The organism is Kitasatospora sp. SolWspMP-SS2h (genome assembly GCF_003259315.1).
In the GTDB taxonomy this organism is placed as follows: Bacteria; Actinomycetota; Actinomycetes; order Streptomycetales; family Streptomycetaceae; genus Kitasatospora; species Kitasatospora fiedleri.
In genome coordinates this window covers 1-57,671 of sequence record NZ_QLLT01000037.1, presented here as the reverse complement: position 1 = coordinate 57,671, position 57,671 = coordinate 1, and the positions used below count along the sequence as shown (strand labels likewise).

45 protein-coding genes and 3 pseudogenes are annotated in these 57,671 nt (G+C 74.1%); 23 read left to right on the top strand and 25 right to left on the bottom strand.

The features are described 5' to 3' along the window. Positions 1-333: 333 nt before the first annotated feature. From K353_RS36230 to K353_RS30760, 10 genes and pseudogenes are all read right to left on the bottom strand, one after another. Positions 334-981 (bottom strand): IS630 family transposase, encoded by a 648-nt coding sequence (locus tag K353_RS36230; RefSeq protein WP_233533937.1) that lies wholly within the window; start codon positions 979-981, stop codon positions 334-336. Between the two features lie 263 nt (positions 982-1,244). Then, positions 1,245-1,436, bottom strand: a pseudogene (locus K353_RS36225) (helix-turn-helix domain-containing protein); the annotation flags it as partial. A gap of 317 nt (positions 1,437-1,753) precedes the next feature. Continuing rightward, a pseudogene (locus K353_RS30795) lies at positions 1,754-2,397 on the bottom strand (pyridine nucleotide-disulfide oxidoreductase); the annotation flags it as partial. A gap of 178 nt (positions 2,398-2,575) precedes the next feature. Then, entirely contained in the window at positions 2,576-5,428 is a 2,853-nt protein-coding gene (locus tag K353_RS30790; protein ID WP_111556795.1) for a condensation domain-containing protein, read from the bottom strand. Further along, positions 5,425-7,233: a non-ribosomal peptide synthetase gene (locus tag K353_RS30785; protein WP_111556794.1), complete on the bottom strand. Its 1,809-nt coding sequence runs from the start codon at positions 7,231-7,233 to the stop codon at positions 5,425-5,427. Before K353_RS30785 ends, K353_RS30790 begins: the two co-directional genes overlap by 4 nt. A 57-nt stretch (positions 7,234-7,290) precedes the next feature. Next, positions 7,291-9,162, bottom strand: coding sequence for a non-ribosomal peptide synthetase (locus tag K353_RS30780; protein ID WP_111556793.1), 1,872 nt, complete (start codon positions 9,160-9,162; stop codon positions 7,291-7,293). Between the two features lie 27 nt (positions 9,163-9,189). Next, positions 9,190-10,359 (bottom strand): acyl-CoA dehydrogenase family protein, encoded by a 1,170-nt coding sequence (locus K353_RS37015; RefSeq protein ID WP_111556792.1) that lies wholly within the window; start codon positions 10,357-10,359, stop codon positions 9,190-9,192. Then, positions 10,359-13,478 carry a non-ribosomal peptide synthetase gene (locus K353_RS30770; RefSeq protein ID WP_111556791.1) on the bottom strand — a complete coding sequence of 1,040 codons (3,120 nt, stop codon included), beginning with the start codon at positions 13,476-13,478 and terminating at the stop codon, positions 10,359-10,361. Before K353_RS30770 ends, K353_RS37015 begins: the two co-directional genes overlap by 1 nt. Before the next feature lie 64 nt (positions 13,479-13,542). Beyond that, on the bottom strand, positions 13,543-14,832 hold the full coding sequence (locus K353_RS30765) for a non-ribosomal peptide synthetase (protein ID WP_111556790.1): 1,290 nt from the start codon (positions 14,830-14,832) through the stop codon (positions 13,543-13,545). Between the two features lie 51 nt (positions 14,833-14,883). Next, positions 14,884-16,212 carry an MFS transporter gene (locus tag K353_RS30760; RefSeq protein ID WP_111556789.1) on the bottom strand — a complete coding sequence of 443 codons (1,329 nt, stop codon included), beginning with the start codon at positions 16,210-16,212 and terminating at the stop codon, positions 14,884-14,886. A gap of 511 nt (positions 16,213-16,723) precedes the next feature. Between K353_RS30760 and K353_RS30755 the strand changes: the two genes are divergently transcribed. After that, positions 16,724-17,068 carry a hypothetical protein gene (locus K353_RS30755; protein ID WP_111556788.1) on the top strand — a complete coding sequence of 115 codons (345 nt, stop codon included), beginning with the start codon at positions 16,724-16,726 and terminating at the stop codon, positions 17,066-17,068. Between the two features lie 718 nt (positions 17,069-17,786). On the opposite strand, the pseudogene K353_RS30750 reads toward K353_RS30755, so the two are convergent. The 6 genes and pseudogenes from K353_RS30750 to K353_RS30720 form a co-directional block, all read right to left on the bottom strand. Continuing rightward, positions 17,787-18,379: pseudogene (locus K353_RS30750) on the bottom strand (IS5 family transposase); the annotation flags it as partial. A gap of 1,378 nt (positions 18,380-19,757) precedes the next feature. Further along, complete coding sequence (locus K353_RS30740) at positions 19,758-21,002, bottom strand: thiamine pyrophosphate-binding protein (RefSeq protein WP_111556786.1); 1,245 nt, start codon at positions 21,000-21,002, stop codon at positions 19,758-19,760. 99 nt (positions 21,003-21,101) lie between these two features. Beyond that, positions 21,102-22,208 (bottom strand): SDR family oxidoreductase, encoded by a 1,107-nt coding sequence (locus K353_RS30735; protein WP_111556785.1) that lies wholly within the window; start codon positions 22,206-22,208, stop codon positions 21,102-21,104. 19 nt (positions 22,209-22,227) lie between these two features. Continuing rightward, on the bottom strand, positions 22,228-23,457 hold the full coding sequence (locus K353_RS30730; RefSeq protein WP_111556784.1) for a beta-ketoacyl synthase: 1,230 nt from the start codon (positions 23,455-23,457) through the stop codon (positions 22,228-22,230). Further along, a complete protein-coding gene (locus K353_RS34595) occupies positions 23,454-23,687 on the bottom strand; it encodes an acyl carrier protein (protein ID WP_158585528.1) in 234 nt (77 codons plus the stop codon). Before K353_RS34595 ends, K353_RS30730 begins: the two co-directional genes overlap by 4 nt. 80 nt (positions 23,688-23,767) lie before the next feature. Continuing rightward, the gene (locus K353_RS30720) at positions 23,768-24,745 is read right to left on the bottom strand and encodes an LnmK family bifunctional acyltransferase/decarboxylase (RefSeq protein ID WP_111556782.1); all 978 of its coding nucleotides are present in this window, start codon (positions 24,743-24,745) and stop codon (positions 23,768-23,770) included. Positions 24,746-25,700: 955 nt separating this feature from the next. Here K353_RS30720 and K353_RS30715 point away from each other — a divergent pair. Both K353_RS30715 and K353_RS30710 read left to right on the top strand, forming a co-directional pair. After that, positions 25,701-26,978 (top strand): hypothetical protein, encoded by a 1,278-nt coding sequence (locus K353_RS30715; RefSeq protein ID WP_111556781.1) that lies wholly within the window; start codon positions 25,701-25,703, stop codon positions 26,976-26,978. Between the two features lie 292 nt (positions 26,979-27,270). After that, the gene (locus tag K353_RS30710; RefSeq protein WP_146616616.1) at positions 27,271-28,329 is read left to right on the top strand and encodes a hypothetical protein; all 1,059 of its coding nucleotides are present in this window, start codon (positions 27,271-27,273) and stop codon (positions 28,327-28,329) included. 124 nt (positions 28,330-28,453) lie between these two features. Here K353_RS30710 and K353_RS30705 read toward each other — a convergent pair whose 3' ends face one another. Continuing rightward, positions 28,454-29,359: a DegT/DnrJ/EryC1/StrS aminotransferase family protein gene (locus tag K353_RS30705; protein WP_158585527.1), complete on the bottom strand. Its 906-nt coding sequence runs from the start codon at positions 29,357-29,359 to the stop codon at positions 28,454-28,456. Positions 29,360-29,705: 346 nt separating this feature from the next. Between K353_RS30705 and K353_RS30700 the strand changes: the two genes are divergently transcribed. The 3 genes from K353_RS30700 to K353_RS30690 all read left to right on the top strand — a co-directional run bounded on the left by K353_RS30700 (position 29,706) and on the right by K353_RS30690 (position 31,429). Next, positions 29,706-30,089: an STAS domain-containing protein gene (locus K353_RS30700; protein WP_111556778.1), complete on the top strand. Its 384-nt coding sequence runs from the start codon at positions 29,706-29,708 to the stop codon at positions 30,087-30,089. 166 nt (positions 30,090-30,255) lie between these two features. Then, complete coding sequence (locus tag K353_RS30695) at positions 30,256-30,429, top strand: CsbD family protein (RefSeq protein ID WP_111556798.1); 174 nt, start codon at positions 30,256-30,258, stop codon at positions 30,427-30,429. 409 nt (positions 30,430-30,838) lie between these two features. Beyond that, positions 30,839-31,429: a lytic polysaccharide monooxygenase gene (locus K353_RS30690; protein ID WP_111556777.1), complete on the top strand. Its 591-nt coding sequence runs from the start codon at positions 30,839-30,841 to the stop codon at positions 31,427-31,429. Positions 31,430-32,247: 818 nt separating this feature from the next. Here the strand turns inward: K353_RS30690 and K353_RS30685 are convergent. After that, positions 32,248-32,796 (bottom strand): DUF6328 family protein, encoded by a 549-nt coding sequence (locus K353_RS30685; protein ID WP_111556776.1) that lies wholly within the window; start codon positions 32,794-32,796, stop codon positions 32,248-32,250. Between the two features lie 1,289 nt (positions 32,797-34,085). Next, entirely contained in the window at positions 34,086-35,186 is a 1,101-nt protein-coding gene (locus tag K353_RS30680) for a Gfo/Idh/MocA family protein (protein WP_111556775.1), read from the bottom strand. Positions 35,187-35,278: 92 nt separating this feature from the next. Between K353_RS30680 and K353_RS30675 the strand changes: the two genes are divergently transcribed. The 3 genes from K353_RS30675 to K353_RS34590 all read left to right on the top strand — a co-directional run bounded on the left by K353_RS30675 (position 35,279) and on the right by K353_RS34590 (position 36,713). Further along, a complete protein-coding gene (locus K353_RS30675; RefSeq protein WP_111556774.1) occupies positions 35,279-35,710 on the top strand; it encodes a helix-turn-helix domain-containing protein in 432 nt (143 codons plus the stop codon). Between the two features lie 121 nt (positions 35,711-35,831). Further along, positions 35,832-36,122, top strand: a complete 291-nt coding sequence (locus K353_RS30670; protein WP_146616615.1) for a hypothetical protein — start codon at positions 35,832-35,834, stop codon at positions 36,120-36,122. A gap of 432 nt (positions 36,123-36,554) precedes the next feature. Further along, complete coding sequence (locus tag K353_RS34590) at positions 36,555-36,713, top strand: hypothetical protein (RefSeq protein WP_158585525.1); 159 nt, start codon at positions 36,555-36,557, stop codon at positions 36,711-36,713. A 114-nt stretch (positions 36,714-36,827) separates the two neighbouring features. On the opposite strand, the gene K353_RS30665 is transcribed toward K353_RS34590, so the two are convergent. Beyond that, on the bottom strand, positions 36,828-37,616 hold the full coding sequence (locus K353_RS30665; protein ID WP_111556772.1) for an amidohydrolase family protein: 789 nt from the start codon (positions 37,614-37,616) through the stop codon (positions 36,828-36,830). Between the two features lie 99 nt (positions 37,617-37,715). Here K353_RS30665 and K353_RS30660 point away from each other — a divergent pair, with 99 nt between their 5' ends. Beyond that, the gene (locus K353_RS30660; protein ID WP_111556771.1) at positions 37,716-38,105 is read left to right on the top strand and encodes a MerR family transcriptional regulator; all 390 of its coding nucleotides are present in this window, start codon (positions 37,716-37,718) and stop codon (positions 38,103-38,105) included. A 402-nt stretch (positions 38,106-38,507) separates the two neighbouring features. Here K353_RS30660 and K353_RS30655 read toward each other — a convergent pair whose 3' ends face one another. Further along, positions 38,508-39,815 carry a TIM44-like domain-containing protein gene (locus tag K353_RS30655; protein WP_111556770.1) on the bottom strand — a complete coding sequence of 436 codons (1,308 nt, stop codon included), beginning with the start codon at positions 39,813-39,815 and terminating at the stop codon, positions 38,508-38,510. A 340-nt stretch (positions 39,816-40,155) separates the two neighbouring features. Between K353_RS30655 and K353_RS30650 the strand changes: the two genes are divergently transcribed. Together K353_RS30650 and K353_RS30645 are read left to right on the top strand one after the other, a co-directional pair. Beyond that, a complete protein-coding gene (locus K353_RS30650; RefSeq protein ID WP_111556769.1) occupies positions 40,156-40,368 on the top strand; it encodes a DUF6199 family natural product biosynthesis protein in 213 nt (70 codons plus the stop codon). Between the two features lie 1,157 nt (positions 40,369-41,525). Next, on the top strand, positions 41,526-41,798 hold the full coding sequence (locus K353_RS30645) for a GlsB/YeaQ/YmgE family stress response membrane protein (protein ID WP_111556768.1): 273 nt from the start codon (positions 41,526-41,528) through the stop codon (positions 41,796-41,798). 89 nt (positions 41,799-41,887) lie between these two features. Here K353_RS30645 and K353_RS30640 read toward each other — a convergent pair whose 3' ends face one another. Together K353_RS30640 and K353_RS30635 are read right to left on the bottom strand one after the other, a co-directional pair. Then, positions 41,888-42,319 carry a response regulator gene (locus K353_RS30640; RefSeq protein WP_370447684.1) on the bottom strand — a complete coding sequence of 144 codons (432 nt, stop codon included), beginning with the start codon at positions 42,317-42,319 and terminating at the stop codon, positions 41,888-41,890. Positions 42,320-42,762: 443 nt separating this feature from the next. Continuing rightward, positions 42,763-43,671, bottom strand: coding sequence for a LuxR C-terminal-related transcriptional regulator (locus tag K353_RS30635; RefSeq protein ID WP_233533936.1), 909 nt, complete (start codon positions 43,669-43,671; stop codon positions 42,763-42,765). Positions 43,672-44,085: 414 nt separating this feature from the next. Here K353_RS30635 and K353_RS34585 point away from each other — a divergent pair, with 414 nt between their 5' ends. From K353_RS34585 to K353_RS30620, 3 genes are all read left to right on the top strand, one after another. Beyond that, positions 44,086-44,250 carry a hypothetical protein gene (locus tag K353_RS34585; protein WP_158585524.1) on the top strand — a complete coding sequence of 55 codons (165 nt, stop codon included), beginning with the start codon at positions 44,086-44,088 and terminating at the stop codon, positions 44,248-44,250. A gap of 6 nt (positions 44,251-44,256) precedes the next feature. Beyond that, entirely contained in the window at positions 44,257-44,601 is a 345-nt protein-coding gene (locus tag K353_RS30630; RefSeq protein WP_111556766.1) for a hypothetical protein, read from the top strand. Between the two features lie 856 nt (positions 44,602-45,457). After that, positions 45,458-46,732: a hypothetical protein gene (locus K353_RS30620; RefSeq protein ID WP_111556764.1), complete on the top strand. Its 1,275-nt coding sequence runs from the start codon at positions 45,458-45,460 to the stop codon at positions 46,730-46,732. Between the two features lie 505 nt (positions 46,733-47,237). On the opposite strand, the gene K353_RS34065 is transcribed toward K353_RS30620, so the two are convergent. Beyond that, positions 47,238-47,540, bottom strand: a complete 303-nt coding sequence (locus K353_RS34065) for a hypothetical protein (RefSeq protein WP_146616614.1) — start codon at positions 47,538-47,540, stop codon at positions 47,238-47,240. Positions 47,541-47,830: 290 nt separating this feature from the next. Between K353_RS34065 and K353_RS30610 the strand changes: the two genes are divergently transcribed. Beyond that, complete coding sequence (locus tag K353_RS30610) at positions 47,831-48,520, top strand: hypothetical protein (protein ID WP_111556762.1); 690 nt, start codon at positions 47,831-47,833, stop codon at positions 48,518-48,520. Positions 48,521-48,761: 241 nt separating this feature from the next. On the opposite strand, the gene K353_RS30605 is transcribed toward K353_RS30610, so the two are convergent. Then, positions 48,762-49,937, bottom strand: a complete 1,176-nt coding sequence (locus tag K353_RS30605; protein ID WP_233533935.1) for a methyltransferase domain-containing protein — start codon at positions 49,935-49,937, stop codon at positions 48,762-48,764. Positions 49,938-50,323: 386 nt separating this feature from the next. On the opposite strand from K353_RS30605, the gene K353_RS30600 reads away from it, so the two are divergent. The 7 genes from K353_RS30600 to K353_RS34060 all read left to right on the top strand — a co-directional run bounded on the left by K353_RS30600 (position 50,324) and on the right by K353_RS34060 (position 56,644). Continuing rightward, complete coding sequence (locus K353_RS30600) at positions 50,324-50,692, top strand: hypothetical protein (RefSeq protein WP_111556760.1); 369 nt, start codon at positions 50,324-50,326, stop codon at positions 50,690-50,692. Positions 50,693-50,781: 89 nt separating this feature from the next. After that, positions 50,782-51,108, top strand: coding sequence for a hypothetical protein (locus K353_RS30595; protein ID WP_146616613.1), 327 nt, complete (start codon positions 50,782-50,784; stop codon positions 51,106-51,108). An 889-nt stretch (positions 51,109-51,997) separates the two neighbouring features. After that, positions 51,998-52,324, top strand: a complete 327-nt coding sequence (locus K353_RS30590) for a co-chaperone YbbN (RefSeq protein WP_111556758.1) — start codon at positions 51,998-52,000, stop codon at positions 52,322-52,324. Positions 52,325-52,668: 344 nt separating this feature from the next. Then, complete coding sequence (locus K353_RS34580; RefSeq protein WP_158585523.1) at positions 52,669-52,866, top strand: serine protease inhibitor; 198 nt, start codon at positions 52,669-52,671, stop codon at positions 52,864-52,866. A gap of 1,635 nt (positions 52,867-54,501) precedes the next feature. Then, positions 54,502-54,900, top strand: coding sequence for a glycine cleavage system protein GcvH (gene gcvH / locus K353_RS30580; protein ID WP_111556756.1), 399 nt, complete (start codon positions 54,502-54,504; stop codon positions 54,898-54,900). Between the two features lie 166 nt (positions 54,901-55,066). Beyond that, the gene (locus tag K353_RS30575; protein ID WP_111556755.1) at positions 55,067-55,372 is read left to right on the top strand and encodes a YfhL family 4Fe-4S dicluster ferredoxin; all 306 of its coding nucleotides are present in this window, start codon (positions 55,067-55,069) and stop codon (positions 55,370-55,372) included. A 1,053-nt stretch (positions 55,373-56,425) separates the two neighbouring features. Then, complete coding sequence (locus K353_RS34060; protein WP_146616595.1) at positions 56,426-56,644, top strand: hypothetical protein; 219 nt, start codon at positions 56,426-56,428, stop codon at positions 56,642-56,644. The last annotated feature ends 1,027 nt before the right edge of the window (positions 56,645-57,671 follow it).

Genomic DNA, 57,671 nt, shown 5'->3' with positions numbered 1-57,671 from the left:
GCCCTCTTCAACCCCTGGCGGTACAGCGCTGGTTCCAGGCCGCCGGGCCCGGATCCGGCACAGCTTCCCTCTGGCGGGGGTCGGCGCCAGCCGATGATGAACGCCCGGTCGCCCAGGGAGGCCAACTCGCTGCTGGGGGCGGCGGGGTGGGGGTGGAGCCGGGAGCGGTGGCGCTGAGGTAGGTGGTGAGGGTGTGGCCCTGGAGGGAGACGAAGGCGACCCCGTGCCCGTCGGGGGAGACGGCCCCGGGGTGTTGTCGCGCTCGTTGTCGGGCATGACCGGGGGCCCGGATGTCGCCTGGGGGAGGGGGAGATGCCGGCGGTGGAGAACGAGTCATCGGTGTCCTGGTCGCGCAGGACGGTCTCGTCGTCGTATCCACAACAGGCCGCCCGGGCCGCCGCCCCGTGGAGGCGGTCTGCGTCGATCACGGTGTCGGCGGGCAGCTGACGACGGCCATCGTGGACTGCTCGGTCCCGGACGCAGGAACTGGTGACCTTGGTCGGAGATCCGGTGGTGGTGGGCGGCGACCTCGTCGAGGATTTCATCGGCGGTCTCGGTCCGGGTGAACGGTCTGGGGTGGTCGTTCCAGTCGGCGAGCCAGGTGTGGATGTCGCGCTCCAGGGCTTGGACGGAGCGGTGGACGCCGCGGCGGAGCTCCTTCTGCGTGAGTTCGGCGAACCACCGCTCGACCAGGTTCAGCCAGGACGATCCGATCGGAGTGAAGTGCAGGTGGAAGCGGGGGTGGGCGACCAGCCAGGTCTTGATCGCCGGGACCTCGTGGGTGATGTGGTTGTCCAGGATCAGGCGCACCTCGAGGTCGGCGGGGACCTGGCGGCCGAGCTCGGCCGGGAACTTCTTGAACTCGGCGGTGCGGTGGCGGCGGTGGAGCGAGCCGATGACCTTGCCGGTCGCGGTGTCCAGCGCCGCGAAGAGCGTGGTGGTGCCCGAGCGAACGCAGTCGTGGCTGCGGCGCTCGGGCACCCGGGCACCTCGGGCATCATCGGCAGCACCGGCTGGGAGCGGTCCAGGGCCTGGACCTGGGACTTCTCGTCGACGCGGAGCACGAGTGCACGTTCGGGCAGGTCGAGGTAGAGGCCGACCACGTCGCGGACCTTGTCGATGAACAAGGGGTCGGTGCTGAGCGGAGACGTCTCGGCGCGGTGCGGTGCCAGGGCGAACGCGCGCCAGATCCGGGAGATCGCGGACTGCGACATGCCGGTGGCCGCGGCCATCGACCTCGTCGACCGGCGGGTGGCGTTCTTCGGCTTCTCCTCCAGGGTTTTGACGACGACCCGCTCGACGTCCGCGTCGGTGATCTTCCGCGGGACACCGGGGCGGGGCTCGTCGCCCAGGCCGTCCAAGCCCCGTTCGATGAAGCGCCGACGCCAAGTGCGGACCGTGTCCGGCGCGACGGCGAGCCGGCGCGAGACGTCCATGACGGAGCGGCCCTCGGCGCACTCCACCTCAGGTCACTGGGCGCTGTGCCACACCCAGTGGGCAGCTGCGCGCTGGACGGACCGGACGGCCTGCCGAGGGACCGCAGAACCGGGTGCGTGGACCTGGTGGTCGGCTTCCGCGCACGGCGCCGACGAGCTTCACCCGTACACGGAGCTGGACGTGGCAGGCCTGCCCACGTTCACCCTGCCACCCGCCCCGGACACGGAGCCGACCGCGGAGTTCGCGGGCCGAGAGCTGGCCTTCTGCTACCGCCGCAGGTCCCGATCGCCCGGGCCGACCTCGGCCGCCCCGAGGCCGGCGAGTGGTCGAGTCCGCGCAGCTCCATCGGGCTGGACTTGGCCCGGGCGGGGCCGCGGCGGCCGAACACGTGCACCTCGACAGCGCGGTTGGCGGCCGGCCCCCGGTGCACGTCGGGCGGTATCCCGGTGCTCAGCAGCTCGTCGCCGGTCTTGGCGAGGATCCGCGCGACGTCCAGGGCGACGCCCGGCACCGCGACCCGCTCCGCCTCCAGCGGCCAGTCGCGCGGGACGTCCGGTGGCCGTCGTACCAGGAGGCGAAGTCCGCCGCGCCGTACGAGCTGTCCAGCCCGATGCCCGGGACGTCCAGGTCGCGATCGGCGTTGGCGCCGGTGGAGAAGATCACCGCGTCGTAGAACCGGTGCAGGTCGTCCAGCCCGATGCCACCGGGGTGGTCGACGTCCCCGAACAGCCGGACCTGCGGCTTGTCGAGCACCTGCTGCAGCGCGGTGACGATGTCCTTGGTCCGCGGGTGGTCGGGGGCCGCGCCGTAGCGGATCAGGCCGAACGGCGCGGGCATCCGCTCGAACAGGTCGACCGAGACGCCCGGGTCGCCCGCCAGATCGGACTTGACCGGGGCGTCGGCCGCGCAGATCCCGGCGGGGCCGGCCCCGACGATCGCGACCCGGACGGGACGAGGCATGGCGGGCAGTCCCTCGCTCGGCGCTCGGCCGGGAGACCATCGGCCCGGCCGTCCCCCTCTTCGGTGCCCGGGTGCCGCAGTAGGGCACCCGGACTTATGCGGCCACAGGGCGGTCCTACGGCCGGACGGGGGAGCGAATCCGGCGAACGCGCCGCGCCGCCGGGGCCGGTGGCGTCCGCTACCGCACCATCGCGGCCAGCACCGCACGCCAGTCCTCGCCTGGCTCCGCGCGCACCGCCCCGGCCAGCGCGTCGGCCCGGTAGCGCCAGGGGCGGGCCAGTTCCGGGTCGGCGCCGGCGGCCAGCCGCACCGCGGACGGAGAGCCGAGCAACCGGGCCAGCTCGGCCGCGAACTCGGACCAGGCCAGGTGGCCGGAGACGGCGTTCACCACCCGGCCGGCGTCCGGGCCGCGCTCGTCGAGGGCGGCGACCGCGGCCCGGGCGAGCGCGCCCGAGTGCACCCAGGACGCGCCGTACCAGCTCCGGCCGTCGGCCGCCGGGTCCGGCAGCACCAGCTCCCGCCCTGCCCGCGCGGCCTGGAAGAGGTCGCCGGTCGCGCCCCAGCGCAGCTGCTCGCGCAGCCGCCGGTGCGGACCCCAGACGATCGGCGAGCGGACCACGGCGGCCGGGCCCCGGCCGCCGTCGCCGGCCGCCGCCAGCAGGATCCGCTCGCAGTCGAGCTTGGCCTGCCCGTAGGCGGTCACCGGCAGTTGCTCCGGCACACCCTCCGGCACCTCCTCGTCCACCGGGCGGCCGTAGGCGTCGATGCTGCTGATGAACACGAAGCCGCCGCGCTGCCAGGACTCCACCAGCACCCGCATGGCCGCCACGTCCACCTCGTGCCGGGTGAACGTGCAGGCCGCGTGGATCACGGCGTCCGCGCCACGGGCGGCCGCGCGCAGGCTGTCGAGGTCGGCCAGGTCGCCCTCGGCCACCTCCACGCCGTCCAGCGCCACCAGGTGCGCGGACTCCGGGCGGGCCAGCGCCCGCACCGGGCGGCCCTGCGCCATCAGTTCCTGCAGCACGGCCGCGCCGACGCCGCCGGTGGCACCGGTGACCAGCACCGTGCCCGGGCGGACCGGCCGGCCCCCGCCCGCCGCGCCCGCGGGGCACCGCGCCCGCGCCGCCCGCTGCTCGTCCGCCCGGCCCGCCAGCAGGGCGGCCAGCGCGCGCGGGGTGCGCTGCTCCAGGACGTCCAGCCCGGCCAGCGGCAGCCCGGTGCGCAGCCGGAGCCGCTCGGCGAGCTGGACGGCGACGAGCGAGTGCCCGCCCAGCACGAAGAAGTCGCCGTCCGGCCCCGGCCGGCTGCCGAGCAGCTCGCCGAAGGCCGTCCGGACGGTGTCCTCGTGCGCGCGGTGGGCGGTCGGCGTCTCCTGCGCGGCCGGCCGGGCGCCCGGCAGCCGGTCGGTGTCGACGGCGCCGTCGGCGGTCCGGGGCAGCGCGTCCAGCAGGGTGACCGCGGCCGGCACCCGGTCGGCCGGCAGCAGCGCGCGCAGCGCCGCCCGCAGCTCGGCGGCCGGGACGCCGAACGGGCCCCGGGCGACCGCGTACGCCAGCGGCGGCAGCCCGTCGCGCTCCAGCACGAAGGCCTCGCCGAGCCGGGGATCGGCCAGCAGCGCCGCCACGGCGGGGTGCTCGGACTCCCAGGCGCGGACCGGCAGCCGGTCGAGCCGCAGCCCGTCGTCCCCGGCCACGGCGGTGAGCAGCGCCACGAAGTCGGCCAGCAGGTGCGCGCCGTCCGGCCCGCTCAGCGCGCCCTCGGCGTGCTGCACCAGGCAGCGCGGCTGCGGACCGTCCTCCAGGAACAGGCCCAGGTCGAACTTGGCCAGGCCGAGATCGAGTTCGACGGCCTGCGCCGCCGTCCCCGGCAGCCCGAGCGCGTCCGTGGGCGCGACCAGGTCGCAGGTGACCGAGAGCAGCGGGGAGCCGTCCTGCCCGCGGGCCGCGGCGCCGAGCCGCTCCACCACCAGGTCGAACGGCACCTCGTGCCGGCCCTGCGCCGCCAGCTGGGCCGACCGCACCCGGCCGAGCAGCTCGCCGAAGGTCGGATCGCCGGTCAGGTCGGCGCGGATCGGCAGGGTGTTGACGCACAGGCCGACCAGCCGGCGCAGCTCCGGCCGCGAGCGCTGGCCGCCGGCGCAGCCGAGCGTGAGGTCGCCGGCGCCGGTGGCGCGGGCCAGGGTGGCGAAGGCGGCGGCCAGCACCACGGTGAACAGCGTGGCGCCGTGCCGTCGGCCGAGCGCGCGCAGCCCGTCCACGGTCGCGGCGGGCAGCTCCGCCGTGTGCAGCCGGGCCGTCCGGTCGCGGCCGGCGCCGGCCGCAGGCCGGGGCAGCGGCACCGGGCGGGCGCCGTCGAGGAGCTCGGCCCACTCGGCGACCCGGGCGTCCAGCTCGGCCTCCCGGCCGCGCTCCCAGCGGGCGAAGTCCGCGTACTGGAGCGGGACTTCGGGCAGCTCGGCGGGGCGGCCGGCGAGCGCGGCGGCGTACAGCGCGGCGAGCTCCTCGGTGACCACCGGCAGCGAGCCGCCGTCCACCGCGATGTGGTGCAGGGTGAGCAGGAGGGTGTGGTCCTCGGGTCCGTGCCGCAGCACCAGCGCGCGCAGCGCGGCGCCGGCGGCCAGGTCGAACGGGCGGGCCGCCTCGGTGCGCAGCAGCCCGTCGGCGGCGTCGGCGGCCACCTCCACCACGGGGACGGGCACCGGGGCCGCGGCGACCGGCTCCTGGAACGGCTGCTCGCCGTGCTGCCCGTAGCGGGTGCGCAGGATCGCGTGGCGGGCCGTCAGGGCGGTCAGTGCCTCGGCGAGCGCGCCGGTGTCCAGCGGTCCGCGCAGCCGGGTGGCGAGCGGCACGTGGTACAGCGCGCCGGCCCGGCCGAGCCGCTCCGTCAGCCACATCCGGTGCTGGGCGTGCGAGAGCGGCGCCGGGCTGGGACGCCCGCCGGGGCGCGGTCCGGCGGGGCGGGCGGCGGCGGAGCGCCGCTTGGCCAGCAGGAGCAGTTCGGCCTGCCGGGCCGGGTCGGTGGCGGCGGTCATCGCTGCTCCTCGGTGGGCTCGCCGTGGGCGGCGAGCAGGGCCCGTTCGACCAGTTCGGCCTGGGCGGCGACGGTGGGGTGGGTGAAGAACTGCGCCAGCGAGAGGTCGACGCCCAGGTCCTCGCGCAGGTCGTCGACCACCCACATGGCCATCAGCGAGTGGCCGCCCTCGGCCAGGAAGTCGGCGTCCGCCCGCTCGACCGGGTGGCCGAGCGCTCGGGCCCAGGCCGCCGCCACCTCCTGCTGGAGCGGGGTCAGCGTGTCACCGTCCGCGGGCCGGGCCGGGGTGGTGTCGCCGTCCGCCGGGTCGGTGTCGGCGAGGGCCCGGCGGTCGACCTTGCCGGTGCCGGTCAGCGGGAGGGCGGCCAGCACGGCCCAGCCGGTGGGCACCAGGTGGGCGGGCAGCCGCTCGGCCAGGTGGCCGCGCAAGGCCTCGCCGGTGGGCCGGTGGCCCTCGGCGGGCACCACGAAGGCCGTCAGCGCGGCGTCCTCGGCGCCGGCCCGGCGGACCACCACGGCAACCTCGGAGACCTCCGGGTGCTGCCGCAGGGCGTGCTCGACCTCGCCCGGCTCGATCCGGAAACCGCGGACCTTGACCTGGTCGTCGGCGCGCCCGTGGAAGTCCAGCGCGCCGTCGGGCCGGGCCGAGACCAGGTCGCCGCTGCGGTACATCCGCCCGGCGCCGGGGATCTCCCGGAACCGCTCGGCGGTCAGGCCGGGCTGCCCCAGGTAGCCCGGGGTCAGCCGGGCGCCGCCGATCCACAGTTCGCCGCGGCCGCCCTGCGGCACCGGCTCGAACTGCTCGTCCAGCACCCGCACCCGGGCCCCGCCGAACGGGCGGCCGATCGGCACCGGCCCCGCGCAGTCGGCCTCGCGCACCCGGTGCAGGGTGGTGAAGGTGGTGGCCTCGGTGGGCCCGTAGACGTTCACCAGGTCGAGCCAGGGGAAGGCCCGCAGCACCGTCCCGGCGTGCTCGGGGGAGAGCGCCTCGCCGCCGACCAGCAGGGTGCGCAGCACCCCGAAGATCCGCGAGCGGCGGGCGGCCAGCTGGTGGAACAGCGCCGTGGTCAGGAAGGCGGCGGTGACGCCGAACCGCTCCACGTCGCGGGTCAGGTCCTCGGCGGTCGGGCGCTCGGCGGGCGAGACCACCACGGCCGCGCCGACGGCCAGCGGCGACCAGATCTCGAAGGTGGCCGCGTCGAAGGTGGACGGCGAGTGGAACAGCACCCGGTCGCCCGGCCCGAGCACCACCGCGTCCGGCGCGGTGACCAGGTCGGTGATGGCCCGGTGGGTGACCTGCACGCCCTTGGGGCGGCCGGTGGAGCCGGAGGTGTACATCACCAGGGCGAGCGCATGCTCGCCGTCGGGTGGGAGGTGCGGCGCGGTGGTGGCGGCCTGCGGCAGCCCGTTCGGGTCCAGCGCGAGCGCCTGCGCGGCCGGGATGCCCGCCTCGGCGAGCAGCGCCTTGTCGCCCACGGTCAGCAGGGCCCCGGCGTCGGCGAGCATGTCGGCGGTGCGCGGCCGCGGGTACGCGGGGTCGAGCGGGACGGCGTGGCCGCCGGTCCACCAGACGGCGAGCTGGGCGACCACCAGCCGGGTGGAGCGGGCCGCCAGCAGGCCGACGGCGCTGCCGGGGCCGATGCCCCGGGCGGTCAGCTCGGCGGCCAGGGCGGAGGCGGCGGCGACCAGTTCACGGTAGGTCAGGGTGGTGTCGCCGTCCGAGACGGCGAGCGCCTGCGGCCGCAGCCCGGCCTGGTGGGCGACCAGCGCGGGCACACCGCCCGGCGGGAGAACGGGGGAGGTCATGGATGGTCCCTTCCGGGTGCCCCGACCGGGGCCGGGGCACCCTGTACGGCGGGCGGGTCAGGAGACGGCGACGGCCGGCCGGCCGGCCTCGACCAGCGCGGCCACGGCGCGCAGGTCGGGCTGGCGCAGCAGCTGCGGCGCGCGCAGCCGGACGCCGAAGGCCTGCTCCAGCTCGACCAGCAGGCGGGCCGCGGCGAGCGAGTTGCCGCCCGCGTCGAGGAAGTTGTCCAGCGGGCCGAGGTCGGCGCGGTCCAGCAGCTTGCGGCACAGCCGCAGCACCGTGCGCTCGGTGTCCGAGCCGCCGTCCCCGGCGTCGGGCACGGCCGGCCCGGGGTCGGCCGCGGCCTGCGCGGCCCGGTCGGCCTCCTCCGCAGCCAGCAGGGCGGCTCGGTCGACCTTGCCGTTGGCGTCCAGCGGGTAGTCGTCGACCAGCCGGACGACGGTGGGCACCGCCTGCTGCGGCAGCCAGGCGCGGACCTGCGGCAGCAGGTCGGCGGCGGTCACCGGGCCGGCGGCGGTCACCGGGCCGGTGGGCGCGGCGGCCTGGACGAACGCGAGCAGCCGCGCCCCACCGTCCTCGTCCCGGCGCACCGCGACGACCGCCCGGCGCACCCGCGGGTCGCGCTCGAAGGCGGCCTCGACCTCGGCCGGCTCGATCCGCACCCCGCTGACCTTCACCTGGTCGTCGAGACGGCCCTCGAACTCCAGGACGCCGTCCGCCCGCATCCGCACCCGGTCACCGGTGCGGTAGACCAGCCCGACCCCGGGCACGCCGTCCGGCGCCGGTACGAACCGCCGCCCGGTCAGTACCCGGTCCAGGTAGCCGAGCGCCAACGGGCGTCCGCCGACCCGGAGTTCGCCCGACTCGCCGCGCGGCACCGGCCGCCCGTCCGGGTCGGTGACGACCAGCACGGCGCCGGGCACCGGCAGCCCGATCGGCGGCGCCCCCTCGCCGCCCGCGCCGGGGGCCATCGAGTGCACGGTGGTCACCACGGTCGCCTCGGCCGGCCCGTACGCGTTGTGCAGGTGGGCCGTCACCTCCGGCGCCGGGTGGCGGCGCAGCCGGTCGCCGCCGGCCGTCAGGTGGCGCAGCACCAGGCCCTGCGGCCACGGCCGCTCCAGCACCGGCTCGGCCAGCGGGGTGGGCAGCACCGAGACGGTGACCCCGGCCTCCCGCCACCAGTCGGTGAGCGCGCCCGGGTCCCAGCGCACCGCGTCCGGGGCGACGCACAGCGCGGACCCGGCGGTGAGCGAGGCCCACAGCTCCATCATGTGCGGGTCGAAGGCCACCCCGATCAGCAGGCTGTGCCGGTCGCCGGGGCCGAGCCCGGTCAGCTCCCGGTACCAGTGCAGCAGCGCGCCGAGCGAGGGCTCGCCGACCGCGACCGCCTTCGGCAGGCCGGTGGAGCCCGAGGTCAGCACCGCGTAGTAGCTGCCCTCGGGCGCGCCCACCGCGCCCTCGGCCGGCGGCGCGAACGCCGCCACCACGGTGGCCGCGGCGGTCGCCCCGGCCGTCGGCAGCTCCAGCCGGCGGTGCTCCGCTACCCGGTGGGCCGGCGGCAGCAGGTCGGGGTCGCCGATCAGGCAGGTCAGCCGCAGGTTCTCGGCGACGGCCTGCAGCCGCCGCTCGCCCGGGCGCGGACCGAGCGGCAGGTGGACGGCGCCCAGCCGGGCCACCGCCAGGGTGGCGGCCACCAGCGCCGCCGAATGGTCGAGGCAGACGCCGACCAGGTCGCCGGGGCGCACCCGGTCGGCCAGTCGTCCGGCCAGCGTGTCGGCCAGCAGGTCGAGTTCGGCGTAGCTCCAGCTGTGCTCGCCGTCGATCAGCGCGGGCGCGTCCGGGGCGCGGCGCACCCACGCGCGGAACAGCTCCAGCACGGGGGAGTCCCGGTGGTCCCGGCCGCGCTCGATGGATTCGAGGATCGTCATGTCGTGGTCTCCGAACAGTGGTTGCGGTCAGCCCAGGCCCATGGCCCGTGCGACGATCACCTTCTGGACCTCGGAGGTCCCCTCGATGATCGTCATCATCCGGACGTAGCGGTACAGGAACTCCAGCGGATGCCCGCGCACCCAGCCGGTCGCCCCGTGCACCTGCAGCGAGCGGTCCACCACCCGCACCGCGGTCTCCGAGGAGGTCAGCTTCGCCAGCGCCGCGTTCTCCGGCGCCTCGGTGCCCTCGTCCACCAGCCGGGCGCAGGCCAGGGTGAGCAGCTTGGCCGCCTCCACCTCGGCCCGGCTGCGCACCAGGTGCTCCTGGACGTGCTGGTAGTTGCCGATCCGCTCGCCGAACGCCCGCCGCTCGCGGGCGTGCTCCACGCCCAGGCGCAGCGCGTACTCGGCCACGCCGTTGCACATCGCGGCCACCACCAGCCGGCCCCGCGAGAGGCTGTCCATGGCCAGCGCCGTCGCCGCCCCGACCCCCTCCGCGCCACCGATCACGGCGTCCATCGGCACCCGGACCCGCTCCAGCAGCAGCTCGAACATCGGCTCGCCCGACATGCCCTCGTAACGCTGGCCGATCCGCAGTCCCGGGGTGTCCATCGGGAGGACGAACGCGGTCGCCCCGGCGCTCGGACCCTCGCCCAGGTCGGTGGCGGTGACCACCAGCGCGAGGTCGGCCCGGTCGGCGTTGGAGACGAAGGTCTTGCGGCCGCTGATCAACCAGCCGTCACCGTCCCGGACCGCCGTGGTGGTCAGCCGGAAGGCGTCCGAGCCGGCCTGCGGCTCGGTCAGCGCCAGGCAGCGCGCCGAGGTGCCCCGGACCAGCGGCACCAGGTACTTCTCGATCTGCTCCGGCGTGCCGTGCCGCAGCAGCGGGCTCGGACCGTCGGAGCCGGCCAGCGCGTACGGCGCCAGCGAGCAGCCGCTGCGCCCGGCCGCGTGGTGCAGCAGCACCACCGCGGTGAACGGCATCCCGGAGCCGCCCAGCTCCTCCGGGTAGTCCCCGGCGTAGAAGCCCAGCGCGGCCGAGCGCTTGCGCACGTAGGACCGCAGGTCGGCGGGCGGCAGGTCGGCGGTCTCCGGCAGCTCGGCGGCCAGCGGGACCAGCTCGCGCCGCACGAAGCTCTCGAACGCCTCGACCAGCTCGCGGTGGCCGTCCTCCAGGACGGCGGAAGGGGTGGACATCACGACCGGCCTCCCGTCAGGGCGCGGGCCTGGTCGGCCAGCACCGGGTGCTGGAACAGCACCCGCAGGGACGGCCGGTGGCCGAGGTGCGGCTCCAGCCAGGCCGCCAGCTGGGCGGCCAGCAGGGAGTGCCCGCCGACCTCGAAGAAGTGCGAGTCGGCGGTGAACCGGTCGTGGCCGAGCGCATCCCGCCACGCCTCGGCGACCAGCGCCTCGCCCGGCCCGGTGAAGCCGGCGTCGGCGCCCGCGCCGGCCGGCTCCTCGCCCGGCGCCGACAGCTCGCCGACGGCCCGGGCCAGCGCGGACCGGTCGGGCTTGCCGCCCGGCAGGGTGGGCATCGACTCCAGCGCCACCCACAGGCCGGGCACCAGCCCGCCGGGCAGCCGCTGCGCCAGCGCCGTGTGCAGCGCGGCCTGGTCGGGCTGCTCGGTGCCCTCCAGGAAGCCGACCAGGCGGGGGCCGCCGGGCCCCTCGCGGTCCAGCACCACCGCGCAGGAGCGGCCGGCCAGTTCGGCCGAGGCCGCGGTTTCGATCTCCTCCAGCTCGATCCGGTACCCGCGCAGCTTGACCTGGTTGTCCCGACGGCCCAGGAACCACAGCCTGCCCTGGAGGTCGCGGTAGCCGCGGTCACCCGTCCGGTACACCCGCTCCCCGCCGAGCGCCTGCGGCGTGACGAACCGCTCCGCCGTGACCCGTTCCAGCCCGAGGTATCCCTCGGCCAGCGAGCCGCCGCCGACGGCGAGTTCGCCGATCGCGCCGGCCGGCAGCGGGCGCAGACCCTCGTCCAGCACGTGCACCCGGGTGCCGGGCAGCTCCGCGCCGAGCGGGATCTCGGCCCCGTCGGCCAGGTCGGACGCGGTGATCCCGTGCACCGTCGAGGTGACCGTCGCCTCGGTCACGCCGTACGCGTTCAGCATGGTCGCGGTGGTGTCCTCGGCCAGGCCGCGCAGCGCCGCGGCGGGCAGCCGCTCGCCGCCCAGCACCAGTAGCCGGGGCGCCCAGCGCCCGTCCCGCAGCGCCTCGCGCAGCTCCTCGCGGACGGCCAGGAAGTAGCTGGTCGGTAGGTTGGCGACGCTCACCTGACGGGCGGCCAGCACCGCCACCAGCTCAGGGCCGGTCGGCACCTCGCGCTGCGGCAGCACCAGGCAGGCACCGGCGGCCAGCGAGGGGAGCACCTCCTCCAGCGCCACGTCGAAGGACGGCCGGGCGAACAGCAGCACCCGGTCCTGGACCCCGAGGCCGTACCGCTGCGCCAGCGCGCCCACGTAGCCGGCCAGCGCGGCCCGGCCGACCAGGACGGGCTTGGGCACGCCGGTCGAGCCGGAGGTGTGGATCACGTACGCGGCGCCGGGCAGCTCCGCGGCGGGCTCGGCCTTCGGGAACGCGGGGCCGTTCAGCAGCGCGGGGGCGCGGCCCTCGGCGGGCAGTGCCAGCGCGCTCTGCCGGGTGGCCAGCACCAGGGCCGGGGCGAGCCGGTCCAGCAGCAGGGCGAGCCGGGCCGCCGGGTCCTCCGGGGAGAGCGGTGCGTACACCGCCTCCAGCCGCAGGCAGGCGAGCAGGGCGACCACGCTGTCCACCCCGCGCGGCAGCACCGCGGCCACCGGTCGGCCGGCCGTCACCCCGGCCGCGCGCATCCGTTCGACCAGCTCGGCCACCCGGCGGTCCAGCTCGCCGTAGCTCAGCCGCTCGGCGCCGGCGATCACGGCCGGCTGTGCCGGGTCCCGGCCCGCCAGCGGGTCGAGCACCGCGAGGTCCGGTGCGACCGGCCCGGCCCCGACCGGGGCGGCCGGCGCGGCGGGCACCGCGAGGTCGGCCAGCTCGGCCTGCGGGCGGTCCAGGTAGGCGCCCAGCAGGTCGAGCAGGCGACCGGCGAGCAGCTCGGCGACCTCCCGGCCGAACACGTCCTCGTCGTAGTCCCAGACCATGGTCATCCCGGCGGCGCCGTGCCGCTCGCCGACCACCCGGCGGTCGTCCGGCAGCAGCACCAGGTCCAGGTCGAAGCGGGTGGTGCCGGTGTTGAACCCCTCGTAGAGCGACACCTCCAGGTCGGGTGCCTCGACCACCGGGAGCGTGGCGTCGTGCGCGCTGAACATCACGCTGAACAGCGGGTTGTCGGCGCCGCTGGTGTGCAGGCCCAGCTCGCGGGTCAACTCCTGGACGGGCACGTCCTGGTGGGGCAACGCGCGGAGCAGGGTGTCGGTCACCTCGTCCACGGCGTCGGTGCCGGGCGCGGCCGGGTCCAGCCGCAGCCGCAGCGGCACGGTGTTCACGAACATGCCGACCGTGCCCTCGTACCTCACCGGGCGGTTGCCGACGGCGGTGCCGACCACCAGTTCGCGGTGCCCGCTGTGGCGGCGCAGCAGCTCGGCGAAGAGCGTGAGCAGGGTGGAGAACGGGGTGTGCCCGTCGGTCCGGCTGCGCTCGCGCAGCCGCTCGGCGAGGTCGGCGCCGATCGACTGCCGCAGCTGGCCGCCGCGGTGCGCCCGGGTCGCGCCCGGCCGGGCCAGGCCGGGCAGGGTCAGGGTGAGCGGCGCGTCCCGCAGCTCGTCCTGCCAGAACGCCAGGCTGGCGGACCGGTCGACCCCGGCGGAGGAGCGTGCGTGCTCCTCGTACGAGGGGGCGGCCGGCAGCTCGGCCGTGCTGCCGAGCACCTCGGCGCGGTAGACGGTGAACAGGTCGCGCAGCAGGATCGCGAACGAGTGGCCGTCGTGGATCAGGTGGTGCTCGACGTGGACCAGGCGGTGGTGCCGCTCGCCGATCCGGACCAGGTGCCAGCGCAGCAGCGGCGCCTCCTCGGTGTCCAGCGGCTCCTCGGCCTCGGCCCGCAGCAGGTCCTGGAAGGCGGCCTCCGGGTCGCTCTCGCCGGACAGGTCGCTGCTGCGCAGCCGCGGTACGGCGTCGATCCGGACGCGCTGGCCGGGCAGCCCGCCCTCGCGGGCGACCAGCTCCAGGCGCAGCCCGGGGTGGTGGGCGATGACCGCGGCGAGGCCGGCGCGCAGGGCGTCCCGGTCGAGCGTGCCCCACAGGTCCAGGGCGGCGGTGAAGTTGTAGGCGCGGCTGCCGGGCTGCAACTGCTCGTGCAGCCAGACGATCTCCTGCGAGGAGGAGAGAGCGAACATGGGTGGTTCCCCTTGCTTGTGGCGGGAGTCGTACGGGTTCGGGGCCGCGGCCGGTGGCCCGGGGTCAGGCTCCGGCGGCGGGGGCGGTGGCCCCCAGGTGGTGCCGGAGGGTGGCGAGCAGGGTGTCGAAGGCCTCGGCGGCGGCCGGTTCGGGCCGCAGGCGGCGGTCCCAGGCGAACCTGACCAGCAGGTCCTGGCCGTGCGAGGCGGAGACGGCGAACGGGGCCGCGAGCGGGCGCCCGGACAGGTGGGTCTCGCGGCCGGCGGCCGCGCCGAGCCGCAGCGGCGGGCGCCGGTCCAGGTCCTCGAAGGTGAGCAGGCCGTCCAGCGCGCCGGTCCAGCGCGCGCCGGCGGTGCGGGCCGCGTGCACGACCTCGTCGAACGGCAGGTCGGCGTGGTCCAGGTCGTCCCACCAGGCGCCGCTGAGCTCGTCCAGCGCGGCGGGGCCGGGAGCGGCCGGATGGACCAGGGTGTTCAGGAAGCACCCCAGCACCGGGGCGGCCGCGGGCGGGCGCCCGCCCCACGGGTAGCCGAGTGCCGGGGTGGCGGCGCCGGGGCCGCGCAGGCCGCGGGCGGCGGCCGAGACGGCGTCCAGCAGGGCGGGGAAGACCGCGCCGCGGGCCGCTCCGTTGGCGGCGGGCAGGCGGTGGGTCAGCATACCGGTGGACGGTTCGGCGGCCGGTGGCGCCGGCGGCTCGGAGCGCAGCCCGCCGAGCCGGGCGGCCCAGTGCGCGCGGCCGCGCTCGTCGGAGGCGGCCGCCTCGGCGGCGAGTTGCAGCTCGACGGCCTCGCGGTAGGCCTCGGTGCGTTCCTGCTCGCTCCCGTCGCCCGCCGGCCGCTCGCCCTGGTAGGCCGCGCTCAGGCCTGCGGTGACGATGCCGAGCGACTGCTCGTCGCAGGCCGCGTGGTCCAGGACCACCGCGAGCAGCTCCTCCTCGTCCGCGGGGCCGTCGGCCAGCAGCAGCCGCAGCGCGGGGCCGTCCGCCGGCAGCGCGAGCAGCTCGCGCCGCAGCGCGTCGGCGGCACTCCCGCCCGGCGCGGCGGTGACCCGGCGGACCTCGGCCTGCGCCGGCCCCAGGCGCAGCACCGGCGTGCCGCGCAGCGAGGCGAACCGGCCGCGCAGCGCCGGGTGGTGGGCGGCGAGCCGGAGCGCGGCCGCCCGCAGCACGGCAAGGTCGACGGACCCGTGCGGGAAGGTGAAGAACAGGGGGACCAGATCGGGCCGGCCCAGCGGATCGAGTCGGCGGGCGAGCAGGAAGCGCCGCTGGGCGCCGGTCACCGGCAGCAGCTCGGCCGAGCCGGCCGCCACCGAGCGGTAGCGGGCGAGGTAGGCAGTGGTGATGCTGGAGGACACGGTCGGATCTCCGGTCGGTGGTTCGAACGGTTCGGGTGGTCGGCGGGCCGGTCAGCCCGTGGCGGGGGCGGTCTCGCTCTCCGGCGTGACGTCGGGGCCGGGATCGGCGTCGGCGGTGTCGTGGGCGTGGGGGCCGTCCGCGGGCAGGTCCCGCAGGCCGCGCAGCGGCGACAGCAGCAGGGGCAGCGGCACGGCGAGGAAGCCCGCGGCGCACACCCACAGGGCGGCGCGGGGTCCGGCCGCGGTGGCCAGGGCGCCACCGGCCAGCGCGCCCAGCGGCATGGTCCCCCAGACCAGGAAGCGCATGGTGGCGTTCATCCGGCCCAGCAGCTCGGGCGGGCAGATGACCTGACGGAAGCTCACCTGGGCCACGTTGTACACCACCGCGCCGAACAGCACCACGGCCGAAGCCACCCCGAACAGCAGCACCCCCGCGCCCCGGCCGGAGAGCGGCCAGAGCACCGCGAACGGTGAACTGACCACGGTGGAGAGCCAGATCAGGCGGGCCTGGCCCACCCGCCGGGCCAGCGCCCCCGCGCACAGGGCACCGGCCAGGCCGCCCAGCGCGGACACCGACAGCAGCAGGCCGATGGCGCCGGCGGAGAGCCCGAGCACCCGGACCCAGAAGACCGTCTGGACGGCCGTCAGCAGGGCGCCGAACAGGTTGGAGGCGGCGGTGGCGGTGGCGATCATGCGCAGCAGCGGGTGCTTCAGCACGAAGCCGACGCCCTCGCCGATCTCCGCCCGCAGCGAGCTGCCGGGCGCCGGCTTGGGCTTCGGCTCCTGGGTGCGCAGGCCGAGCAGGAAGAGCGCCGAGGCGAGGTAGCCCAGGGCGTCGGCGACGATCGCCAGCGGTGCGCCGAGCAGCTGGACCAGCCCGCCGCCCAGGCCCGGGCCACCCACCTGCGCCACCGAACGCACGGTCTCCAGCGCGCCGTTGCCCGCGACCAGTTGCTCGCGCGGCAGCAGCTGCGGCAGGAAGGACTGGTGCGCGACGTCGAAGAACACCGTGGCCACACCGGTGATCAGGGCCACCAGGTAGAGCTGGGCCGTGGTCAGCGTGTCGGTGACGGCGGCCAGCGGGACGGAGGCCACCGCCAGGCAGCGCGCCAGGTCGGCGCGGATCAGCACCGGCAGCCGGCGGACCCTATCCAGCCACGCGCCGGCCGGCAGGCCGACCAGCAGGAACGCGGCCGTCTCGGCAGCGGTGAGCAGGCCGACCTGGAACGGCGAGGCGTCCAGTTCCAGGACGGCGACCAGCGGCAGGGCGACCAGGGTGACCTGGCTGCCGAACTGGCTGGTGGCCGCGCCGGACAGCAGCAGGCGGAAGTCCCGATGCCCCAAGAGCGGTGCCCGGCCCAGGCGCTGAATGATGTTCATCTGTTCGACTGTCGATGAAGGAAGCTATTCCGGGCAACCGCAGCAGAGGATTCCGGACTTCTCGCGGGGTCGCGTCCCGACGGCCACCGTCCGGACCCGCTGATCGACATTCGGACGCCCGCACGCCCCCCGGGGCCGCGCATGGCGGTGGCGGCAGGGCCGGTGACAGCCCGGCCGGGCGATATCCGGTTGTCCGCATTTCGGACACAAATCTTCCGCCCACCGGACGAGTACCTTCATATATGGCCGGATCGAGTGGATTGATGTTCCTTCTTCACCTTCTAGTCGAGGCGCTGTGATACATGCTCCCGGCTCGCCCGTTCCGGCCCGGTGCGGGAGGTATCGGGTCGCCCGCCGTACCGTCACGGGCTCGTCACGGCCGCCGGTCCGGCCCGCGCCGGGAGGCGGTCGAGGACCGGCTGTGCCGCCACGCGGTGCGGCGCGCCGAGCAGCAGGCCGCAGCCGACTGGCACGCCGCCCAGCATCACCAGCTGGCGCGGGAGCGCCAGGCATGCAGGCCGAGCAGGCCACCGCGGCCGCCATGGCCCGCCGGGCGCTGCCGTGCGAGGACTGCGGAACGCCGCAGGTAGGCGGGCTGTGCCCGACGTGCGAGAGTGCCCGGGCGGCGAAGGCGACGTTCGTGGAGGCCGTGAACGCAGCCTCGGCCGGAACCTCCCACCTGAACGACCCGGCCGACGTGCGGGCCGTCGTGGCCCGGGTGAACGCCGAGGTGATGGCGGCACGCCCGCCGGGCGCGACCCGGGCCGAAGCGTTCGCCTCCGACCAGACCGTGGCCGCGGCCGCGCTCGCCGACTACCGCGTCGAGGCGCTGCGGCAGTCGGCCCACTCCCCGTAGGCCGAGGCCGAATCCGATCGTGCCTACGCCGCCGAGCAGCGCCGCGCCCACCGCCACCCCACCCCCGCCGCGGCGAAGGAAGCCGCCGAGCCGATCGCCGGCACCGCCCGCCGCCGAGCACCTTCTCCGGCAGCGCCTGCACACCGTCCACCGGCTCCGCCAGCACGCCCGGCAGCCCACCGTCCCGGCCCGAGTGGCAGTGAGCGCTTGACGGACCCCCAGCCACCGCCACCGGTATCAACCTGGCCCGTCGAGCCCTGCAGGCTGCCCGCCAAAGCACCTGCGCCCATGGCAACCGTCCCCCCGGGCGCCCCGTACCCGCGCGTGCGGAGGCCGTTCGGCGCGGCCGCGACGCCCGCGAACCGGCCCCGCTCGCTTAGGTGTTCACCGCTCTGGTCGCCACCCACTGCTGGGCGCTGGGCACCGCCGGCGGAGACCTGCGCGAGCACCGGCCCACCATCGTCGGACCGGCCGCCGCCCGCTGGCACCTGGCCGGATGCAACCCCACCACTCGCCGGTCCGGTGACCGTCGCGCCGCACCCGGCTTGCTCGCAGTCGGCGTCGACGCCGAGCAAGCCGGGTGCGGCTCGGGTTGTGGGGCTGGTTGACGTCCCGGCCTCGACGCACCGGCCGGTTAGGACCGGCCTGAGCCCGCGGAGGGCCGGTGCGGTAGGTACCTCATCCCATTGCGCTCAGTACGGACCACTTAGAAGGCATCTCATTTGGCCAGTCTGCGGTGACCGATGAGGGTGGCGGCGATGGTGGCGAAGGCCGCGAAGTGGTCGGCCTTGCGTTCGTAGCGGCGGTGGAGCCGGCGGAAGCGGCCGAGCCAGGCGACGGTGCGCTCGATCACCCAACGGTGTCGGCCGAGGCGGGTGGAGGACTCGATGCCGCAGCGGGCGATGCGGTGTGCGATCTGTCGTCTCCGCAGGTAGGCGCGGATGAAGCGGTGGTCGTAGGCCTTGTCGCCGTGGAGCTTGCCGGGCCGACACCGCCTCGGGCCGCGCCGGGAGCGGATGGGCGCGATCGCCTCGACGAGCAGGACCAGGGACTGGCTGTCGTGCAGGTTGGCACCGGAGATCGCGAGCGAGATGGGCAGACCGGTACGTTCGGTGAGCAAGTGGATCTTCGACCCGAACGTGCCCCGATCGACAGGATTCGGACTTGTCAGATCCCCTTTTTCAGGGCCCGCATGTTCACCAGGTCGACCGCGCACCGCGACCAGTCCAGCTCGCCCCGCGAACCGAGCTCGTCCAGGACCAGACGGTAGAGCTTCGCCCACACCCGGGCCTTGGTCCACCCGGAAAACCTCAGTGGTACGCGGACAGCAGGTTCAGGTCCGCGGTGATGCGGTGGGCCGGGTGGAGCGGAGTGCAGCGGTCTACTCCACGGTCAACGGGGCCCACCAGTACGCCCCGGGTGTCGGCAAAGAGGGGACGCAGACGGGGGCGGACTGGGCGATCCGGTCTTGCTCGCAGGCGCGCCAGGTCCTCGGCCGGTCCGTAGGGGGCCGACCGCCAGGATCCGCCTCGCTGTCGATGGCAGCGGGCTGCCGTTGTCGGCCGTGCTCACCCGGGGAATGTCGACGACACCACCGCGTTCGCCGACGTTTCCCGACGTGATCCGTGTTCTGCGGGCCGTTGGGCGCCGCCCGCCTACCACGTCGGAGCGGGTGCTGGGCGACAAGGCCTGTTCCAGCAGGGCGATCTGTTGCCTGCTGCGGCGCTGGGACATCGCCGCCACGGTCCCCGAGCGCCGAGACCGGGCGGCCAACCGACGACGTTGGGGCGCCTCGGTTGCCCACCGTCCGTCTCCGGTCACGTCCTCCAGCGCGATCGGAACGTGGTGGAACGGGGCTTCGCCCGCCTGAAACAGTTCCGCACCGGGGCCACCCGATTCGACACACTCGTTGGGCGCTACCGTGCCGGAGTCGTCTTTGCCTCCCTGATCCTCTGGCGCCGCGGAGCGACCAGGTGATCATTTGCCGGGCAGGCTCCGGCCTGCCCGGCATGGCCCTGCCGCTTCCGTCGTCTGTCGCGAGCAGTGGGCGGAGATCGTCACACAGGGCAGGGCCTCGGGAGGTCTACGGGATGCGGCTTCCCGAGTCGGAGCACTGGGGGTTGCGGCATGGCATGGGGGCCCACGTCTCGGTCCTGCCTCCCGCCGGTGTGGTATCGGTGCGCACGTGTCGTGCTTTGACCCCGGCGTTGCAGCGGGGGCAGGCCATGTCCTTGGGGATGCTGTTGCTGGTGCGTTCTGCGGTCATCTCGGGTGTTCCTCGATCCTTGATCGCGAGTGGGTGGGACGGTGTTGCTTTCCGGGCCAATCCGGTGCCGGCGCCTCGCCTTTCGGCGTGCAGCGCGGGCCGTCAGGATCTTCACGGTTCGGTTCCTGCGGTGGTCCGCCCCAAGGTTCCGGTCGGCTGCGGGTGGTGTCCCGGGTACGTGGACGCAGTGGGAGCCGGATCGATCGGTTGGACTGGTTGCGCCGTGCGAGTCGGCGTCGGGGTTGCCCTGATGCGGGCTCGGACCTGGTGCGGGTGGGAGGGCTGCGTGCCGGGACGGAGCGGGCCGGCCTGCCCCGGGTGGGATGGCTGGAGCTCGGCGTCGGTGAGTGGGACGGCGTGTGTTCGGTTGGGTTGCCCGGCCGATTTGCCGCTGTCACGGTGCTCGTCGTGGTGCGCGGGGCGTCAAGGCGGCTTCGACGAGGAAGGGGCACCGGAGCGGCATCCGTCCAGGAGTGGGGCGGTGAGGTCCTGATGGGTGGTGACTTTCCGGGCGGGCACGCCCATGGAGTGGGCCAGGGCGGTGAAGTCGACGGCGGGATCGTCGATGTCCAGGCCGAGGGTCTGCTCGACGGCGGGGTCGCGCAGCTGCCAGTCGGCGCGCAGGACCTGGTAGGTGCGGTCGTTGACGATCAGGAAGCCGACGGGGGCGCGTAGGTGGGCGGCTGTCCGCAGGGCCTGGGGCGAGTAGAGCGCGGATCCGTCGCCGATGACGCACAGGGGTGGCCGGAGGTGGCCGGTGCCGCTCCGACGGCGGCGGGCATGGCCCAGCCCAGGCCGCCGGAGGGCCAGTGGTAGCGGTTGGCGCGGTCCAGTTCGAGGGCCAGGCGCAGGTCGTGGGCATCGGAGGGGGATTCGTCGAAGGTCCAGTGCGCCGTGGGGGAGCGTCTGGGCGACGGCCAGGGCGGGGGAGGCCGTGTCGAGGGTGCTTTCCCGGCCGGGAGCTTGCCCGGGCGCGGGGCGTGCGGGGGTGGTGCCGGGATGCGGGGCGGTGTCGGCGGCGGTCAGGCGCGGCACAGCGCTGGCGGCGGGCGCCGGCGGGCCGGCCTCGTCGAGGAGGTTCATGGGCAGGGCGGGGAAGACCGGGCCGGCGGGGGGAGCCTGGGCGAGGCGGAAGGCGTGGCGCAGCACGGGGCCCAGTCCCTGTCGGCAGGTGACCTGGTGGGCCCACTTGACCGTCGGGCGTGCCAGGGCGGTCAGGTCGCCGGCGAGTACCGGTTCCCGGTGCAGCAGCCGCAGGTCCTGCTGGCCGGCGGTGACGACCATGGGCAGGCGTGCGACAGCGGCGTCGGTCAGCGCGCCGATCGCGTTGCCCTGGCCCGCGGCAGTGTGCAGGTTGACGAACGCGGGGTGCCCGCAGAACCGGGCGTAGCCATCGGCCAGTGCCAGGGCCGTGGCCTCCTGCAGGACCAGGACGTGGGTGATCTCCCGCTGCCCGGCCAGGCACTGCAGCAGCGGCAGTTCGGTGGCACCGGGGTTGCCGAAGACGTGGCGCACCCCTTCGTCGAGCAGGACGTCCATCATCAGCTGGGCGCCGGTGATCTCGCCCGCGTGGCCCGGCAGGCCGTCGCTGTCAGCGGCGGGCCGACGGCCCGGCAGTGGCCGGATGCCGGTGAGCGGTGCCACCGGCCGGGGGGACGGGTCGATCATGGCTCTCCTCGCGTGGAGATCGTGGAGCGGGGCGGCGGGCAGAGTGCCGCGCCCGCGGGATCGGGGCCGCGTCCTTGATGACGCACGGGGTGGCGGGGGTCAGGTTGTCGCGGGCGGTGCCGGTTGCAGGAGCTGTAGCAGGCCGGGTGCGTCGAGGGACGGGCCGTAGGCGCGGGGGCGGGGGACGGCGCTGTCGGTGCGGTGGCGGTCGAAGTCCTGGCGGACGGTGAGGTAGGGGGTGTAGGGGGCGAGCATGGTGTGCAGGATGCGGTCGCGGTCGTCGAGGGCACCTGTGTCTTGGACGCAGGTGGGCGGTGGGGCTGCGGCGTTGGTGAAGCAGGCGTTGAGGAAGTCCTGGACGCTGGGGGGCGTGGGGTCGGTGAGGTGGTAGATGCCTTCGCTGCCGGCGCGCAGGGCGATGTCGGCGGCCTCGGCGGCGACGCGGTCGATGGGTACCAGGTTCAGGGGGGCCGCGGGCTCGGCCAGGACGCGGCGTTGCTGGGTGCGGGCGTGGGCGGGCATGGCGCGGTGGAACGCGTTGATGATGCGTTGGGCGGTGTAGGCACCGGTGGTCCGGCCGGGGTAGCGCCGGGTGATGCTGTGGCCGGTGATGATGGACGGGCGCAGGATCCTGACGGCGAACTTGCCGCGGGCGGCCAGGACGGCGCGCTCGGCGGCGAGTTTGCTGCGCTCGTAGGGGTTGCGGCACAGCGTGCCGTCGGCCGGTTGTTCCAGGACGGTGCCGTGGCTGGTGCCGGCGACGTAGGCGGTGCTGATCATGGTGAAGTCGCCGGCGCCCATGCGTGCGGCGAGGGTGAGGGCGCGGCGGGTGCCGGCGGTGTTGGAGGCGAACTGGGCGCGGCGTTCGCTTTCGCGGAAGTACATGCGCGCGGCGCTGTGCCAGAAGTGGACGGCGCCGGCGCGGGGTGCCGGTACATCCGGGAGCAGCAGGGCGTGGGGGTGGCTGAGGTCGATCCCGGCTTGGACCTGGGTGCGGGCGAGGACGGCGTCCAGCGCACGGGCGGGGAGGTCGTAGGCGTGTGCGCAGGCGCGCAACTGGGCGTGGAGTTGGGCGGTGGCGTCGGGTTCGGGGGAGCGGACCAGGCACAGCAGGCGGGCCTGGTCGTCTCGGGTGGCGAGTTCGAGGGCGAGCGCGGAGCCGACGAGTCCGGTGGCGCCGGTGAGGATGTGCAGCGCGGGGGGCATGGTGGTCCTGGAGGAGGGGTCAGGGCTGGGTGAGGACGAGGACGGCGTTGTGGCCGCCGAATCCGAAGGACTCGCTCACCGCCACGGGCAGGGGGCCTTTGACCGGGTTCACGGCGAGGTTCAGGTCGCTGCCCGGGTCGCCCTGCTGCCAGTTGGCGATGGGCGGGATGAGGCCGTGGTGGATGCTCAGGACGGTGACGGCGGCCTCCAGGGCCCCTGCGGCGGCCAGGAGGTGACCGGTTGCGCCTTTGACGGCGGTGACCGGCGGGGCGTGCGGGAAGACGCGTCCCAGGGTGGCGGCCTCGGCGGCGTCGCCCTGGGGGGTGCTGGTGGCGTGGGCGTTGACGTGGGCGACCTGGTGGGGCTCGATGCGGGCGTCGGCCAGGGCCGTGCGCAGGGCGTGCTCGGCGGCTCGCCCGTGCGGGTCGGGATTGGTGAGGTGGTGGGCGTCCGTGGCGGACGCGTGCCCGGCCAGCAGGGCGTAGGGTCTGCGGCCGCGGCAGCGCGCGTGGGGGAGGGTCTCCATGAGGAGGACAGCGGCGCCCTCGCCCAGGACGAAGCCGTCCCGGTCGCGGTCGAAGGGCCGTGAGGCCCGCTCAGGGTCCTGCCCGCGGGTGGACAGCGCGCCCAGCCGGTGGAAGGCGGCGGCCGTCAGCGCCGTCACGGCCGCCTCGGCTCCGCCGGCCAGGACGACGTCGCAGCGCCCGGAGCGCAGCAGTTCCACGGCGGTGGCGATCGCGGTGGTGCCGGAGGCGCAGGCGGTGGAGACGGTGTGGGAGGGGCCGTGGATGCGCTGGTCGAGGCTGATGTGCGCGGCAGCCATGTTGGCGATGGAGGAGGGCACCGCCAGCGGGCTGACGAACTGGGGGCCGTCGGCGTGCAGGCGCATGCGCTGGCTCTCCCAGGTGGAGATCCCGGCGAAGCCGGTGCCCAGGACGACCCCGACGCGCTGCGGGTCCCACCCCATGGGCACGTCGGTGGTGGCGTCGGCGACCGCCTGGCGGGCGGCGACCACCGCGAGCTGGGTGAAGCGGTCCATCCGGCGTGCCGCGGGACCGAGCAGGGCCAGGGGATCGAAGGCGTCCGCAATGGTGCAGGCGAAGTCGACGGGACCGCCGGCCAGGGCAGGGACGGGGCGCGCGCACGCGGTACCGGCCAGGACCGTCTCCCAGGTGGCGGCGGTGTCCAGTCCGGCCGGGGTGAGCATGCCCAGGCCGGTGACCGCCACCGGCTCGGCGCCCGCCCTCATCGGGGGACCGCCGCGCCCCTGGCCTCCAGCGCCCCGGCCAGAGCGGTGGGGGTGATGTGGGGGGCGAGGTCATCCTCCTGGATCACGATCCCCAGGCTGTCCTGGAGTTCGGCGCCGAACTCGGCGCGGGCCAGGGAGTCCAGGCCCAGGTCCTCGAAGGTGGCGTCGGGATCCACCGGCGGGGCCACCTGGTACTTGCCGGCGAGGAGGTCACAGAGGTAGGTGCGCACGGGGGGTTCCTTTCTCACGGGCCAGGCGCTGCGAGCCTGTGCCCAGCGGGGTGTGAAGCCGCAGGGGCGGCGTCGGGGTGTCAGGGCGCGGCGCGCGGCGGCGGGAGCGGAATGTGGTGATCGAATGCCGCCAGGGCGATCGTGCGGCCGGTTCCCTGGTCGCACACGCTCACGTCGCAGCGCTCACGGTGCGAGTCGGCGGGCGCGAAGGACGTCGCCGCGGTCACCGTCAGCTGTGCGTCGACGTCGGCGTTGCCCAGGTAGCAGATCCGGGCATCTGCCAGCAGCCGCCCGCGGTGGGCGTGCAGATCCAGCCCGCGGCTGCGCCACTGCCGCAGGACGGCGGCCTCGGCCAGGGAGAAGAAGGACGCGAAGTACAGCAGCCCGGCGCCGTTGACGTCGCGTACCGCGTCCACGGGCTGCTCGAAGACCTGCTGCGGAGCCGGGGCCGACCACGGCCCGCCTCCCGGGTGAGGGAAACGCCCCTGTTCACGGGCCTGCGCGCACAGCACGCGCGGGCTGTAGCGCTCGGGCAGCGAGGGCAGGGACCGGTGTTCGAAACCGGTCGGGGCGCTGCGGATCAGGCCCACGTTGCCCGTCCCCTCACCACGCGTCAGCCACACGTTGAGGTTCTCCACGTACAGGCAGCCGGGCCGGGGCGCACCGTAGAGCTCCGCCAGGTCGAAGGGCGGGTGCTCGCCGGCATCCTCGCGGCGCAGGCGGTGCGCGGTCAGCACCGAAAGACGGCCGCTGTCACGCACCAGCGTGTCCACCACGATCTTGTCACCGAACGTCAGATCGCCCGGGTGCAGGCCGTTGGCGGTGATCCGGTAGGAGTAGAACGCCAGGTAGCAGGGCTCGCCCTGCGGATTGCGGGCACTGAAGACGTCCAGGCCGCACACCGCGCTGACCGCCTCCCATGTCCAGTCGCCGACACACGCGACGAAGGACTGCAGCGGCCCGCACATGCCCGGCCGCACCGTCTCGGTGCGCCGCAGGGAAGCCGCGCCGGTGCGGTGGACGCTGCTGAAGACCGGCATGTCCGGCACGGCGGTCACTGGAAGGGAGTTCACGGGCTCTCCTGGCTGCGGGGTGTTCGTCAGGGAAGTGTGCGCGGGCGGCACGGAGTACGGGTCGGGCGAGGCTCCTGTGCCCGGAGAGGGCCTTCGGGAGTGCGGGCGGGCGGCGGACCTGTTCAGCGCGGGTGGCAGCCCGCCGCAGCGGGCGGGGCACCGCGCTTGACCAGCGTGGACACTTGACGGCCTGACCACCCGATTGAGTGGCACTGCCGGTTCCGGCGTTGCCTGCCGGGGTGGCCCCGTCCGATCGGGGAGGGGTGTACAAGCGCCCGAAGCGTGCTGCCGGTGGCTCGGTGGAAATCCGCCTCCGCAGTTTTTCGAAGCCGAGCGCGGCCAGCGGCCCTCACCACTGCCCGCTCCTCCGCATTCGGCGAGAACGAACCGGGCGCCGCCCACGCGCCGCTCAGCTGCGCGCGACCCACGCCGGGACGCAAGGGCCGTCCACGTGCCTGCTCTGCAGGATCGGGGCCGGCTCGCAGCCGACCCTGCCGGTGTCGACCGCGGTCTTGATGCACGTCAGGAGGGGCCGGGGCCGACGATCAATTCGTGGGCGACGAACTGTCAGTCCGCGCCGGGCCGCCGCCGACGCGGGCCGGGGATGAATCGGCTGCCGCCTCACCGCACGTCGCCGGATCCGGAACCGTCCGCCGGGTCGGCCTTGGACGTCGCGAGCCGCCAGGTTCCGGCGGCTGCCGTCAAGTGTTGCAGAACGGCTTCTGCGTGAAGGGATTCAACGCACTGTGCCGCTGTGACGGCGTCCTGTCGGCCTCCCGCCTCCGAACACCGAGGAGGAGACTGGAGCACGGGCAGGAGGAGCGGGTGTTCCGTACCTCCGGGAGCGTGGCCTGTCACATGCGTGTCCACGGCAACGGGTTCCCGTGTTGAGCGGCGCGGGGGAGGGCGGTGACGGAGGGTGCGTTCGCACAATGCCGCGTTGCGGCTGCTGGTTGTCCAGGCGGGCTGGAGCGGAGCCGAGTTGGCGCGGGAGGTCAACCGGTTGGGCGGGGAGAGCGGTCTGCGCCTGGGCTACCAGCGGGCCTCGGTCCATCAGTGGATGGCCGGTGTCCTGCCCAGGGGCCCGGTCGCGGAACTCGTCGCGGAAGCGCTCTCGCGTCGGCTGGGCAGGCGCGTCACCGCGCGCGAGACGGGACTCCTCCCGCCGGTCACGGCCTCGGAGCCCGCTGTGCCGGCCGATGCCGGCGACCCGTACGGCGCCATCGCCCTGTCGGTGCCGTACACCCTGCCGACAGCCGGCCTTCTGCCGCCCGCGGCCACACGCACGCCCCCGGTCCCCAAGGTGCCGAGGGCCACGCAGCAGCACGCCGTGTGCGTCGAGCTGATGGCAGCCCACTTCTCCCGCAGCGACCATCTGTCCGGTTCCGGGCACCTGCTGGAGGCGCTGAACTCCTTCTTCCGCCACGCCGTCCGGCCCTGGCTGGACGCCCCGGCGGCCCCTGCCGCGCGCCGGGATCTCCTGGGCGCCTGCGCGCACCTCGCCTACGTCGGCGGCTACCTCCACCTGGACGCGGGCCGCCACGGCGCCGCGCAGCACTGGTACCGCCTGGCCGCGGGCCTCGCCGAGGAGGGCGGGCACACCACCACGTTCACTGCCGCGCTGCGGGCGCTGTCCGTCCAGGCCCACCAGCTCGGCCACCACGCACACGCCCTGGCCTTGGCCGAACGCTCCCTGGCAGTAGCGGGCACCCACACGCCACCGTCCCCGTTCCTGCAGGGGCAACTCGCCCTGGCCCTGGCCGCGCGCCGCATGCCCGCCCAGGCGCGCGCGGCCCTGTCGGCCGCCGAGCACGGCCTCGACCGCCACAGTGCATCGCCGCCCGGCCCCGTCGCCGTCTACCACTTGGCCGCGTTCACCCACCAGCGTGCCGAAGTGAGGCTTTTGCTCGACGACGCCTCCGGCGCGGCCGCCGACCTCGCGCTCTCCACCCGCCTGCGCCCCGCGGACGAGCCGCGCACGCACGCCCTGGTACTCGCCCAACTGGGGGAGGTACACCTCGCGTGCGGCGACCTCGACCGCGCCTGCGACGCCTGGCAGCGCTTCCTGGACAGCGGTGCCGCCATCAGCTCACGGCGGCTGTCCGACGCCCACCGCACGATGCGCTCGCTCCTCCGTCCCCACAGCGCCGAGCGCCGCGCCGCGGACCTGCTTGCGACTGCCGCCGACTGGAACCGCGTCCCCCGCCCCCGGACCTGACCCCGGTCCGCCCCGAGGGCGTACAAGCCCGTTGCGCGCCCGCCTGCCGGAGCGGAGCGCGGCCCCACACCCGGGCGGGTTTTCGACGACGGGGAAACCCGTTCGAACCGGAGCGCCGCCCCACGTTCGCGGCAGACAGGCGGAAGCATCCCGAAAAGGGACAGAAAGGTCAGCCTGTGAGGCCGTCCGCCCACCCTGGCCGGCGTCGGTCATCCGGTTCCCGCCGCGGTGTCGAACCCGTCCCGCGAACACGTCCGGACCGCAAGGACGTACAGGCGGGAGGAGTAGAGGGATGGTCGGTCGGTCATCTGTCACGGAAGAGTTCACGGCGCCGGAGCTTGGCGGCGATGCGGTGGTGGTGCCATCAGTGTTCCACCATCCAGTGCGGGGAGTCGTTCACTGCCCCGCCGCTCCACTGCTGACGGCCTGGCTGCAGCGGCACGACACCAAGACAGCCGTGACCGCGCTGCACCATCAGCTCACCCCCCGAGACCCGGACGACGGCGGTCAGGCCGTGGTCGCCACCACGTTCCTCGACACCACAGGCCAGGTCTTTGGCCTGGCGGTGGCCGCCGACGCGGAGCGCTTACCCCAGGCCCGCGCCGCGGTCGCCACGTGGTCCGCGGTGCTGCGCACCCGGCGCATGCTCCTGCCGGCCGGTGCGGAGCCGTGTGCGGTTCCCGCGGCGCCCGCCTCGCGCCTGCCACACCCGCGTACCACGGTTGTGCCGCCCGCGCCGGACTGCCCCCACGCCGATGCGGCCCTCCAGTGCCTGCGGCGCTTCGCCGAACGCGGAGAAACGGTCCTGCTCGTCGGCGCCGGGCCCTTGATGCCCTTCGCCCCGTGCCCGCGCGGCAACCGGGTCGTGGCGGTGCCCTCGATCGAGGCCGCCCGGGCGGTGCGGGTAGCGGACCCGGCCGCGCTCTCCTTCGTCCTGCGGCCCTGCACCCTCATCGAGGACGCGGCCGCGATCCTCGCCGTCCTGCGGGCGCGCTTCCCGATGCTGCGCGGCCAGCACCCCGACCAGTGGTGCTACCGCGCCGAGGACCGGCGCGCCGCAGTCAACGGCGCGGCCGCCTGCAGCGACGTGGCCCTCGTCCTGCCCGGACGCGACGGACAGTGGTCCGCACCTGCCCGCCGCACGGTCCGCCTGACCTCGCTGGCCGACCTCTACCCCGGACACCTGCGCAACGCCTCCACCGTGGCCGTCATCGGCGGCGATTCGGACGGCCTGACCCCCGACACACTGACCCGCGTCCTGACCGGCCTCGGCCCCGTCAGCGTCGTCGAGCACCACGTCAACAGTCGCGTCCTGCCTCGCACCGCTACCCGCAGCGCGCCTCCCGCCTGACCGCCCCTCTCCGGGCACCGCACAGGCCCCTGCCCGAGGCCCGGCCGCGAAAGCGAACGGGTGCTTCCCGGCGGCCGATGGGGCCGCACAGCCCATGGCGGGGGATGCGCGCCGCGGGCGGGCGTCAGCGGTAGAAGGAGGTGACGCTGTCGGCGATGCGGGCGACTTCCTCGTCGGTCAGTTCGGGGTAGGCGGGCAGGCACAGGCGTTCGGCGGCGGGGCGCGACTCGGCGGTGGCGTGGTTGCGGTGCGTGATGGAGGCGAAGGCGGGCTGGTCGGGCAGCAGGTAGGGGTAGACCCTCTCGGTCTCCACGCCCCGGTCCTTCAGGTGGGAGGCGAGTGCGGCGGTGTCGGGGCAGACGACGGCGTACTTGTAGAGGGCCTGGACGTGGCAGGGGGCGGTGAACGGGGTGGTCAGCGGCAGGTCGGCGAAGGCGCGTACGTAGCTCGCGGCGATGCGGGCGCGGCGGTCCAGCCACTGGGGCAGGAGGGCCAGTTCGGTGGCGATGACGCCCGCGTTGAACTCGCCCGGGCGGGCTCGGGTGCCGTGGACGTGGTGCAGGTCGCGGTCGGAGTTGTCGCGGCCCACGTCGGTCGGCCGGCGCACGTGTTCGGCGCGTTCGGGGGTGGTGGTGATCAGGGCGCCTGCGTCCTCCAGGCATTCGACGGTCTTGCCGACCCAGAAGGAGAAGCACCCGTAGTCGCCCCAGGTGCCGGCGGCCCGTCCGTACAGGCTGGCGCCCGCGGCTTGCGCGCAGTCCTCGATCACCGCGAGGCCGTGGGCCTGGGCGACGGCGTTGATCGCTGGCATGTCGGCCATGTGGCCGTGCAGGTGCACGGGGATGACCGCGCGGGTCCGTGCGGTGATCGCCTTTTCCACCGCGCGGGCATCGAGCGTGAGGGTGGGCTCGTCGACGTCGACGACGACCGGTACCGCGCCGGCCTCGGCCATCGCGAAGGCGGTGGCCGCGAAGGTGGCGGCGGGGGACGACGACCTCGTCCCCCGCTTGCCCGGCGGCGGTGAGCGCATCAGCGCCCTCATCGCCCTCTAGGACAACACCACATCCTTACCCAAGATGCCCCAGGCACTCCGACCTTTCAGCCCTGTCGCTCCAACTTCTCCCGCTCCCGCCCTCGGCCGCCTGTGGTGGCGCTGCGGCCCTGCAGAGGCGGACACCGCAGCGCCGACGGGGTACGGGTACGGGGCCGTGGCAGTCGTGGGCGAGGGCTTCCTGGCCGGGCAGGGGCGCGGTTGCGGGTTTCTGTGCTGGTAGCACTTACCGGGTGCCGCCTTTTTCGCCGCGCGGCCGTGAGAGGCTTCCCCCACCCCGCCCCCCCCCGCACACAGGAGCGAGACCCGCCATGCCCACCGATACCTGGCCTCCCACCGGCTGGGCGCCGTCCACGTCCTCGAAGTGGCGGGCGAACTCGATGCGGACACCTCCCCCTTCCTGGCTGCGGTCGTAGAGGCGGCCCTCACCCCCGACTGCCGGCTGCTGGTCCTGGACATCGCCCGCATCGACTTCTGCGACTCCAGCGGCCTCAACCGCCTCCTGGACGCCCGCACCAACACCCACCACACCCCCCTGGTCCTGGCCGCCCCCGCACCACGGCTGCTGCGCCTGCTGGACATCACCGGCGCTCGGCAGGTGTTCGAGATCGCCGACAGCGTCCAGACGCCGTCGACCACCACCCCGCCCCCGGCCACAACCGGACCGCCTGACCGGCACCCGGACCGCTTGAGCGGTACCCGGCTGTGAATTTTCTCGCGTCGGCATCGGCGGTGGCACTTCGGGCCGGCCGGCTGTCGTGTGTTTCCCAGCTGGGCGAGTATTCACATGAATCGGAACCGTCCGGGCGGGCATGTGCTGGGTCCGACACCACGGTGGGGGCACCGTGCAGGCCAACAGCGACGAGGAGAATCCGATGAGCGCGGGCGACAAGATCGGCAACATGGCGGACAAGGCCAAGGGCAAGGCCAAGGAGGCCGCCGGCAAGGTGGCCGGCAACGAGCGCCTGGAGGCCGAGGGCAAGGCGGACCAGGCCAAGGGCGACGTCAAGCAGGCCGGCGAGCACGTCAAGGACGCGTTCAAGGGCTGACCGCGGCCGTCCGCCGCACATGTGGGGTCCCACCCGGCTACCGGGTCGGGCCCCACACGCATGCACCACCCCGCCGGCGCCGCTGGGGCCGGTACCCGAGTGGGACCGGATCGTTGGAAAGCCCGACGGTCCCGGTACATGCCGGTCTGAGCGTCAGTGGAGCGTGGGCATGGTGCGGGATCACGGGCGGCGAGTCTCGGGGTCGGGGCTATCGGCTGGCTCCAGCGCCGGTAAGGGATCATGGCCGATCTGCGCCGGATGAGGTGGACACGGCAAATCGGGTGGGGCTACGTTGCCGCGGACCCGGGCACTCCGGAAACACACCCCCGACCCGGGACGGGTACCCGGCCCTGCCCCACCCCCGTCGGCCGAGGCCCGGTCACTGCCCCCACACACCCTGGAGTACGACATGCGCAAGAAGCTCGGCGCGGCCGTTATCGCCGTCGGCGTGGCATCCTCCTTCGTCCTGGCCACCGGCAGCGCCAGCAGCCACGGCTACATCAGTACCCCACCCAGCCGGCAGGCCCTGTGCGCAGCCGGCACGGTCACCAACTGCGGGGCGATCCAGTACGAGCCCCAGAGCGTGGAGGGCCCCAAGGGCTTCCCCTCCGCCGGCCCGGCCGACGGCGCCATCTGCAGCGGCGGCAACTCCCGCTTCTCCCAGCTCGACGCCCCCCGCAGCGGCGGGTGGCCCGCCACCAAGCTCACCGCCGGTCAGAAGTACACGTTCACCTGGAAGCTGACCGCCCAGCACGCCACCACCGACTTCTCCTACTACCTCACCAAGCCCGGCTACGACCCGACCAAGCCTCTCACCCGCGCCCAGATCGACCCCACCCCCTTCCTCAAGATCGCCTACAACGGCGCCCAGCCCCCCGCCACGGTCAGCCACCAGGGCACCGTCCCCACCGGCAGGACCGGCAAGCAGCTCATCATCGGCGTCTGGACCATCGCCGACACCGCCAACGCCTTCTACGCCTGCGCCGACGTCCAGTTCTGACCACCGGTGGCGGGTCGGACCACCGCTACCGGCCCCGATACCGAAGCCCACGAGCCGACAGCGCGATCAGCAGGCTTTTGCGACGGCGATCTTGGCGGGTGGTGAACCGATCGCTTTTGGTGATCGCATCGGGCCAGCCGGGCGCCGCAGGCGGCCGGGACCAGATCGAGACCTGACCGGCCGTCACCGCCACGGCCCAGGGCCCTGCCGGAGCCTTCGGCGGGGCCCTTGCGCGCTCCCGGGCCGATCGGCGGTCAGTTCTCCCGTCCGGTGCGCACTGCTGTCTCCAGCGCGCGGGTGAGGGTCGCCGGTCCGGGCGGGCAGTAGTCGAGGGCGGTGGCGGGCATCGCGGCGGCCAGCGTGCATACCGCCACCGCCGCCACCCGCTCGGCGCCGGCGGGTTCCGGCAGCGTGATCCGCCCCTGGTGATGGGGCTGGCCTGGCGTGACGGGCTCGGATGGACTCGTCCGGTGCGGGTTCCCGGCCGGCTGCCCGCCTGCCCGGTCCGGCTGGCTGCCCGCCTGCCGCCTGCCCGCCAGCCTGCCCGCCGCCGGTCGTCGTCACCCCGCCGGACCGACAGGTCCTCACCCTCGACCACGTGATGCTCCGCCAGGCCGACGGCGTGGTGGAACTCGGCGGCGACGCGGTGCCGGGTGCCTGGGTGCCGCTGGACGGTGCCACCCTGGCACGCGTCCAGGTCGTCGGCCTGCCGGATGTCGCGGTGACCGACGCCCACGCGGGCATCGCCGACCACGGAGGCGGCATCTGCCGCATCACCTTGGTCTGGTCGGAGTACCGGGCCGCGGCCGCCGGGCGGATCAGCGCCGGGGCGGGGACTGCCGCGGCTGCGGGTCGCGGTCCGGGCGTCGGAGCAGGACTTGCGGCAGCACCAGCCAGGTGGCGGCGAAGTACGCCAGGACGAGGCCGGCCAGGACCCATGAGAGCGCCGGATGGTCGGTGGCGGAGCGCAGCAGCAGGAGCAGTGAACTGCCGATGGTGAGGGCGAGCAGCGTCAGGCCGACACTGAGCATCCGCGATGCTATCCGGATCAGCGAGGGCTTGAGGTCGTGGCCGGTCGTGGCGCGGTGGATGGAGACCGGGGCGATCAGGGTGCCGGTGGCTAGGGCCCCTAGCAGCACGGTGACGACGTAGAGGGTCCGGTCGAAGTGCGGCAGGCCATCGAAGTGCGGGGTGAACGCGACGCTGACCAGGAACCCGAACAGCACCTGGGCACCGGTCTGGGCGACCCGTACCTCCTGGAGCATCTCGCTCCAGCGCCGGTCCGCCTGTTCCTGCGCGGACTCGTCGCGACCGGCCCCGCCGGCCGAGCTTCGGTCAGGGCTGTTGCGGACCGGTTCATTGCTCAAGGGGGAGTTCCTTCGAGGCTGGTCGTTTGGGGTGACGGACGGCGCGGGGCGCAGACAATCCGATGCGGGCACGGTCCAGGACCGCAGATGGCCGGCCCCCGGAGTTCACTTCGATGCGTCCTCCTGTTCGATTGCCCACCCCGCCGACAGGTATGCCGTAGCTCCGGAGCCCGGCTCGCCGGTCCGCCGGTCCGTTCACCCGTCGGTCCACCCGTCCGTTCACCGAGCCGCCGTCCCTGCTCGCCCGCCCCGCCCCGCCCCGTCCCGCCCTGCCGGTCCGGCTGGTCCGGGCCCGGGCCGTTCCTGCCCTGTCCCGGCCGCCATCCCGGCTGAGCGTCCCGGCCGGGCGTTCCGGCCAGCAGTACACAGTGGTGGTGCCTGGGCGGGGTGCATGCGGTCGCTCCCAGGGGTCATACGGGCGGTGCGGAACCCCGCGTCCAGTCCTGTGGGCGTACGCGATCCTCCAGGTCCGGGTTCCGCGCTGACGCCGCCCCTGCGGTGACCGGCTGCGCTTCGAGCACGCGGCCGGGACGAATCCCTCAGGGGCGGCGTCCGCACGCGCGCCCCCGGCCTCGCTCCGGTTCCGGCCGGTCCCGGGTCACGCGGCTGTGGTCCCGCTGCCTGCCCGTCAGGGCGCCCCTGACAGCCGGGCACCCGGGTGGTCGGACGGGGTGAGTCGAGGTGGTGCCGGTACTCCTGGCGGACGTAGGCGCGCACTGTGCTGTCCGGGTCGAGGACGCTGTCCCACTGCGGGTGGTCGGGTCCGTGGTGGCAGTTCCAGGAGCGCACCACCCGGTCGAGGGCCATCAGCCGGCGGGCCGAGGCCGAGGCCGCGGCCGCGGCGCCCGGCCCGGCCCCGGCGGTCCGCAGCGCGATCCGGTCGGTCAGCGCGGCCTGGCGCAGCACCGCTTCCCGTCCCTCCCACTGCTCGTTGGCTGTCGAGTTCCGGGCTTGCTCGGGCGGTGCTGGGCCGGGCAGGCGGTCGAGCAACTGCTCGACGGCCCGGGCCTCGTCGGCCTCGTGCGGGGCGTCGATCCTCATCACCGCAGAGTCCTTCCGGTTGGTGCGCCGGGACGGCGCCGCCCCGACCGACGCTGAGCCTGCCGGCCTCCAGGTCTGCCGGGCAGTTGAGGTCCCGTTTGAGGACCGCTTCGCGCAGTTCGTTGCCCTCGTCGTGGAAGTAGCGGGTCAGCACGGTTCCCCTCCTTCTCCTGGCCCGGCCGGGTGCGGTCCCGGCACGAGAGCACCCGTCCTGTTGCCGCGCGGGAGATCCTTCGCCCGCGCGGGAATCAGCCCAGGCGCCGGCGCTCGCCCGTGGCGGCGGAGTCCTTGATCGCGTCCAGCAGGCGGTGGGTACGGACCGCGGTGGCGAAGGAGGGGTCGAAGGGCTCGCCGGTGCGTATGGCGTGGGCGAGGTCGGCGTAGACACGGTGGACGTTGCACGCCGGGGCAGGGGCGGCGGCGAGGGCCGGGAGGTAGCGCGACGGAAGCACTAGCGTCTCGGCGGGAGCACCGTTCGCCTTGGCGAGGGTGAGGACGAACTCCGGGCCCACCAGCGAGTCGTCGGTGGAGTGCAGTACGAGCCGGCCGGCCCGGCCGTGCACCTCGATACGGAAGCCGTCGCCGCGCGGGCCGCCCGTCATCAAGTGGACGGAGGCGGCGGCGCCGGAATCCAGCAGGCCCGACACCACGATCTGGTCCGGCGAGGTGACTGTGAGCGGCTCGCCGGTCTCCTGGAGGGTGATGGCGCCGATCCGGGTGGTCAGGGTCGCGGAGAGTTCGGCGAAGCCGCCCACGATCGAGCCGTACATGTCGAGCGAGTGGCCGCCGACGACCGCGAGGTGGTTGACGCCCTTGGTGGCGTCGAACAGCGCCGCGTACCGCTGCGACCAGACCTCGGGTGAGGCGATCGAGTAGCTGAGCGAGCTGGAGAGAACCTCGCCGACCGTGCCCTCGGCGACCAGGTCGCGCAGGTGGCGGACCATCGGGTGGTGCCGGGACTGCAGGCCGACCGCGGCCTGCACCCCGGCCGCCTCCGCACCGGCCCGGAGCCGCTCGGCGGTCCCTGCGTCCAGGGCCAGCGGCCACTCGCTGTACACGTGCTTGCCGGCCGCGATCGCCGCGTCCACCAGGCCGTCCCGCTGGGGCAGTTGGACAGCGATGGTGACCAGATCGACCTCGGGGTGCTCCATCAGCGTCCGGGCGTCGGCGAAGGCGTGCCGGGCGCCCCAGACGCCGGCTGCCGCGTCGGCCGACTGCCGGCTCGTGCCGGCGACCGCGACGATCTCGTAGTCGTCCTTGGAGGCCGCGAGGGCGGGCAGGTGGATCGCACGTCCCCAGCCGCGTTCGGCGTGCGCCCCGACAACCCCGACCCGAATCCTGTCCGCCATGGTGGAACCCCTTGCTCCGCGTTCGTACGACCCGTCTTGTTGCCGGGATCATGGTCTGCGATCATGCACCGAACGCGGAAGGAGGCACTTTCATGTCCCAGAGGAACACCGGTGTGACCATCGAGGTCAGCGCATCGAGGGAGTGCGAGACTCCTTCCGCCCAGGCAGCCTGCTCGGTGCTCGACGTCCTCGGCAGGGTCAGCGGGAAGTGGAGCATCGCCATCCTGCTGGTGACCACCCAGGGCCCGGCCCGCTTCACCGAGTTGGAGCGCCAGGTCAGGGGCATCAGCCGCCGGATGCTGACTCTCACCCTGCGCAACCTGGAGCGCGACGGCCTGCTGACCCGGACCGTCTACCCGACGGTGCCGCCGAAGGTCGAGTACACGGCGACGCCGATGGCGCGCGAGCTGTACGCCTCCCTGGTCGAACTGGCCGGCTGGGCCGAGCGGCACGTCGAGGCGATCGACCGGGCCCGCCTCGACTACGACGTCGCACTCGCCGCCGCCGGGCGAGACGCGACGTAGGGTCCTGCGCATTGCGGCGACCGCCCGGCGCGATCCGGAAGATCGCCCTGGCTGTCATGCCGGTCGGTGGTGGATCGCGGTTTCGGGTGACAGGTAGCGTCCTGCCCGGGTGGGCAGGACGATGACGTTCGAGAACCAGGGCTCCGACGCGGTCCGGGCCCGGGACATCCACCTCAACCTCAGCAGCGACCGGCTCGGCGCCCTGGTCCGCGCCGAGGATGAGAGCGAGGTACGCGAGGTGATCCGCCCGGCCCTCGCCGAGCACTTCAACCAAGGCACCTACGGCACCATCCGGCCCGAGGACTTCACCTTCGCCACCAGTCCTGCCGTCTGCTTGTCGCCTTGGCTGGTCGGCGCAGGGTGCGTCCGGATGCGGTGCGGCAGGCTCCGGAGGTCGGGGTGCCGGTGCTGATGGTGGAGGTGGACCGTTCCACGATGTCCTCGGCGTGGGTGGCGGCGACCGTGATGCCGATGCCGGCCGCCAGCAGGGTGCCCGCCAGGGTGGCGGCCAGGGCGGGGGAGAGGCGCCGCCCGCTTTGCGGCGCGGCCGCGAGCGGCGGCTCCACCCCCGCATCTGGCGGGCGAGCCGGGCATGAGTCAGCGCACGGTGCAGCGGTGGCTGAAGGGCACCGCCACACCGAAGCCGGACGCCCTCCCAGCGCATCGAGACGAAGGTGCTGGCCGGCCGGCGGCCGAGAGTGCGCCAGCGGGTGCGGCGCCAGGCGGAGGCGGTCGGGTTCATGTTGCACGTGCAGGCCAGGTCTGGCCATGGCGCGGCGGGCGGGTCGACGGATGACCCGCGCGGGCGGCTGATCACCAAGCACATGCCCGGCGAGGTGGCCCGGTGACTGCACGCGGCCCGGGAAACGGGGCGGGCGAGGCCGAGCAGGAGCGTGTCCTCGCGGACGGATCGAGGGAGTTCCGCTTCCAGGACCGCAGGCGCCGGGCTGACGGCCTGGACGTGGCGCTGGAGGACAGCGCGTGGACGGAGCTGCAGGTCTGACCACCCGTCCGGTCCGTCCGGCCTGTCCGGCTTCGCGGCCGAGCACTTCACCCGGCGGGTGAGCAGTCGAGTAGACGGGTTGGGCATGCGGCGTCGTCGGTGATGGTCACGGCGTCAGCCGAGGCCGACCAGTTGGGCGATCGTCCCGCCCAGGACCCGGTCGCGCACCTCACCCGGGCTGGTGACCCGTTCCACCAGCATCCGGGCGAGGACCGGGTCGCCGTAGGGCGCGTCCGAGCCGAACAGGGTCCGGTCCGGGAGTTCCTTGATGGCGATCCGGACTGCGAAGACGACGTTGGCCGTGGACAGCTCCAGGTACATGTTCGGGGTGTCCCGCGCCAGTTCGATGGCCTGCTGCCAGTGCTGTCCGCCCAGCTGGCTGACCACCAGCGGAACCTCCGGGTACCGGCCGGCCAGCTCAGCCAGCGTGGCCAGGTCCTGTGCCGTGGTCGGCGCGGATCCGTGCACGACCACCGGCAGCCGTCCCTGGTCGGCCGCAGCCCGAAGCACCGGTTCCACCAGTCCCGCTCCTCCCGGCGGGGGCGTCAGCTCACCGATCCCGTGCAGTCCACGCCCGACCACCTCCTGCTCCACGATCACGGCGGTCTCCTGCGCTCCCAGACCCACCGGCACCGACAGGAACCCGATGAACCGCTCCGGCCGCGCGGCGAGCGCCGCGTCCAGCTCCTGCCATGCACCCCGATACGCCTCGACCGTACCGATCCCGCCCCCGAGCGCCTTCTCCAGGACCGCCATCTCCCTGTGCAGGGCGGCGAGGTCGCCGGCCCGCTCCGGGTGCGGCCGGGTGGCGAACAGGACGGCGCGGTCGACCCCGGCCTCGTCCAGCAGACCCACGTGGGCCCCGACCGGGTCGTGCACGTGGCTGTGCGCATCGATGATCACTGGTTCGCTTCCCCTCGTCTCGACCGGTCCGGAATTCAGCCGGTCAGGACACTGTTGCTCCCTGACACCGTTGGAAGGTCAAGCAGAAAGGGCGAACCGGTGCTGATCGGGGAACTGTCACGCCGCACAGGCGTCAGCGAGCGGCTACTGCGCTACTACGAGCGGACCGAACTGATCCGCGCCGACCGCCGCACCAACGGCTACCGCGACTACGACGACCAGACGGTGGGGACCGTGCGCCGCATCCGCGCCCTGCTCGCCGCCGGCCTGCCCACCCGGATCATCCGCCAGATCCTGCCCTGCACCTTCGACACAAAGACGCTGCGCCCCTGCCCCGGCGTACTCGCCAGCCTCCGCAGCCAGTTGAACCTCCTCGACCAGCGCGCCGCCGACCTGGAGACCGCCCGCGGCCTGCTGCGACAGACGATCGCCGCCACTGAGAACGCGGCGGACCAGGCCCCAGCGCACGGCGCTCGACCCGCCGACTGAAGCGCTCGGTCACACCGGGAGATCCCCGGCTGGAACGGCCGGACGGCCCGTGCCCGCCCGCCCGGGACGACCGGCCTGTGGGCTGGGCCGAGAACCGCGACGACAAGGCCGGGTGGCCTTCGTCGGCCTCGGTGCCCCGGTGGTGTACCTGGTCGACGCCCACGACGTGCCGATCCGCCACCGTACCGCCCGCCTCGCCGCCCGCAGTATCGCCCCGGCCCTGCGCCAGAAGCCGAACCCGCGGCCGGACCCGGCCCACACCTCACCCGCCCCGGCGGCCGGGCCGGGGCCGGACGCAGCTCGCCGGTCCGGCCGCCAGCCGTCCTGTTCGACGGCGGCGCGCAGCCGGGCCACGGTAGCGGGGGCGGCCTCGCGGGGCACCGCCCCCGGTATGGGCTCGGCCTACTCCACGTCGGTGGCGATGACGGCCCACGAGCCGGTTGACGTGTCGTCCAACTGAAGGGAGAACGCGAGGGTGATCGGACGGCGTCGGTGCGCGTCGCCGCGGAGCACCTGCTCGGTGCGCCGGTCGACCTCGTAGTAGACGCCTTCCAGGTCGGCCGCGACCTGGAAGACGATCGGGGCACGTGAGACCAGCGCACGCACAGTGACCGACCGGACGGCAGCCTCGCGCAGGACGGTCCGGTCGACGGTGTGCACGGACGTGAAGTCCAGGCTTCCGTCGTTCATGGCCCACTCCTCGAGGAACCGCTCGACAGCGACCTCCAGGACTGCCTTGTCGAACCGGCCGTCGAGCACGCTCAGATCGCCGACCGCGGCGTCGGCGTCGGTACTCCACGAGACGTTGGTAAGCGAGAGGACGTCACTCACGCGCCCGACCCCGGTCTTCCCGGCCACTTCGAGGACCGCCTCGCGGGCGACCTCCTTCTGGTCCCAGACGTCCGTCTCGACGGCGTCGGTCAGGTGGTGCGCGCCTTCCGCCGCCTGTTCCACCGACGACACGATCCATTCGCCGGCCCCGTTCTTGCGCAGCGTCCAGTACTCGACCGGGTGCGTCGAGCCGTCCTTGCGCACGCCGGTCGTGCCATCACCGCGGCGGACGTGGTCGTGGAGCGTCGCGGTGATCCGGAAGGTGACGGTGTCGTTCCCCTCACCCGCCCGGTTCGCGACGTTGACCAGCTCGACCGTCGGGCCGGAGACGATCTCCACCAGGTTGGTCTCGCCGCGGGAGGCGTAGTCACGCAGTTCGTCGACCCACTTGCCGTACAGCACCGGGGAGAGAATCTCCCGCAGCCTGGCGTGGTCCTGGCCGGTCCAGGCGCGCTGGGCGGTCGTGTACAGCCAGACGGCCCGGCGCTCGAGTGCGGCGCGGTCGAAGGTCGGGTCCGTGTCGGCGATGGCTTCGACCCGGGCCCCGATCAGGGCAGCGCGCTCGCGCGCTTGCGCGTCCGCGCGGTGCGCCTTGCGGTCCGACACCGTGTTCAGGCCGGCGTCGCGTCCCGCCTTCCGTCTCCGGAACCTCAGCCACAGAAACAGGACGACGGCCACGATGATCAGCAGCAGGACGAACCCGCCGACACCGCCGATGCCACCGCCGCCACCGCCGAATCCGACCCCACCGAACCCGACACCGCTCGACCCGTGCGAGCCGCCACCGTGGCTGCCGCCTCCACCGAACCCGTGGCTGCCGCCTCCACCTCGGGCATGCGCGAGCGCTGGGCCACTCAGCGCGAGGACACCAGCTACCACCGTTATCCACCGACGGGCGCGCACCGGGTTTCCCCCTTCGAGAATCAGAAACGTCCCGCGCGAGCCTACAAGCCGGTTCACCGGGGACGCCCCGAGACCACCGCGACCACCGCGTCGCCGGAGCGCGGATGCGCGGATGCGGCGGACCGATCGGAACGTCTCGGGTTCCGGACAGGCCTCCTACCCCGTTGCCGGGAAGCCAGGCCGCCGGGTGCTCCCGCCGTCGGCCGCCGCACCGGCCTCCTCGTCGGCCCCCTGTTTCCGGTACGGACCTCAGGGTAGCCGCGGGTGAGCGGGCGTCAGGTGAGGGAACGCCTGCGGCGACTTGCGAGGGGGACGGGTGTTCATCGCCGTGGCATGCGTAGTGATCGCGATAGGGCTTCTCCAGGTCCTGCGGCCGCAACTCCTGTGGGGAGTGAACCGGCGGCTCCAGCGAGGATGGGTGAAGGATCCCGACGCCACCGAGCCCACGCGCCGGGGTTACCTGATGCAGCGCGCGGTGGGGGTCGTGGTCCTCGTCGGCGCCATCTGGATACTCGTCTCCCACGTGTGACGAGCGACGAACGAGCGGTCGAAGGAGGAGCTCTTCGCGGTGAACGGGTGATCAGCCGACGAGCCCCGCGGCACTGACAACGGCGCGTTCCCGCACCGGCCTGCCCGGCCCGGCCAAGAGCCGGGCGCGTGGAGCGTCATGGTCAACGCGGCCCGCGGCTCCCGGTGGGATCACTTCGGCCTCACCTTCACCTGCGTCCCCGCGCGGCTTCCAGCCCACCCGATGCTTCGTGTGACCAGGGCGGGCCTCGGGTGCGGGTTCGTGACGTGCTGCGGCTGCGGCGGGACCCGGAGCGGGACGGGTCTGGGTTCGGGTCCGGGGCGGGTTTCGTGCCGTTGGTGCGGTGGTGGTCGTTGGGTGGGGGCGGTGTTGGTAGTGCCGGGCCGGTCCACAGGCCGGCCGTGGCACCCCTCCGTCCTGGTCGGGCGGCGGAGAGGGTGGCCGGACCGCATGCCGAGGCGCCCCGCGGCTCGGGACGCCCCGGCCCCACCGGTGTCCCCGCCGCGCATCTTCGGAACGGTCGTGCGGGGCGGGGACCCACGCGCCGGGTGCCGCGGGTCGTACGGGTGGGGCCGGAACCGGCGCCCGGGCCGCGGGCGCAGGTGACCTCGCTGTCGGGTTCCGGCCCGGGCGCCGCCGTGCGCGCGATACCCGTACCGGGCTGCGGTTGTCCGCTGCGGGCGAAGGACCACGCACGGCGGCGCCCGCACAGCCAGTAACCTGGTTGCCGCATCCGGTGACCTGCTGATCGCCCGATAGCAGCGAGCTCAGTTGCCGGGTCCACACGGAAGTTGAGGCAGAGCCTTCCGTTGGACCGGGTGAACGGCAGGAGTCGGCTCCGCCCCCTCGAACGCGCAGTCCGCAGCGAGGGCTTTCCGTGGCGGGGCCGGGGAATTTTCAACCGAATTGCGTGAAAAGAGGCGAAGAGTGCGGCCGGACCGCGTGCTGGGGCGTCCCGCAGCTCGGGGCGCCCCAGCCCCGCCGACGTCCGCGCCACACGCCTCGCGGGGAGCATCGCGTGCGGCGCGGACGCCGCCACCCCCGCGGGAGTTCGCACCGCCCGCATGCGGGGGCCTGAAGGTTCGGGGGTTTGGAAATTGCGGTTCGGCGCAGACGGCTTGCGTCACCGGCCACGCGCGTAGAAGCAGAGAGAGCACATGGGCATCCTGGCCTGGATACTGATCGGTCTGCTGGCGGGCGCGATCGCGAAGGCGCTGATGCCGGGCAAGGACCCGGGCGGCATCATCATCACGATGCTCATCGGCATCGCGGGCGGTCTGCTCGGCGGTTGGCTCGGCAAGGTCATCTTCGGCGTGGACTCGATCGACGGCTTCTTCGACATCTCCACCTGGGTCGCCGCCATCGTCGGCTCGATCATCCTCCTGGTCGTCTACCGCCTCGTCACCGGTAACCGACACAGCCGCGCCTGAACCGGCCGGCATGCACTGTGGCGGCCCCCCACGAAGGGGGGCCGCCACAGTGCATGCCGGCCGCTATTCGGCTGTCCGCCGACGTGGGTTCAGTGGCGGGGCGGGCGGGTGGCGGTGTCGAGGTAGAAGGCGTCGATGCTCCGCACGGCCCGTTCGAATGCTTCGAGGTTGACCGGTTTGGTGACGTAGGCGTTGGCGTGGTTGCTGTAGGCGTCGGAGATGTCGTGCGGTGAGGAGGAGGTGGTGAGGACGACGACGGGGATGGTGCGCAGGCTCTCGTCGCTCTTGAGGATGCGCAGCAGTTCACGGCCGTTCATGCGGGGCATGTTGAGGTCCAGGACGATCAGGTCGGGGCGCGCGCTGGCGGGGTCGCGCAGGTGCTCCAGCGCGGCGATGCCGTCGGTGACCTGGATGAGGTCGCGCGCGCCGCGCTCGTTCAGCGCCTCGCCGATGAGCACGGCGTCGCCCGCGTCGTCCTCGATCAGCAGGACACGGCTGGGGCGGGCGGGGCCGGTGGGCATCGGAATTCTCCCTGGGCGCCGCATCGAGAGGGTCGCATGCCCGGCGGGCGCTTGCGGGCCCCTCACCTTAGGCCCCGGACCGATCCCCAACAACCGCCCCTGATCTTGGCCGGTCCGGCCGGTCGGGGCGTTCGCGTCCGCGGCGGGCCGCGCTGCGCTCCTCGGCGGCCCGGCCGAGCCGCCCGGCGACCGCCGGGCCGCCCACCACCTGATCGATGCGGGTCGGACATGCGCCAGAGCACGCAGGAATGACCAGCCCCCGGACCGGGCCAGGACCCAGGTGCCAGCCCCGTCCCCGGTCTACCAGCCGCGGCGCGCCCAGGTTGTGCGGATCCGTACAGGACGCGCGATCGGCCGAGACGGATGGGGCCAAAATTCTCCGGCGCAGACAGCCCCGCCGTACCGGAGTGGGAAGCTACCGCTGATCATCGCGTAACGCCCAGTCAGAGCCAGCCGCGCTGGGCGGCTTTGATGCCGGCTTCGAAGCGGCTGGTGGCGTTGAGGCGTTCCATGATGGAGGCCATGTGGCGGCCGACGGTGCGGGAGGAGAATCCGAGGCGCTGGCCTGCGGCGTCGTCGGTGAGGCCGGTGCCGAGGAGGCTCAGGAGTTCGCGTTCGGTGGTGGTGAGGCCGGTGGCGGGGTCCTGGGGGGTGGTGGTGCCGAGGGGGACGGCGGTGTTCCAGGCTTGGTCGAACAGGTCGGTCAGAGAGTGGAGGAGGCCGGGTTCGGTGACGTATAGGGCGCCTTTTCGGTTGTCTCCGGGGTCGATGGGGACGAGGGCTTCGCGGCGGTCGACGATGACGATGCGCTGGGGGACGGTGGGGGAGGTGCGCACTTCGCCGCTGTGGCTGTGCAGCCAGTGGGCGTAGGTAACGGTGTGGGGCTGGTGGCGGGTGGAGTCCTGGTAGAGGGTGCGGATGGCGATGCCGCGGGCGAGCGCCGCGGCGTCGTTGGGCTGGGAGGCGTCGAGGTCCTCGGGGCGCTGGTTGCCGGGTTGGATCCTGATGACTTCGCGGGTGGTGTCGCGGCCCATGCGTTCCAGGCGGTGCAAGATGGCGTCCATGCCGAGCAGCCGCTCTCCGTGCCCGGCGCGGTCGGCGACCATGCGGGTGACGGCGGCGCGGGAGGCGGCCAGGGTGGCCTGGCGTTCGGCGAGTTCGGCTTCCTGGCGGGCCAGCAGGTCGGCGAGGCCGATGGCGGGGTCGACGGCGCGCATCCGGCCGGGGTGTTCGGCGGAGGCGCGCACCAGCATGAGGTTGCCGAGTTCGTCCAGGCTATCGTGCACCTCGTTCTCGCCGATTTCGCAGTGGGCGGCGATCTCGGCGATGCCGTCGGCGGGTCGGTCGAGCAAGTGCCCGGTAGACCCGGCCGGCCGTGGCCGTGAGTCCCAGAGCCTCCAGCATGGTCCCCCCTCATGTGGTGGTTCACGGGTGATGTCGTGTGCGGTGGCATACGAAGCGTCACGCATCCTGGCAGACCAGCCCGTTCGATCACAAGATCGATTCTGTGCCCTATGGGGCATCCGCAGGCCTATGCCCGAAGAGTGCCCGCCTCAATTCATGATGTGGACATGGCGTCGTGTCTGGTGTCGGACAGTCCGGTTGGCGACATCCGGAACCCCTTCCGGCGGGGTTCCGGAGCGGCGAAAGTAGAGCTCGCCGCCAGGGAGAACGACAACCGGGCGGCGACCGGGAGAGGGTCGACCGCGGGACTCCTCCACCGGACCGGCCACCCGATCCCCCGTCACGTCCGAAGGAAGACCACCATGACCAGCACCCACATCGCCAAGACCGCCGCGGTCCTCGCCGTCTCGCTCGGCGCCCTGCTCCTGACCCCGGTGGCCGCCTCCGCCACCGACACGGCCGCGGTCCCCACCACCCCCGCCCCGCCCGCCACCGTCACCACCGACAGCCTGGGCTGGGGCGGCTGACCGCGGATGGACGTCGTCTACGCCTCGCTGCACCGCAAGGACACCGCCGGCCGGCCCCGAGACGGGGAAGCGGAAGAGATCCAGGCGGTCCTGTGGGCGCACGCCCAGCCCACCGACGCCGTCCAACACATCACCGTCCGCTGCGAGTCGGAACGGGTCGACCTGCTGCTCTACCTGCTGACCCGCCCCACCACCGACGCCGCACCCGCCACCGGGCACCCCGCAGCCCCGGCTGAAGCCGGAGCGAAGGATCCGCTGGCCGTCGCACACAGCCTGATCACCCGCAGCCACCGGGCATCGCCGATGCTGCAACGGCGCTACCAGCCGCCGACCCCGCCCACTGCGTGCTGACCTCCCGTTCCACACCACCCGCGGCCGCATTCCAGGGGCCCGCACACCGTTCTTCCCGGCGCCGCCGTACCACCGTCCTTCCGACGGACACCCGCTGCCCGCTTGAACCCCGCCCCACCGGCCCGTGCCGACCCCGGCTGCCGACCACGCAGCGCCCGGTGTTCACGCTCCGGCTGTTCCTGCAGGGCAGCCGTCCGCCGACACCCCCGCCCCGCCCGCCACCGTCACCACCGACAGCCTTGGCTGGGGCGGCTGACCGCGGATGGACGTCGTCTACGCCTCACTGCACCGCAAAGACACCACCCCACACACCCCAGCCAGCAAGGCGGACGAGGTGCTGGCGCCCCTGTGGCGCATGCCCGGCCCGCCGACGCCCTCCGGCACATCACCGTCCGCTGCGAGACAGACCGGATCGACCTGCTGATCTACCGCGCCGCCCCGAACTCCCGCGCACCGACCCGCAGGCCGTCCTGCGCCAACTGCTCACCCACGCCCCGCATGCCTCGCCACCGCTGCGCCGGCGCTACCTCCGAGACACCGACAGACACCCGCTCTCGCCCTGAACCGATCTCCCCCGGCGACACGCCGCCCCGGTGCGCAACCGCCGCGGCCCACGTGCTGCGCCGGCCACCGGCATACAGGCGCCCGGGCCCTCGGCCGTCTCGCGGCCCTACAGCCCCCTGCGTCACCTGCCCGCCGCCCACCAGCGTCTGCTGGGCCGCCGCCATCCCACAACGCCCGCCCGGGTGCCCTGACCGCTGTTCCTGCAGGACAGCCGTCCACCAGCACCACCGAGCCTTCTCGCGTGCCCGGCACGCCACATCGCCACCCGAACCTTTCCGAGGAGAACTCCGCCATGCCTTCCTCCCGCAGCTCCAAGCTCGTTGGCGTCGCCCTGGCCGCCGCGATCGCCGCCTCCGGCGCCGTCGCCACCACGGCGCTCACGGTAGCCACCGCGGCCACCGCCCAGGCCGCGTCCTCGGTCGGCGGCCAGATCACCCGCTCCGAGGTCCTGGCCCGCGCCAAGTCCTGGGTGGACCAAACCGTCCCGTACTCCCAGGTCAGCTATCACACCGACGGCAGCGGCACCCTGTACCGGCAGGACTGCTCCGGCTTCGTCTCCATGGCCTGGCACATCAACACCTCCGGCACCAACAGCGGCTTCACCACCAACTCCGCCGTCAACTACTCCACCCGGCTCGCCGGCCTGGACAGCCTCAAGCCCGGCGACACCCTCAACAACATCAACACCCACATGGTGCTGTTCGTCGGCTGGAACGACTCGGGCCACACCTCCGCCACCATCTACGAGGAACCCACCTCCGACTCCACCGCCCGCTCCCGCGTCATGACCCGCTCCGATATGACCAGCGGCGGCTTCCTCCCCTACCGCTACAACAACATCGTCGACGACCCGTCCGCTCGGGTGTACAGCGGTGATGTGCCGGTGTCGGGGAAGTGGGGCGGGTCGGCGTCGACGATCGGCGTGTTCCGGGACGGTGTGTGGGCGCTGCGGAACTCGAACTCGGCGGGCAGCGCGGACGTGGTCGCGGGGTTCGGTAAGGCCGGCGACGTGCCGATCACGGGGGACTGGGACGGGTTGGGGCACGACCAGCTCGGTGTCTACCGGCCCAGCACCCGCGAGTTCGTGCTGCGGCACGACGACGCGAGCTCGGACTCGCTGGTGTTCGGCAACGCCGGGGACGTGCCGGTGCCGGGGATGTGGGACCACAACGGCCATGCCCAGATGGCGGTCTACCGGCCCAGCACCGCGACGTTCACTGTCCGCCACGACGACGGCACTACCACCAGCGCTTCTCTGGGCAACCCGGGCGACACCCCGATCGTCTGCGACTGGGACGGCGTGGGCCACACCCAGATGGGCGTCTTCCGCGCCGGCACCAACCCGGGCGACGCCAACACCTTCGCCCTGCGCCACGACGACGGCACCGTGACCACCGCCACCTACGGCGAGAAGGGCGACCTGCCCGTCGTCGGCGACTGGAGTGCCAAGGGCCGCACCACCTTCGGCGTCTACCGGCCCGGCACCGCGACCTTCGCCCTCTCCAACGCCTACACGTCCACCGCCGACTACGTCTTCAAGTTCGGCAACGGCGGCACCTGGTCCTGACCCCGCCACACCCGGCACCCCAGCACCTGGCCGAGCAGCAGCGCGACCAGGTGCTGGGCCGCCTCACCCACCCCGACACCCCGGAGCTCGCCGCCCGGAGCATCCTCCAGGCCCACGTCCATGACCTCTGACCGGGCGCCGGGGCCGTGATCCCGGTGACGGACAAACCGGGAGGACAAGGCCCTTGACCAGGGCAATTCGGGCGGGACAACCCGCGGGACAACATGCTGGTCAAGGGGTCGGGCCCGTGCGGAGCGGGAGGCGAAGCGGGAGTAGGCGCAGCGGGAGCGGCGCCGTCCGGCCTGCACCCGCTGCAAGACGGCGTTCTCGGACGAGCGGGGGGCCGGGCAGGAGCGGGCCGACACCTGGGGCGACGACGGGCTGTGCGCCGGCTGCCGCGAGGACGTGGCCGAGCAGTGGGCGCGGGAGGCCGCCGAGCGTGAGCGCATCTAGTTCCGCACACCCCGAGCACCGACCGGACGGCAGGCCGATGCCCGAGCCCCGATCACTGCCAGCGCATGCTGAGCTCCGTGAGACGCTTGGCGCGGGCGGTGAGGATGGTGTTTCGGCGGTTGCGGCTGATGGCGATGAACAGGCCGAGGCTGATCTCGATGGTGGTGCCATTGGCAAGCAGCTCGTGCTGGAGCTGTCCGGAATCGCGTTCTGCGACTCGATGGGCCTGCACGCCCTGATCACCGCCTGCCTGACCACCGGCACTGGCAGCATCCCCGCAGAACTCGCCGCACCCCCCGCCATCATCACACCCGTTTCCGACTCCGGAGGCACCGCCCGCGATGACCGACGCCACCCGCTCCGGCCCCGACCCCGCCGCGCCCGTCCCGCTGGCCCTGTCCGACATCCGCACTCGGTTGCAGCCCGCCGATCGGGATCTGGGCCGGGCGATTCTCGACTCGCCGCTGGTGCGCGGGGCGATCTGGCTGCGCTGGTCCGGCCGCGACGGCATCCGCACCCTGTACCACGGCGCCGGCCTCGCCCGCGGCTGGGTCGAGAAGGACGTCGACGGCCTCATCGGTTGGGCCGCCCTGGTCGACGGACGGCTCGTCGCCACCCCGGGCAGCGACGGCCGCACCCAGCCGGTTGTGCACGCCGAGTCCTGGGAGGCCGGAGCCACGCTCCACGCCGCCCTCGCCCAGCACCCCGCCCACCCGGACGACGACCAGAGCACGGACGAGGACGAGAGCGGCGACCCCGAGGACGGCCTGCGCGGCGAGAAGGCGCACCCGGATCCGCCGCCGGGCCGCCGGCCTCACCCTGGCTGCCATCGACCAGGCCCTCAACGATGCCCACGCCGACCTGCGCACCGCCGACCGGTACGCCGACGCCGGAGACGAGAGCGCCTTCGCCCGCGCCGCGGCCGCCTACGAGGAGTGGCAGCGCATCCGCGCCGAGACCGCCGCCCAGGGCGGAGCCTACGACCGGGACCGGGACCTCGGCCTGCAGCGGGCCCAGACCGCGGCCGGGCACCGGCGCGACGTCGCGCAGTGTGCGGCCGAGGCCGCCCACGACGCCCGGCAGCACACCGACACCGCGCACCGCCGCCTTGCGGGCGCTGCCGCCGACCCGCTGTACACCGCCCTCGCCCGCGCCGGGCTGTACACGCTGACCGACGACGACCACCAGGCGGTGCGCGAGCTCACCCGCCACCTCGATGCGGCGACCGTCCGGCAGGTCGTCGGCTGGCTGGAGCGCACCCGTGCAGGCGCCCACGCCCCGGCCCCCGACCGGACGAGGCCCACCCGGCCCGTCGTGCGCCGCAGCGGCCTCTGATCCGCCGCCCGACTGGGCAGAGCAACAACAGGCAGGCCCCGGACACCGCGTCCGAGGCCTGCCTGTTGTTGTCCTCGGCGACTGCCAGGGTTTGGGTGCTAGCAGGCGCCGTCGGCCGGGTCGGTGCTCTGCCCGCGGGCACTGGTGTGCGGGCGGAGCGCTCCGAATCCTGTCACGTCGGGGAGGGCGTCCTGCTGGTGCCATGTCGGCCACCGGTTCGGGTTTGGGTCCGATGTCAGGGTCAGGGCGTGGTCGGGTCCCAGGGGTGGTCGGGATGGTCGAGCCAGACGGTGCGGGTGCCGGCGGTGCTGACGGTGAGTCCGAACCGCTCGTAGCCGGGCCGGCCGGCCTTGTCCCAGGTGTCGTGGGCGGTGCGGATCTCCTCCCACAGTCGGCGGGGCCCGCTCTGCCGGACCTCGAACTCGCCCCGGCCGGGGACGGAGTCGACCGTCGCCCAGGACGTCACCGCGGTGTCGAAGAACCACCACGTGACCGTGTCCCCGTACGGGGCGCGACGGTAGTACACGTCCGGGAGGGCGGCGCCGACGGCGAACTGGGCCAGCCAGGAGCTTCCGATGTCCTCCGGGTCGAGGCCGGTGAGCGACGCCTTCGCGTCGCCGGGCCACTGGCCGGGGAGGTAGGCGTCCACCGGCGGTGCCTGGTAGCGCTGCTGACGCATCCGCATGAAGTCGGCGGCACCGGTGAACCGGCCGTTCGCGCAGCGCCCGTCGGCGGCGACCTGGAGGCGGGCGGTGGCGCCGCCGCCGAACAGCGTGGCGGCGGGGGCGACGATGACGCCGCCCGGCGCGCTCTGTTCGACCCAGCCGAGGGGGACGTCGCTCAGCAGGGTGGAACAGGTGGCGATCAGCCGGTCGGCCGGCCCGCTCGGCCCGAGTGCGGGGTCGGCGCCGTCCCCGGTCACCACCTGCACCCCGTCCAGGCCCGCGGCGGCCAAGTTCTTGCGCGCGAGGCCGGCGACGGCCTCGTCGATCTCGACGCTCACCACTTTCTCCGCGCCCAGGCGGTGCGCCAGCAGCGCGGCGTTGAAGCCCGGCCCGGTACCGACTTCCCGCACCCGGTGTCCGTCCTCGACCGCGAGGTCGGCGAGCATCCGCGCCACCATCGTCGGCATGCTCAGACTCGACGTGAAGTCCTGCTGCCCGCCGGCCTCGTCGCCGTCGTCCCACTGCGTGATGGCCGCCGTGTTCCGGTAGGCGCCGGCCAGCCACTCCTGCGGGTCCGTGCCCCGGTCGCGCCGCACCGCACTGCCGTCGACGAACTCCCAGTACACCGGCGGCAGGAACAGATGCCGGGCAACGGCCTCGAACGCCCCGCGCCACCCGGCCTCCAGCACGCCCGCGCCCGCCAGTCGACCGGCCAGCGCTGCCCGGGCGCCCGCCGCCAAGTCGCCGCTCACTTCTTGTGCTTCGGATCAGGAGCGGGCCCCTGGCCGTCCGGGCTCGGCTTCGGCCCGATCGTCGGACCCCCCCGGCTTCGCATGCGCCCCGCCCCCGCCGTCCTGCGCCCCACCCTGGTTTTGGTCACCCATCGTTAATAACCTCCCACTCAACGGGGTCATCATCGTGGCGTGCGTTCCGTGGCCGCCGCAAGACCCGCATCGCGCGTCTGCTCCCGCGTTCCGCCGCCGCGGTGCGGCACGCCGGAACCCCACGCGGTGTCGCAGCCCGCTGCCGGTCTCCTGGCAGAGCGTGCCCGGGGCCGGACGAGGATCCCGATTCGTCCACGCCGGCGGTGCCGCCTGCCCGAGACTGGCCTGTGCCCCGAGACGCGAAGGAGACGTTGGTGAGTGACTGGCTGGTGTACGAGAGTGGCGAGTGGACCGCCCTGCCCAAGGACCCCGTTCCCGATGACGGCAGCGGTGACTGGTACGCCATGCTGAAGAAGGCCGGGTTCGAACGGTGGACCAGTTCCTGCCTGCGCGCAGGCGAGTGGACCGGAGAGGAGCTGCTGCTCGAGATGACGGTTTATCACCGCTACGGCACAATACCCCACTTCGCGATTGACCTGTACGGCAATGAGGACACCAGTATCCTCACCGCCTACGCCGCCGAGCTGCCCGACGTGATGGACCTGATCGCCCGCTGGGCGCCGGCCGTGCAAGCTCTCGCCGCGGCCGCCCACGGACCCCGCCCTCGGAACGGCCAGGGATGAGCGCTCGCGGGCTTACCGCAGGGGGACTGGTACTCGCGGCCATCGCCGTGTTCTGGTGGGCTGTCAACGTCCCTTACACGGTCGCCGGATTGACCGCGCTCAGCACCCCGTGGCCGATCAGCTGCGCGGCCGCGATTGTCCTGCCGACGGCCGGGCTCTCCTGCGCGCAGCTGTTGCAGCGCCTTGACCTCAGGGGCGTCAACACCGCCGGGAGCCGCTTCTTCACCGTCCTGCTGCTGTTCGTGATGGCCTTCGGGTGCGCGGGAGTGTCCTACCCGGTCGACAACCCGGGCCATCTGTCCTGGTACCTGACCGCCTTCATCGCCGTGGCCGATGTGCTGGTCGCCTACGGGTTCCCCCGCCTGATCATCGCGCTCGCCCACGCGAAGTCCGAGCGGGCCGCGGCGGCCGCGTAGGCCAGCCCGGTCAGGTGCCGACGGTGGGCTGGTTGGCGGGAAGCGGCGGGCGAGGTCACGCCCTCCAGCTCGGGTGTCTCCGGTCCGGTCTGCCTCGCCTCGCCCGTCCCGGCCCGGCCTGGCGGGCTCCGTCCCGTCTCGTCCGGCCCCGGCCGGCCTGGTGTGTGACCTTACGGTGTTTCGGGGGCTGGTTTCGTCGTCTGGTGGACCATTTCGAGTGGGTGGGCGGGTGTTGTTCGGCGACCTGGCGGTGCTCCGGGTCTGGTGGGTTTTGGTGACTTTGGGTGGTCGTTTGTCCCGGCCGGGCGGGGCCCGCCGGGGCGCGGGGCCGTTTTCGGGGTGTTGCGGTGATTTGACGGCCCGTCGGAAATGCTGCTGGGTTCCGTCCTGCTTTTTCCTTGCAGGTTCGGTCTGGATTGCGGCTGGTCGGGGTCGTTTTGGCGGGGCGTGTATTCGCGTGTCGGGTTTGCCGGGGGATTGGCGCGGTGGTGTGCTCGGGCCCTGGGCCGTGCGGGGCGGTGGTGGCCGGGCTGCTTTCCGCCGCGGGGAGCGCGGCCTGGCCGCCGTCGGCCCCGGCCCGACTTGGCCGCCGTTCGCCGGTCCCGGGTGCCTTGGCCGCCGTTCGCGGCCCGCTGCGGCTGTGCCTGGCTGCTGATCCGGCCCGTCGCGGTTTCTCGTCGTGGTGCTGTTTCCCGGGTGCGGGGGCCTGGGCCCGCCGGGAGCAGCGGGTTTGGGCGGGTGGTCGTGTCGGGTGTGGCTGGATCGCTGCTTTCCCGGGGTGGCGGGTTGTTGGTGGGGTGGTGGGTGGCCGGGCGCGTGTTCGTCGTCCCGGCTTCGTACCGGGCCCGCCGGGCCGGTGCGGCCCGCCGTACAGGAAGGCCCCACGTCCATGGCCGCCACGCCGATCGACACCACCGACGCCAGCTTCGCCGACCAGGTCCTGCACGCCGCCGGTCCGGTGCTGGTGCACTTCTGGGCCGAGTGGGCGGGCCCCTGCAAGATGATCAAGCCGGATGTCGACGCCCTAGCGGGCACCTACGAGGGCCGGCTGATCGTCGCCCGGCACAATATCGACCAGCAGCCCGCCACCCCGCCCCAGCAGAACGTCACGGCCGTCCCCACCCTGATCGTCTACAAGAAGGGCGTGGAAGTCGCCCGCAGGGCCGGAGGGCTCAGCAAGGGCCAGCTGACGGAGTTCGTCGACGCCAACCTCTGACCCGCCGCCTCTCCGCCCCGCTCCGGGCCTGTCCGCGCTGCGCCCCCTGTGTCCGAGTCGGTGCGAGCGGGCGAGGCAGGCTTCTGGCCGCGTTCTGGCCGCCGTTGCCGGGCCGGCGTGGCTGCGCCTGGTCGTCGTACTAGCCGTCATGCCGGGCTGGACTGGGGTGGTACTGCGGGGGAACGGGCCGGGGTGGTGGCGTGGTGCGGTTGTTCATCGGCTCTCGCGCCGGGCGGTGTCGTGGGCGGGTGGTGTGTCACTCGATGGGGTGGTGGTCGGGGAAACGCCGGTGCGCAGGTGGTTCGCTGGGACCTCGCAGTGGTTGCCGAGAGAGGGAGAGCACCGTGCAGGAAGAGTGGCCCGAGCTGCTGGGCAAGAGCGTCGTGGAGGCGGAGAGGGTGATCCGGGCTGCGAACTCCGGGATCACGGAGGTCGCCGTGATCGCCGATGGCGACATGGCCTCGGCGGACTACCGGGAGGACCGGGTGCGCGTGTACGTGGACGAGGCCAAGATCGTGAGCCAGGTCCCTCGCGTCGGCTGAGGCTACCGGTGGCCGTCCCCGCCCCCGGCCCGACTGCCCACACCGGCCCGGCCCCCGCGCCCTGGTTCCTCGCCTCCGGCCGGGGCGGGCCCGTCGAAGCGCGAGGTGGGCGCTGGGTGCCGCTGCGCCGGTGGAGTCGCCGTCCGCCCCGCCCCGGCCGAGGCGGGCCCGGCCTGGGGGCGGTGTGGGTGGGGGCTGTCCCAGGCGTGTCCCACGGGTGTCTCGGCATGCCGGGTATGTCCGTTTTGCTGGGACGGTCTCAGGCCGTATCCCCTGGTGGGGGCGTTTCGTGTGCGGTGCTGGGACGGTGCTGGGACTGGGCTCCGCATCCCGCCGCGCGGCCCCTCCTTCGGCTGCTGCCGTCCCGCCCGCCGCCGCCCGGCCCGCCGTCCCGCTCGGCCGCGTCCGGCCGCCTGCCCCGCCTGCCCGCCGCCTGCCCGCCGCCTGGCCCGCCGTCCCGCCGCCCGCCGCCGCTTTCGGCCCAGTGCGGCTGCGCCTGGTCGTGGTGCGGCTTCCCGGAGGGCGGGCGCCTGGGCCCCGTCTGCCGCCAGGGGCGGTTGGCCGATCGCGGGCTGCGGGCCGGGTGCTGGCCGCTGTTCTGGCCAGGTGTGGCTGCGCCTGGTCGTCGTCGTGGTCGTGGTGTTGCTTCCCGGTGCCGTCCGCCGCCGTTCGGTGCCGCCCTCCGCCGTCTGCGCCCTCCGCGCCCCGGCCCGGTCCGCCGTCCCGCCGCTGCCCCGGCCCGGCCGGCTCTGTCAGGTCCCGGCCGGTCCGCCGTCCCGCGGGGAGGCCGTCGGGGCGCCCGGGGTGAGCGTTTCGGCCGGTGGTCATGGGGGTGGTGTCCGGCCGGGGTGCATGCAGCCGCTCCTGTGGGTCATACGGGCGGTGCGGAACCCCGCGTCCAGTCCTGTGGGCGCACGCGATCCTCCGGGTCCGGGTTCCGCGTCGACGCCGTCCCTGCGGTGACCGGGCGCGCTTCGAGCACGCGGCCGGGACGAATCCCTCAGGGGCGGCGTCCGCACGCGCCCCCGGTCCCGGTGCCCGTCGCCCGCCGTCCGGCCCGCCGGCCCGCCCGGCCCGCCGTCCCGCCCCGTCCGGCCCGCCGTCCCGCCCCGTCCGGCCCGCCGTCCCGCCCCGTCCGGCCCGCCGTCCCGCCCCGTCCGGCCCGCCGGCCCGCCGGCCCGCCGGCCCGCCCGTCCCGCCCCGCCCGCCGCCTGCCGCCTGTCGTCGGCCGCCTGTCGTCGGCCGCCTGTCGTCGGCCGCCAGGGCGTCGCTGTGTCGGCGTCCGGGCCGCGCTCCCGGTACCCGGCTCGTGCCCGTCGACCGCCACCCGCCCCGGTGCCCGCCGCCGCCCCGGCGCCCTGCCGCTGCCCCGGCTCCGTCCGGCCCGCTCGGCCGCCGTCCCGCCGCCGCCCCGGTGCCCTGCCGCTGCCCCGGCTCCGTCCGGCCCGCTCGGCCGCCGTCCCGCCGACGTCCCCGGGGCCGCTGCCGCCGGGGGTGGTTGGCCGGCCGCCGGCCCCGGGCCGCGTCCTGGCCGCCGTGCTTCTGTCCAGGCGTCCGGCGGTGCGCCCGGTGCGGTGGTGGACGGCCGTGTCCGCTGGTGGCGGGGTTCGTTGACCGGGTGTCGGTATGTGTGCGATGCGAGGAGGCGCGGTGGTTCCGCAAGAGCTGAAGTACACCGAGGAGCACGAGTGGGTGCGGGTGGTCTCAGGCAGCAGGGTGCGGGTCGGGCTGACCGACTTCGCCCAGAACCAGCTCGGGGACATCGTCTTCGTCACCCTCCCCAAGATCGGGGACGCCCTCGCGGCGGGGGAGAGCCTGGGGGAGGTGGAGTCCACGAAGTCGGTCTCCGACATCTACGCCCCGCTCGCGGGGAAGGTCGCCGCGGTCAACGAGGATCTCGAGGCCGAGCCGGCGCTGGTCAACAGCGGCCCCTACGACGACGGCTGGCTCGTGGAGCTGGACCTGGCCGACGTGGGCGGCCTCGACGGGCTCCTCGACGCCGCGAAGTACAGCGACCTGATCACCATGGGCTGACCCGGCGGTCGGCCGGGGCCCGGTACTCCTGCGGCCCCGGCCGGTTTGCCGGGTCCGGCCGGACGCCGACGGAGCCGGGCTGCGGCTACCCGCCCGGCACCGCCTGCGGCGATTCGGGACACCAGCCCGGCCGCGGGAACCCGTAGAGGAACACGAAGGAGTGGCTGTGGCCATCAAGATCACCGAGGATTGCATCAACTGCGGCGCGTGCGAGCCGGAGTGCCCGAACGACGCGATCACCGGCGGCGGCGAGATCTATGTGATCAACCCCGACTCCTGCTCGGAGTGTGTGGGCTTCTACGACACTATCCCGTGCCAGGCGGTCTGTCCGGTTGAATGCTGCCTGCCTGACCCGGGGCGGGTGGAGAGCGAGGACGTCCTGCTCAAGCGCAGCCTGAGCCTCCACCCTGACGACGACGAACTGCGGCGCAAGGCGGCCGCCGGCCACTACCCCAGCCACTTCCGCAAGTAGATCACCCAGCACGTCCGAAACCCGGCCCGCCCCGGTCCGCCGCCGCTCGGTCGCCGTCCGGCCGCTGCCCGGTCCGGTCCGGCCCGGCCGGTCCGGGTTGTCCCACGGTTGTCCCAGGCGTGTCCCACCGATGTCTCAGCACGCCGGGTATGTCCGTTTTGCTGGGACGGTCTCAGGCCGTTTTCCCTGGTGGGAGTGTTTCGCGTGCGGGGCTGGGACGGGGCTGGGACACGGCCCCGCCCGGCCGCCGGTGACCCGTCTCATCGAAGCTTGACGCGTTTCAACGAAGCTTGACCGCTGCCCGGTACCGCGTTCGACGGACCGCTCTTCGCGGGAAGATGGTGCACGCGACTGCGGCCAGAAGCAGTGCTACCGGAGTCGCCAAGGCGGCGGTCCAGGCCATGAAGCCCTTACTGGGAACTATGTAGGAGCCCCACGGTGTCTTCGCCGCAGCGACTTGCTCGCCCGGACGGCCGTCGTGGCGCAGCGAGACGTGGGAGCCGTCGGCGAGGACGCCCTCGCACTGGGTGTAGTCGTTGCGGCCAGCATGCCTGGTTTCACATGCCGATACCGTCACCAACTCCAGCGGCCCTCGCGGCGCGACCAGGGACAGCCCAATTACGAAGGCGGCGGCGGCCGCGCCCGTACACAACACCGCCAGCACCACCCACAACACGGCCGCCCACCGTCTACCCGCCCCGCCCGAAACCGTCACAACGCGAAAGCTACCTACCGGGAAGCCGGGCTACAGCGACGGGGCGGCCACACGACGCGTTCCTCGCCGCCCAACTAGTCTTCGGTCAAACTTCGCTGAGACTCGTCAAACTTCGTTGAGACGGGTCAGCCGGTGACCTTCGACAGGTGACCTTGATCGTTTGCCAGGTGAGTTTGACCGGTGCTCGTTTCCTGCTATTTGACCTTGATGGGGAGCAGTTGGGGCACGGGTGCCGGGGCCGTCGGGGAGCGACCTGTTGTTGTGTGCGAGTGCCCAGTTGGAGGGGTCCGGGACGGCGTAGAGTGCGCGGTCGTCAGGGTTCTTGCGGGCTTGGGGGTGTGGTGTTCGGCTGGTGGAAGCGGGCGTTGTGGTGGCGTGCTGTCGTCGTGGTGGCGGGCGCGGTGTGGGCGCTGCTGGGAGACGCGCCTCTTTGGCAGCGGTTGGTGCTGGCGGCGCTCGTGGTGGGCGGCGCGGTCGATCTGCTTCTGGCCTTGATCGAACGGTTCGGGCCGCGGCACCGAAATCGCGCTGAGCAGCCGAAGACCGTGCAGCGGTAGACATCGGCCGGACCCCGGCCACGAATCCAGAAGGCTGGGGCGGCGACTTGCCCTGACACCGGTCAAGATCGCTTGTCAATCGGTCAAGGCCGCCTGTCAAAGGTCTGTCTCTCCTGCCCCCTGGCCCGGCGGGCCGCCTGCCATCCCCGCCCCGGGCCGCCGGCCGTTCCCGCCCGGGGCCGCCGCCGCCGAGCTGCCGCCGCGTTGACGGTGTGCCGGGTGCGGTGTCGGGCAGCTGCTCCTGGCCGCCGTCCCCGGGGCCGCTGCCGCCCGCCGCTGCCCGCTGCCACGGCCCCGTCTGCCGTCCCGGGCCGGTACCGCCCACCATTGGCCCGTACCGGCCGGCCACCGTCCCGCTGCCGGGCCGTCAGGCCCCGCGCCCCCCGGCCCCCTCGCCGCCTGCCGTCGACCGCCCCGCCGCCTGCCGTCGACCGCCGCCCGCCGCCACGGCACGCCCGCCGTCCCGCTGCGGGGTCGTCAGGCCCCGGCCCCCCGCACGCCCGCCGGTGCGGCCGTCAGGCCGGCACCCCCGCGCGGCCGTAGGCCGCCCGCTCGACCGGGAGGACCAGGAGCAGGAGCTGGAGGACCAGGTGGTGGAGGAGTTGGAGGAGCTGGGGGACCAGGTGGTGGTGGTGCCCGGCTGCGCCCCGTCCCGCTGGCCGCCCCGTCCCGCTGGCCGCCCTGCCCGGCGTCCCGCCCTGCCCGGCGTCCCGCCCCGCCGGGCCTGCTCCCTCCCGGCCCCGTGCCGTCCCGTGCCGTCCCGTGCCGTCCCGTGCCGTCCCGTGCCGTCCCGCTGGCCGCCCTGCCCGGCCCCGTGCCGTCCCGTGCGGCGTTGTGGGGGGTTTCGGGGACCGGCCCCGGATTCCACTGTCCGCGCCGCTCCTGGATTTCGTTGACTTGCCGCCGGGCCGGGTGGTGCTGCGCCCGTGTGCGGTGTTCTGCGGTGTTCTCCGGCGGTCCTGGATTTCACGGCGTGGGGCGGCGGCGGATGGCGCTTTTTCCGGTGCCGGTCGTTCCGTCCGCCGGG

Bases quoted from the DNA above. Each gene is read 5' to 3' on its own strand.
- K353_RS30590 (WP_111556758.1), top strand. From the start codon at position 51,998: ATGGCCGCCACGCCGATCGACACCACCGACGCCAGCTTCGCCGACCAG.
- K353_RS30710 (WP_146616616.1), top strand. From the start codon at position 27,271: ATGGTCGGTCGGTCATCTGTCACGGAAGAGTTCACGGCGCCGGAGCTT.
- K353_RS30675 (WP_111556774.1), top strand. From the start codon at position 35,279: ATGTCCCAGAGGAACACCGGTGTGACCATCGAGGTCAGCGCATCGAGG.
- K353_RS30705 (WP_158585527.1), bottom strand. From the start codon at position 29,359: ATGCGCTCACCGCCGCCGGGCAAGCGGGGGACGAGGTCGTCGTCCCCC.
- K353_RS30670 (WP_146616615.1), top strand. From the start codon at position 35,832: ATGACGTTCGAGAACCAGGGCTCCGACGCGGTCCGGGCCCGGGACATC.
- K353_RS30620 (WP_111556764.1), top strand. From the start codon at position 45,458: ATGCCTTCCTCCCGCAGCTCCAAGCTCGTTGGCGTCGCCCTGGCCGCC.
- K353_RS30680 (WP_111556775.1), bottom strand. From the start codon at position 35,186: ATGGCGGACAGGATTCGGGTCGGGGTTGTCGGGGCGCACGCCGAACGC.
- K353_RS34585 (WP_158585524.1), top strand. From the start codon at position 44,086: ATGACCAGCACCCACATCGCCAAGACCGCCGCGGTCCTCGCCGTCTCG.
- K353_RS30645 (WP_111556768.1), top strand. From the start codon at position 41,526: ATGGGCATCCTGGCCTGGATACTGATCGGTCTGCTGGCGGGCGCGATC.
- K353_RS30690 (WP_111556777.1), top strand. From the start codon at position 30,839: ATGCGCAAGAAGCTCGGCGCGGCCGTTATCGCCGTCGGCGTGGCATCC.
- K353_RS30630 (WP_111556766.1), top strand. From the start codon at position 44,257: ATGGACGTCGTCTACGCCTCGCTGCACCGCAAGGACACCGCCGGCCGG.
- K353_RS30780 (WP_111556793.1), bottom strand. From the start codon at position 9,162: ATGACGATCCTCGAATCCATCGAGCGCGGCCGGGACCACCGGGACTCC.
- gcvH (WP_111556756.1), top strand. From the start codon at position 54,502: ATGCGAGGAGGCGCGGTGGTTCCGCAAGAGCTGAAGTACACCGAGGAG.
- K353_RS30740 (WP_111556786.1), bottom strand. From the start codon at position 21,002: ATGATCGACCCGTCCCCCCGGCCGGTGGCACCGCTCACCGGCATCCGG.
- K353_RS30790 (WP_111556795.1), bottom strand. From the start codon at position 5,428: ATGACCGCCGCCACCGACCCGGCCCGGCAGGCCGAACTGCTCCTGCTG.
- K353_RS30640 (WP_370447684.1), bottom strand. From the start codon at position 42,319: ATGCCCACCGGCCCCGCCCGCCCCAGCCGTGTCCTGCTGATCGAGGAC.
- K353_RS30735 (WP_111556785.1), bottom strand. From the start codon at position 22,208: ATGCCCCCCGCGCTGCACATCCTCACCGGCGCCACCGGACTCGTCGGC.
- K353_RS30755 (WP_111556788.1), top strand. From the start codon at position 16,724: ATGCAGGCCGAGCAGGCCACCGCGGCCGCCATGGCCCGCCGGGCGCTG.
- K353_RS30785 (WP_111556794.1), bottom strand. From the start codon at position 7,233: ATGACCTCCCCCGTTCTCCCGCCGGGCGGTGTGCCCGCGCTGGTCGCC.
- K353_RS37015 (WP_111556792.1), bottom strand. From the start codon at position 10,359: ATGTCCACCCCTTCCGCCGTCCTGGAGGACGGCCACCGCGAGCTGGTC.
- K353_RS30730 (WP_111556784.1), bottom strand. From the start codon at position 23,457: ATGAGGGCGGGCGCCGAGCCGGTGGCGGTCACCGGCCTGGGCATGCTC.
- K353_RS30760 (WP_111556789.1), bottom strand. From the start codon at position 16,212: ATGAACATCATTCAGCGCCTGGGCCGGGCACCGCTCTTGGGGCATCGG.
- K353_RS30770 (WP_111556791.1), bottom strand. From the start codon at position 13,478: ATGTTCGCTCTCTCCTCCTCGCAGGAGATCGTCTGGCTGCACGAGCAG.
- K353_RS30695 (WP_111556798.1), top strand. From the start codon at position 30,256: ATGAGCGCGGGCGACAAGATCGGCAACATGGCGGACAAGGCCAAGGGC.